This is a genomic window from Parabacteroides distasonis ATCC 8503 (assembly GCF_000012845.1).
In the GTDB taxonomy this organism is placed as follows: domain Bacteria; phylum Bacteroidota; class Bacteroidia; order Bacteroidales; family Tannerellaceae; genus Parabacteroides; species Parabacteroides distasonis.
The window spans coordinates 4335243-4392913 of record NC_009615.1 but is presented as its reverse complement, the minus strand read 5'-3'; the positions used below and the strand labels follow the sequence as shown (position 1 = coordinate 4392913).

Here is a 57671-nt window from a genome sequence, read left to right as displayed (position 1 = left end):
TACCGATAATCGTACGGTCATCCGCGTCGATCTTACCATCGTTGTTCACGTCTTTCATCTTATATCGGCCTACCCATGCGGAAGCGACCAAATCGTTTTCCGTAGCCACACCATAAGGCAGAACGCCCGAGGAAATAACATCTTGCTCATTTTGATAAATACCCTCAATCTGATACCCGTAGAACATTCCGACAGGTTGGCCCACCGTAGTAATATTCACCTTGCTCAAACGAGTATCGTTGAACAAATCAGAAGATCCCAACCGGGTAAGCTCATTCTTGTATCTTGAGATGTTAGCCGTGATGTTATAACCGAACTCGCCAACTTTGTCCCTCCATCCAATGGACAAATCAACACCTCTGTTCTTCATATCACCGATATTGATACTAGGCTTTGATGCGTTACCAACCAGCGCAGACCAGTTAGCAGGCACAAGCAAGTCTGAGGTATTCTTTACATAAAAGTCAAATCCGGCGGTCAATCGGTTACTCAAAGCCGTAAGGTCGAAACCTATATTAAACATTTTTGTGGTTTCCCATTTAGCGTCCGAGTCACCCAAGTTCGAGAGCACATAACCGGGAGAAGTCTCTGAATCCGATCCCGTGATAGGATACATATAATAATTTCCCGTACCATACTGGAACGCATAGTTGTAAGAACCAATATTCGAATTACCGGTCGTACCATAACCGGCACGCAGCTTAAAGTCATCCAACCATTTCCGGGTAGGCTCCATAAATTTCTCGTCAGACATACGCCATCCCAAGGAGGCGGAAGGGAAGTTACCCCAACGGTTCTTGGAGCCAAACTTGGAAGAAGCGTCGCGGCGAATCGTGAATGTCGCCAAATATTTACCCTTATAAGAATAGTCCGCACGTCCGAAAAGGCCGAACATAGTCACTTTTCTTTGATAACGGCTAGAGTTACCTATATTAGAAGAAGAACCATTATCCAGTGTCCAAGTATTCGGATCGCTCTCGAAGATGTAATCGATACGGGTTCCTTGCATATAACGGCCGACACCTTGTTTGATAGCCTCCGTACCCAAAACAACGGTAATATTATGATCTTCATGAATCTTCTTGGTATAAGTAGCCGTATTTGTCCACTGCCAGTTCAAACGCCAGTTGCCCGTCTCAGTCAATGTATTGTTGGCAGAAGCCTCTTTGTTCGCCATATTTTGACGTTCGGTCATCTCCAAACTCCACATACCATTCAAGCGAGCGCTAAACTGAGAACGAAGCTTCAGACCTTCGATCCAAGGATTGGAAAGCTCGGCAAAAACCGCAGTCTGTCCATGAAACATGCGTGTCCAATCATTCTCATTCATAGCTACCTGATGCACGGCGGAAATATCACGGCCCGCATTAGGTGCCACGGATCCCGTATAATCACCTCCTACATTATATATAGGTACCCACGAATTCATGGTATAAGTCTTAGCGAACGTGTTCGCATCTCCTTGACGACCAGACTCTCCTCCCGTTTCCATAGCGGCAAGGTTCGTATTTTGGCCCATCGTGAAATACTTATTAGGATTATAGGTCGTATTCGTACGTAAAGAGTAACGTTTGAAATAAGAATTCTGGATCGTACCCTCTCGATTTGTATAACCCAAAGAGACAGAATAAGTAGCTTTCTCGCCACCACCCACCAAAGAGATCTGGTGATCTTGGATCTTTCCGGTCTGTACAATCTCATCGTACCAATTGGTACCCTTACGAGCCTCCGCATCGGAATAACCGTCGGCCAACATCTGATAATACGCGGATCGGGCCCAAGAGCTGCTTCCATCGTCTACATACGACTTTTCCCAAGCCTCTACGCTCCCATACATATCAATAATCTGCTGTTCGCTATAACCGGCCGGCTTAATCGCATAAGGCATCGAAATACCTTTACCACCCGTAGCGGCGATTTGCCCGAATTGAGGATGAGAGGTTGCCAAACCACGATAGTTATACAGATTCTGCTGTCCTAATTCCTCGAATTCCATCGATTCCCAACCGTTCAACAAATCATAACCGCTGTTAGCCATCTTAGCGACACCAAAATATCCATTATAAGAGACACGAACACGATCAGCACGCGTACCCTGCTTCGTCGTAATGATAATTACGCCATTCGCACCTTGTGCACCATAAATAGCGGTAGCTGAAGCATCCTTCAACACTTGCATAGACTCAATATCATTCGGGTTTACGGAACTGATATCCACCCCGGATACACCATCCACAACAATCAACGGGTCTGAACTATTAAGAGAACCCACACCACGAATACGGATCGTAGTCTCACCGCTGGGACCTCCGGAATTAGAGATATACACACCGGATGCTTTTCCTTGCAAAGCCTCGGCGAAAGTCGCCACCGGAGTCTCGTGGATAGCGTCTGTAGAAACAACAGCAACAGAACCGGTAATGTCCTTCTTCGATTGCGTACCATATCCAACTACTACCACTTCATCCAAAGCTTGAGTATCTTCCACCAATTGAATCCTCACATTCGTCTGACTACTTTTTAAAGGAATTTCTTGACTGACATAGCCAATGTAAGACACAACTAAAATCGCATTACTAGGCACACCGTCTAAAATAACACGTCCGTCCATATCGGAGATATTTCCGATAGTGGTTCCTTTAACAAGGACATTTGCCCCTACAATTGGTCCGGCTTTGTCTGAAATAGTACAAATGACTCTACGTCCATCTTGTTGTAGGCTACGAGTTCCTACGTTTGGTGTTAAATCGCCAACTTCCGCAGCGATGATGGGATATCCGTCGCAAAGGAATAAAGAGGCTCCCAGAAACACCTGTCTCCAAAATACTACATTACTCATAAAATTAGAATTTAAGGTATAAATCAAAAAACACAATCTACTTAACAATTTGATTTTTTCATATAGACACAACATCACAGCTTGTAGCTATTACTCATCTATAATACTTATGGTCTAAATGTTTTTTCATAAAACGACTAGTTGAAACGATCGTTTCATTTAGTCGTTTGTAAAGATCTGTCTTTTTTTTGACACATGCAACTTTTTGTTCATTTTTTTTTATTTTATCTTATTGCTAATGGGAAAGATAACCTTTTCTTCCCACAAAAAAGCTCTTCTTTTTCAAATCCTCTTTCCCCCTTCTCGAAAACGCAAGATTTAAACGATCGTTTCAACTAGTCGTTTTTTTTAATATCATGAAAAAAACAAGAAGTGATTTTCATAATTAAAACCATGATAATGAAGAAGCTACACAAAAGAAGTTGAAAAGAAGAGAGTGATGTTTACTTATTTTAAGATGTAAACAGATGTAATATACCTTAGAGGTATGAGAGAGTAGTGAATTCATTTTGTTAAAAGTTTGTGTTTTTTATTTTATTATACCTTAAATTCTAAATTTGTATGAGAAATGTTGTATCATGGAAGCCATTAGTCTTAGGAGCTTCTTTTCTTCTGTACGGAGCCGGAACGGCCTTTGCAACAGAAACAGATCATCTGTATCCTACACCTAGTACGGGATTTATGAGTGTCCAGCAAGATGGACGACAGATTAACTGCCACATCGTGGATAAATCTGGTCCTATCGTTGGAGCCAACGTAGTCGTAAAAGGAACTACTATCGGAAATATTTCTGATATGGATGGACGAGCCATTATAGAGAATGTGCCCGCAAACGCCATCTTAGTAGTCTCTTATATCGGATACGTAACTCAAGAGGTTACTTTGAAGAGTAATCAGACAAACATCAAGATCACGCTGGTCGAGGATTCACAAGCTTTGGATGAAGTCGTCGTTACTGGTTATAGTACACAAGCGAAGAAGGATATTACCGGATCTGTGGCTGTTGTCGCTACGGATGAGTTAAAAGAGACTCCTGTTTCCAATTTCGCTGAGGCTTTGCAAGGAAAAGCTGCTGGTGTATTTGTACAAGCAGGTGGTGGTCCATTAGGGGAGACAACGATTCGTATACGTGGTGTGGGTTCCGTAAACGGCTCAGATCCGTTGATCATTGTCGATGGTGTACAAGGAGTAGATATCGATGCGGTAAATGCGAATGATATTGAATCCATGCAGATCTTGAAAGACGCTGCTGCTTCCGCTATTTATGGAGCGAAAGGTGCAAATGGTGTTATCGTTATCACGACTAAACAAGGAAAAAAGAACGACCGTGTACAAGTATCTTATAACGGTTACTTCGGTGTAGCCAAGATGGCCAATGACGGTTATGGTCTGTTGAACGCTTGGGAAGCTATGGAATTCCAAGAAGAAGGGCAACGTAATTTATTCAACTACCGCGGTGGCCAAACAGTAAACCACGCCCAGTTCGGTTCAATAGGTAAAGACGGTACAGGTCATTTAACAATGCCTTATGCTATCAAACCTGCTGGTTATAGTAAAGAACAGATCATCTCTCAATACGGCAGTATCGCAGCTTGGGAAGCTTCTTACAAAGACAATGGTGAGAACACTTGGTCTCGTTCCGCTTACTACCAAATGCTTGAGGACGGCTACTCTGAGGAAGAAGCTCGTGCCGGCACGAATTGGTACGACGAAGTAGTTCAAACCGGTAAGGTGCAAGATCACCAGATTTCTATCACCGGAGGTGGTGAAAAAGCGACTTATTCAGTAGGCTTAGGCTACATGAATCGTGAAGGTACGATCAAGGAGTCATGGTTCCGTCGTTATTCCTTGCGTGCGAATACAAACTTCTTCGTGAACAAGTGGTTCAATATCGGTCAGAATACCAACATCGCCGTAATCGAGAACTCAGGAGAACGCGGTCGTCAAGGTGATGATAATACCTTCGGTAAGACCTTCTCCATCCAACCTTGGGTACCTATCTACACAGTTGGCGGTGATTATTCCGGTTCACAAAATGCCGAAGGAGGACGTGCTGAGAGCGCACCAATGTCCGTTGATTATGGCAAGGACAATCGTCGTCGTTTCTTACGTGCCCAATCAGCTATCTACGCAGAGATTATGCCTTTAGAAAGCCTTGGAGAGAATTTGAAGATCCGTACTCAGTTCAGCGCACGTTTAGGTGGCGCATGGGACTTCTGGATGAACAAACGTACGATCATGACCAATAAAGAAGGACGTAACAACAACGAGTTCTACGAGCAAGCAAACTATTGGTTAGATTATCAATGGACAAACACCGCTACTTATAGCAAAACAATCAACGACGATCATACGATCAATGCTGTGATTGGTACAGAGGCACTTCGTGAGGGTTTAGGACGTTGGATCCAGGCAGGTCGTATCAACTATCCATTCGAAGATGATCCCAACACTTGGGTAATCAACAACGGTGCTAGCTCTGACTTAAGAAATAGCGGAAACCAGAACGCTGTATCCACCATGTTCGGTATGTTCGCTCGTGCGGACTATGCTTACCAAGGTAAATATTTGGCTACAGTTACGGTACGTCGCGACGCATCCTCTCGTTTTTCTGAAAAGAATCGCTGGGGTACATTCCCTTCTATCTCTTTAGGTTGGCGTATGTCGGACGAGAAATTCATGGAGAAATCACGTACTTGGTTAGACGATTTGAAGATTCGTGCCGGTTACGGTACAACCGGTAACTCCAATATCGATTCATATAACTGGGCATTCCAATATGGTACTGGTAACCGTTATCTCTATAGCATCAATGGTTCTGACACAGAGGTATATCAAGGATTTGGCGTAACCAATCTTGGTGATATCGAGGCAAAATGGGAAACATCTAAGATGTTTAATGCAGGTTTCGATATTACAGCTTTTAATCAACGATTAACCGCCAACTTCGACTACTACATCAAGAAAACTTCTGATATGTTGATCGATGCCAACTGGTCTGCTTTGGCCGGTGCCGCTGACAAGCCGAAAGTAAACATCGGTGATATGACGAACAAAGGTGTTGATTTGAATATTACTTGGAATGATAAAATCGGTGAGGTAGGTTACTCTGTAGGCGTAAACTTGTCGCATTACAAGAATAGACTGGATGAGATTGGTACTGATGCCGGAATCTTTACCGGAACTCGTATTTCCAACATGAACGTATTGATGAAGGGACATGCAATCGGTGAATTCCACGGTTATCAGCTAGATGGTATCTATAAGAGTGAAGAAGAAGTCCGTAACTATAAGAATGATGCCGGTGGAACAGTATTGCCATATGGTACATCTGATGCTTCTACGTTAAACGCTGCCAATTATGTAGGTCAGTTCAAAGTAAAAGATGTGAACAACGATGGTAAGATCGACGCTAGTGACCGTACATTCATTGGAAACCCACATCCGGATTTAACAGGAGGTATCAACTTAGGTGTTAACTGGAAAGGATTCGACTTAAGTACTTATATGTACTTCTCCGTAGGCAATGATCTATTCGCCATGTATAAATATTATACACATTATGGTTCCTTACAGTCCGCTTATTCTAAAGATCGTCGCGACAATTCATGGCATCCTGTAACCAACCCTGATGGTATCTATCCTATGTGGGCAACCGCTAATGGTGAGAGTACAATCGCCGCAAATGAGTCTAATTCCGGCTATATAGAAGATGGTTCATTCTTACGCATGCAAACGTTGACTTTAGGTTATACACTTCCAAAGAGTATTTTAGATAAAATCAAGTTTGAGAAGATCCGCATCTATGGTCAAATAGCAAACGTATTCACATTGACTGGTTACTCCGGACTAGACCCACAGGTTCGTACAGATACAGACGGTCGTTCCAATGACCGTACGATGGGTACCGATTTCGGTTCTTATGGTATGCCACGCCAATTTATCATGGGTGTAAATGTGACATTCTAACAAATATTTGCTAACTAAAAATTGAAACAAGATGAAAAATCTATTTATATATGCGGCAGTCATTGCCGCCACGATGGGAAGCATGACTGCTTGCTCCGATTTCTTGGATGTGAAGCCAGTCACAAATAAACAGGAACCGGATTTTGTATCGCAAGAAGGTATTACTCAGTTGCTAACTGGTATGTACGCTAGATTAAACTCTACAGATGCGAATGATGGATACTTCCGTTCGACATTGACCAACTATGTATATGGTGACGTAATGGGAGGTGACGCAAACAAAGGTTCAACTTTCCAAGACCAACCAGACTTTACCAGCTTGGAAACTTATACATTTACAACTGACAACGCTTATTTTGAAACAAAATGGGCACATAGTTACCATGGGGTATTCACCGCAAACAACGTAATCAAGGTAGCGGATTTAGCAAAAGAAGAGCTTTCGGCTATAGCAGGCCAAAGTAAAGACTTCTATACGGAAACAATCGCCCAAGCCCGCTTCATACGCGGTTTCTTCCATTTCGAGGTCGTAAAATTATTTGGAGCGGCTGTTCCTTATGTAGATGACATAGCCATGAAAGAGAACGTGAACCCACAAGTCTCTAATGTGGATGAGAATGGGAATTATATCTATATCTGGGATAAGATAGTAGAAGACTTGCAGTTTGCCTATGACAATCTGCCCGACACTTGGACCGAGGCAGGACGCGTAAACAAATGGGCAGCTGGCGCTATGTTGGCTAAAGTAAAGATGTACCAATCCTCTCCATATAACGGAAAAAATGGAACGTCTAATCATTGGACTGAAGTTAAAACGATTTTGGAAGATGTAATCGCAAACGGAAAAGATAACAAAGGCACTAAGTTCCGCTTGGCAGATACATACGAGGAACTCTATACAGCAGGGGAAAGTGACTGGACAGGAGAATCTGTATTCGATGTCCAAGCTGCAGTTTCCGGCACCGTAGAACAAACTGCCAATATCAACGGAGCTTGGCACATCGGCTTCAGCGGAGCGTTAGGAACTGGAGGTTGGGGATTCTATCAACCCTCTTATGATATGGTCAACGCTCATATTGTTGACGCAAACGGATTACCTAAAATGGATGATTCTTATCGTAATGATCCTGCGTTATCAACTTTAGACGAGAACAATTTACCTCACACTGATTTGACCGTCTATACAGACCCTCGTTTGGATGTTTCTACCGGTCGTTTCGAGACTCCATTCTTAGATTGGACAGTGCCAAATGCGTTGGATGGTTGGGTACGTGATGTTTCTAACGGAGGTTTATACCTAAACAAGAAGAATATCCCTAGAAAAGCCGATAAAGGAAGCTTATCTAACACGACGCAAACAAACTCCACTGCTAAAAACTTCCACTTGATCCGTTACGCAGACGTATTGCTTTGGTACGCTGAAACCTTGATCGAGTTAGGACAGCCTCAACAAGCAGGTGAATACATTAATCAAGTACGTGCTCGTGCCGCCAATAGCTATGTAAAGGCAGTAGATCCGGCAACAATGACCGAGGCTAGTTCTACTTATGTTTTGGATGACAAGATTAACGGGAAGCAAAGTACAGATGCTGCCGCAAACTATCGTATAGGTTTATATCCACCTTCTCAATTCGCATCAAAAGACAAAGCGCTGGAGGCACTGCGTTGGGAACGTCGTATCGAGTTAGCGATGGAAGGTCATCGCTGGTATGACTTAGCTCGCTGGGGTATCGCATCCGAGGTATTAAATGATTTCGTGAAATACGAAGCTAAGCATTTAGGTAAATATTCCAATAGTACATACAACGCAAAATGGGCAACAATGCCTATCCCTCATAATGAAATCTTAAAGATGGATGGTCTTTTAGTTCAGAATGAAAACTGGAAATAAACAAGTGGGTTAACAGTCAGAAAGGGCAGCCGGGCATGTGATATGTCCGGCCTGCTTTTTAATCCCCAAAAGTAAGTTAACTTACTTTGCTCACGAAGTTAACATACTTTGCCAACGAAGTTAACTCCATGTGCCAATTAAGTTAACTTCGTTTTGTGTAGATTGGTATTTCCGATAAAAATCGTATCTTTGTTTGACTTTAAATCAAAATGAAACGTGTACTCTAGCCATGAGATATAAACAAATACTCCTCGGTTTGATCCTGTTTGTCCTATTAGGGGGTTTCTTGCAAATAACCGGCAAGTTTCATTTCTTCTATATCGAGCAGCTTCAACTATTCCAGTTTTCCGAAGATTATCTTGCGGATAAAATCAGCAGTCCGGGAGGTTTATCTTTGATTATCGGGGAATTCTTGACACAATTCTTTATTACGCCTTATGCAGGGCCTTTCATTATCGCAGCTATACTTACGTCTATCGGCTTAACAATGAGGGAGATCATCCTGCAAATTAATCCAAATAAAGAGCTCTTCCTGCTTTACTTACTCCCGGTTTTATTCTTATTATTGATTCAATACGACTTCAATTATTTAGTACAAGGCACTATCGCATTCCTATTTTGTTTGATTAGCCTGAACGCATGGATGCGCATAAAAGATCCCTGTTACCGGCTATCCGCCGCATTGGTAATCACCCCACTACTTTTTTGGATAGGAGGACCGATTGCCGGGCTATTCTCATTAAGTGTGGTTCTCAAGGAAGCGATAAGCCGTTCCAAACAGGGGTTCTATTTTTTAGCGGTTTTAATTGAATACCTGTTTATCGGGATCGGAAGTGTCTGGTCAACTACCATCACCAGTTATCGCTTCGCATTCTTACCGGACGCTTTTTACCACCCGATTCTGGCGGCTCCCAATCTCATCTATTTCGCATGGGTCTGTTTACCGCTTAGCTTGATCGGGGCATTCGTATATCCTAAAGGCAAAAACCAATCAAAGAAAAAAACAGGGATAGAGCTTACCGTTCAATTCATCCTAATCCTATTCCTTTGCTGGGTAACGATTCCACGGTATAACGACCAGAAAGCCTATCCTCTAAAAGTCTTGGATTATTATGCCCGTACCGAACAATGGGACGAGATCATCCGGCATTGTCACGGGCCGATCAAAAACTATTTATATTTAACTTACTTAAATAGGGCACTTGCGGAAAAAGGGGAGTTGGCAGACCGGATGTTCGCTTTTGATCAACACGGTCCTCAAGGGTTACTCGCCTCTTGGAACAAGACCTTTACGGTCTCCACCCTGTTAAGCGACGCCTATTTTACGCTAGGGGAAATCGCATTATCGCAGGAGATGGCTTTTGAAGGGTATGTCACCGTAATTGGCGCCGGTAATCCCCGGAACCTGCAACGGCTTGTTCAAACAAACTTGATTTACGGAACGTATCCTATCGCCGAGAAATATATCAGTATCTTAGAAAAAACATATGCCTATCATGATTGGGCCAAACGGCATAGAGGCTTCTTATATAACGACAAAGCGATTGAAGCTGATCCGGTATTAGGGCCTAAACGAAAAGCTCTTCCGAAGGAAAGTAACTTATCCGGTATCAACGGACTGGAACATGATTTACTTATCCGTGCGGAACAAGATCCGGAAAATCAGCTCCCGATCCAATTCACCGGGGCTATCTATCTGCTGTCTAAAGACATGAAAGCTTTCCAAAGGCTGATAGAAAAGTATTATGGAACACCGGTACTCCCCTCTCTCCCCGTGAGTTTCCAAGAGGCTGTTATCCTATTAGCAGAGAAGGATGTGGATTACTGGAAGCGTTTTAACGTATCCGGAAATGTGATCCGCAAATTCGCAGGTTATCGGAATTTAGTCGTGCAGAACCGGAACAACCCACAACTTCCGCAACTTATAAAGAAGTCGTTCGGAGACACTTATTGGTCTTATTATACTCTAAAATGATCAACAACCATGAAAAGAAATATTCTATATATCACCTGTTTATTTCTTATTCTACTAGGAATATCCTGCTCGGATACGATCCCGGTAAGCAAAGAAACCTCGGAGAAACCTGTATTATTTCCCGATTATGCGGATGTAACGATCCCTTATAATATCGCTCCCTTAAATTTCAAGATAGAAAATCCACATGCGGAAGCCTTCGCCGTACTCAAATTCGGAGAAGAAAAGATACAAGTCAAGGAAAAAGGGGGACAATTCTATCTTCCCGCATCCGATTGGAGAAAATTGCTGAAAAGGGCGACAGGAAAAGCGATACAAGTAAAGCTCTACGCAAAAGACAAAGAATGGCTCGCCTATCCGGAATTCTCACTATTCGTCGCTCCGGAACCCATGGATTCATATCTGGCTTATCGCTTGATCGAACCCGGATACGAACTTTGGAATCAAATGGGTATTTACCAACGGAATCTGGAAGATTATAAGCAAAGCCCTATCATGGAAAACAAATACAGCGGTCAAAACTGTATGAATTGCCATTCTTTTTGTATGCAAAACCCCGATAAAATGCTGTTCCACATGAGGGATAAGTATTCGGGCACTTATCTGATCGACGGAGACAAGATCGAGAAATTAAATACGAAGACCGATCAGACGATCTCGCCTTTGGTCTATCCCTCTTGGCATCCATCGGGGAAATACGTAGCCTTCTCTGTCAATCAGACCAGCCAAAGCTTTCATGCCAACGACAAAAACCGGGTGGAGGTCTTCGACAGCCAATCCGACGTAGTTGTATACGATACGGAAAAGCATGAGATTATCAGTACGCCTTCCATTCGGACAGCAAAAGCGTTTGAGACTTTCCCGACATTCTCTCCCGATGGCAAGACTCTTTACTTCTGCTCGGCAGAGGCACGTTCCATGCCGCATGAATATTCAGAAGTAAAATATAACCTTTGCTCCATAGCGTTCGATCCCGTAACCCGGAGTTTCGGCTCCCGTATAGATACCTTATACAATGCCGGAAAAGATGGGAAGAGCGCCTCTTTTCCCCGTGTTTCCCCAGACGGGAAATTCTTGTTATATACGCTGTCCGGCTACGGTAACTTCTCGATCTGGCATAAAGACGCAGATCTATATCTACTGGATATAGCGAGCGGAATCTCTCATTCCTTGCAAAACGCCAATAGCACGGATACGGAGAGCTATCACTCATGGAGTAGCAACAGCCGCTGGATCGTCTTCAGCAGTCGAAGGATAGACGGGTTATACACACGTCCTTATTTTGCTTATATAGATGAAGAAGGAAATGCGTCTAAGCCCTTCCTTTTGCCTCAGAAAGACACAGACTACTATCACCGTTTCATGAAATCTTATAATATACCCGAGTTTATTACCGGAAAAGTATCCTCCAAGATCCGGGCGCTTAGCACGCTAGCCAAAGAGGATAAAGGAATTGACGTAACTTATCGTAAATAGAATAAATCACATGAGTACTTTATATAAGAAGATATTACCACCGCTTCCATTCATTCTATTGACCGGCGTCTTATGGTTTCATTTGCAGACCATGCAAGAGCCTCTCTTTTTTTATCGGGAACAGCAGCAGATTTTCCTATTCGATTCCACCTATATATTCAGCATACTTAAGCAGATAGGGGGGCTAGCGACTTTTATCTCTCAATTCTTGATACAGTTTTTCAGGATCCCGCTTATCGGATCGCTGGTGACCGCCTTGATCGGTGGAATCTCCGGTTGGTTATTCTGGCTGACCTTACGAAAGATACATCCGGCATTATATCTTATGCCCTTGGCCTTTCTCCCCATCCTATTCCAATATCTTTACCTAATGAAAGATAGCTATCATTATGAAGGACTGATAGCCATGTTGTTTTGGTCATTGGCGCTTAACGTATATAGTTACAGCCCACGAAGATTTAATTGGACGTACCGTACCTTAATTGGTTGCTTGCTGGCGACCGGATTGTTTTACACGATGGGATCTGTAGCTATATTATTCGCCCTTAGCATCTTACTATTTGATGTATTACAAAAATGCGAACGCTGGTACGCAAGCTTCATCCCGTTGCTGCTGCTACTTATCGTAGGCTCCCTATGTGTCCTAGGAGGCAGTAAACCCGATTATGACTATGTATTTTGGATGAAAGATTACGTAGAGTATTTCATTGAGCTGGAACCATTCTACGGCTTCTCTTGGCAAGTAGCGCTACTCGTTATGCTTCTATTCTTCCTATCACGTTACTTAGATCACATAAAAACCTATTTAAAAGCTTTAGTAGCCGTAGCATTACTTGCCTTATCCGGTATGTATTATACGCAAACGGCTCTTCAACAGAGGAATAAAGATTTCTATACGTTGATGCAAATGTTTCATTACATAGATACCGAGCAATGGGACGCCATAATCTCGTCCGCCGATCTAAACTATAATAACTACTTACACCTGAATTGCTTAAACCTTGCCTTATCCCACAAGGGTGTCATGCAGACTGATTTATTCAAATATCCGCAAAGCGGAATACAATCTTTGGTCTCAAAGTACCAAGCGCATATAGAGGAAAGTTTCCTATTCAGCCAGATATACTACCATGTAGGAATCACGTCCTTGGCATACAATTTCGCTTTTGGTACCTCGGTAGGAATTACATACGGCAGTCCCGTCATGACTAAATTATTAATAAAATCCCATTTGATATACGGACAGTATCCCGCAGCCGAGAAGTTTATATCATTATTGGAAAAGACATGGGCCTATCACGAATGGGCCTCCTCGCAACGAAAGTTCTTATATAATGACCAAGCGGTGGAGAGCGACCCGGAATTAGGCACAAAAAGAAAAAGCCTATCCAGCGACAAAGACCTTTTCGCCAATATAATCGGATTGTTTGATAACCTGATGATTATATTGGAAGAGAATCCCCAGAATAAAGCCGCATTGGATTATACGATCGGTACGTTATTATTATCGAAAGACCTGCCCGCTATAAAAACGTTTGTTGAAAGATTCAGTGGGACGGAAGTACTCCCTATATTACCCGAACCCTTGCAACAAGCCGTGATCTCTTATGCGGAGCATGATCCGGAATATTGCCGCAAGTATGGGGTAACCGATAAAGTCCTGTCCGAGTTCTCGATATTCAAGCAACGTGTATTGGGACTAAGGCATGCCCGACAAAATCTAGCGACTGGAATAGCCGACTATCAACCTACTTTCTGGTACTATTTGATACTCTCTAAATAAAACACATATGGAAAGACAGACTTATACAAATACAAACCGATATCTTTTCCTTTTTCTCATCGCCTTGATGGTTTCATGCTCCAAAAACGACATACAGATCGCCAAGAGCTTAAACAAGGAAATAACCATTTATCCGGATTACAAGGATGTGACCATCCCTGTGAACATCGCCCCGCTCAATTTCTCTATCGCCGATAGCAGTGAGCACTGCCTTATCATTAAAGGGGAAAAGACTCAACTCCAAGTCTATAGTGATGAGGGGCTCTTTGAGATCCCACAAAAGAGATGGAAAGCCTTATTGAAAGAGAATGCCGGAAACCAAATAGAATTGACCATTGCTAAACGCATACAGGGCGAATGGAACGCCTATACGCCTTTTCATATGGACATCGCAAATGATTCCATTGATAAATATATAGCCTATCGGTTATTAGCCTTGAGCAATGATATGTGGAACAGGATGGGTATCTATCAACGAAACTTGGAGAATTATGACCAAAGCGTGATTTATGAGAATAGCCTAACCGACTATAACTGCGTAAACTGCCATACGTTTTCCTCCGGGAACCCGGATAAAATGATTTTCCATATGCGAGGCAAACACGCTGGTTCCGTACTGATTGATGGAAAGAAAATCACCAAGCTAAATACCAAGACTCCCGAGACCGTCTCAAACTTTGTCTACATGTATTGGCATCCGAATGGTAACTATCTGGCGGCCACCGTATGCGATACCTACCAAAACTTCTTCATCAATAATCCCAATACGCTGGAAGTATTGGATCATAACTCCGATATCGTGATCTACGACGTGAAGAAGAACGAGGTATTCTCTTGCGAAGCGTTAAATTCCAAAGACGCATGGCAAATATTCCCTGCGTTCTCTCCCGACGGGAAGAGCCTCTATTTCAGTTCGACCGCCGCCGTAGATTCTATTTCTAAGAATTTCAGACAAATGACCTACAGCCTATGCCGTGTCGACTTTGACCCGGAAACCCGCACCCTAGGCCAGCAAGTAGATACTTTATACAATGGCCGGGCCAATCACAAAAGCGTATCCTTCCCTAGAATCTCACCGGATGGTAAATATCTGGCTTTTACCCTACAGGAATATGGCGGTTTCGGGGTTTGGCATAAAGACGCTGAATTATATATGATCCGCCTATCCGACGGAAAGACGTACCCGCTGAGCGAGGCGAACAGCGCCGAAGGAGAAAGCTACCATTCATGGAGTCACAACAATCGTTGGCTGGTATTTAGCAGTCGCAGGTTGGATGGATTATACACACGCCCGTTCTTTACCTATATCGATGATAAAGGTACGGCCCATAAACCATTCCTCCTGCCGCAAAAAAATCCCGTAAAATATTATAAAGACCTGTTGTGGACTTACAACCTCCCGGAGTTTATACAAGAAAAGGCCCAAGTAGATACGCATGCCGTGATGGAAACCATGAGAAATACAAAAGGAATCCAAGTAAAATAAGAACAATAGCTAGGGTGGGCGAAAGGAGATAAGGATGTCTGTTTGGTTAAATCTACCCACCCTTAGCTATTGATCTGTTTGCTCACTCTTTTATCTTCACCGAGAACAGAAATAGAGCGTTTCAAATCAACGCCCATATTTCCATTTGTTGTATTCATAAAATAAGTACAAACTTTCGGCAATCAGATTTCACTCTTTAGTGAAACAAACATATGTAATCTGCGTTTATAGATTATCAAATGTCTCTTTAAAAACTTGAGACAAAAATAAACTATTTTGATAGAAAAATAGGTCTGTAAATATTCACATTTTATTCACAACACACACCAAAACGTTCATTTATCCTAGGAAGCATCACAATTTAACATTTAACTGCTCCATCATCACTCCGGTCTTCTCCCTTGCCTCCGTCACATCCAAACCACGAGCCAGCAAGACGGCCATACGGCGATGTCCATGAACTTCCGGTTTTCCAAAGAAACGCATCTGCGTATCGGGTTGTTCCAAAACCTTATCCAGATTCCCCAAAGACAACCGGTCACTGTCCCCTTCCACTACAACGGCACGGGAAGCTCCCGCTCCATGAAACACGATATTAGGGATCGGCAAGCCAAGCACCGCACGGGCATGCAAAGCGAATTGAGACAAATCTTGCGTAATCATCGTCACCATTCCGGTATCGTGCGGACGGGGGGAAACCTCGCTGAATATGACATCATCTCCTTTAATGAATAATTCCACGCCAAAAATACCACGTCCGCCTAAAGCCTCGGTGATCTTACCGGCGATCTCACGGGCTTTCGCTTTAGCGGCAAGGCTCATGGCTTGCGGTTGCCAAGACTCCCGGTAATCACCGTCCACCTGAACATGTCCTACGGGTTCCAAGAAAGACGTTCCTCCGATATGCCGAACCGTCAGCTGGGTAATCTCATAGTCGAAATCCACGAAACCTTCCACGATCACCTTACCCGCTCCAGCACGTCCTCCTTCTTGGGCGTACTGCCAAGCACGATCGATATCCTTTTCCTCACGAACCACGCTCTGTCCGTGTCCGCTCGAGCTCATGATCGGCTTCACCACGCAAGGCATACCGATTACCTTCACCGCTTCTTTAAATTCCTCCTCGGTCTCGGCGAAACGATACGGCGAGGTAGGCAAGCCCAGTTCCTCGGCCGCCAAGCGGCGGATTCCCTCACGGTTCATCGTCAGCCAAGTGGCACGGGCGGTAGGAATCACATGGTATCCCTCTTCCTCCAGTTCCATCAAGGTACGGGTAGCGATCGCTTCCACCTCCGGCACGATATAATCCGGTTTCTCTTTCTCGATGATCTCCCGCAAGGCATCGCCATCCAGCATGGAGACCACATAGGAACGATGCGCCACCTGCATGGCCGGAGCGTCCGGATACTTATCCAAGGCGATTACCTCCACGCCATAACGCTGCAACTCTATTACAAACTCTTTCCCCAATTCGCCCGAGCCACAAAGCACGACTTTAGTTGCCGTAGCCGATTTGGGCGTACCAATTGTTACCATAAATCTTTCTGCTATTTGAATTTCGCCGCAAAGTTAAGGGTTTATGCCTGTATAGCCTAAAGCTTTTCCCTTTATCTATTAGGGCAAAGATAAGGTTAGCTTCATCGTCCAACGGCTGGTGGACGATCATGCACCAGTTGGTAGATGATCATGCACCAGCCGTTAGAAGATCATGCATCAGTTGGTGCATGATGAATGTATCCTTATGAATTGGGTAAGACAGCCGCTTGTTTAGCCTAAAATATACAGAGGAAAGGAACAAGGATCTACTTATAATCAAGACCTCTTTGTTAATATTACATAATTAGTAGTACCTTGCGATACAAGGTATCTTAGTAAAACATATATTTGTAACCAGATGATAAAAGTGTTCACCAACAGTGTAACTTATTTAGCAAACTGTACGTCTAATATATAAAGTAACTACATAATATGATGATTCAACTGAAAGGAATAAACAAAACGTACTTTAACGGAGCCCCACTGCACGTTTTGAAAGGTATCGACCTAGATATAGAGAAGGGAGAGATGGTATCTATCATGGGAGCGTCCGGTTCCGGGAAGTCAACCCTATTGAATATCTTGGGGATATTGGATACGTACGACACGGGCACCTATCTATTAAACGGACAGTTGATTCAGAATCTAAGCGAAAGCCGTGCCGCCGAGCTGAGGAACCGTATGATCGGCTTCATCTTCCAATCATTTAACTTAATCTCGTTTAAGAACGCAGTGGAGAACGTAGCTCTCCCACTCTATTACCAAGGCATAAGCCGGAAGAAGAGAAACGCCATGGCACTGGAATATCTCGACATGGTGGGATTGAAGGATTGGGCGGATCATATGCCGAACGAGATGTCCGGCGGACAGAAGCAACGTGTGGCCATCGCACGTGCCTTGATCGCCAAGCCGCAGATTATATTGGCCGACGAGCCTACCGGGGCATTGGATAGTACCACGACCGTGGAAGTGATGGAACTCCTCCGTAGCGTAAACCAAGAAGGTATGACCATGGTGATCGTTACCCACGAGCCATCCGTGGCGGAAGCTACCGACCGGATTATCCGGGTAAAAGACGGATTGATTGAATACACCGTAAACGAAGAATCGCATGTTTGATTTTGACAATTTTAGGGAAATATGGAGCACGATAAAGAAAAACAAGCTCCGTACCTTCTTGACCGGTTTCGCCGTATCATGGGGGATCTTTATGCTGATTACCCTGCTGGGAGCGGGAAATGGGTTGAGAAACGGCATCATATTCAACTTCCGGAGGTTTTCCGCCAATACCGTGGAGGTTTGGGGGCGCTATACCACCATGCCTTATAAAGGTAACCCCACGAACCGCAGGATCGAGTTCAAGGAAGCGGATCTCAGCGGCATCAAGATGGCATTCCCGGAAATAGAATACTGCTCGGCTACCATTTCGCAAACAGATACCATCTCGTATGGGGAAGAATACATCGTGGGCGACCTGCGGGGCGTATCCGAGGATTACAATTCCATTATATATATTAATGTAGCGAGCCAGAACGGGCGCTTCATCAATAAGATGGATATGAACGCTACACGCAAGGTAATCATACTAAGCCCCCGTATGGCGGAAGTGCTATTCCGTAACGAGGACCCGCTGGGTAAATACGTGAAATGCGGCAATATGATGTATCAAGTTGTTGGTATCTATGATGATGACGACAAGAGTAACAACGCGCCCGCATATATACCGTTTACCGTAGCGCAACAACTTTATAATAAAGGCTTCGGGTTCGGCTCCATTTACTTTACGGTAAACGGGGTCTCCACCGAAGAAGAGTGCAAGGATTTCGAGAACAGGTTCCGGTCGTATATGGCACGTAAGCACATATTCGACCCGACAGACAAGAATGCCATCGGTATGTGGATGACCGGCAATGAGATCCGTATGTTCAATACGATGACAGACGGTATCTTGCTCTTCATCTGGATCGTAGGTATCGGCACCTTGATGGCTGGTATCGTGGGGGTTAGCAACATCATGTTGATCACCGTACGCGAACGGACCCGGGAGTTCGGCATCCGGAAGGCGATCGGGGCGAAACCGGCCTCGATATTGAAGCTTGTCATCGTAGAGTCCATCATGATCACCGCCATATTCGGTTACATCGGGATGCTGATGGGAATCGGGTTGACGGAGCTAATCGACTATGGCATGACGATGAGCGGGATGAACAACGCTTCATCCGGAGGAAATCCCGGCGAGGATCTTACCTTATTCCGGCACCCGACCGTCAGCCTAGGGATATCGCTGGCCGCTACCGGGGTGCTGGTCGTAGCCGGGGTGCTGGCGGGCTATTTCCCCGCTCGCAAAGCCGTGAATGTATCCGCTATTGAAGCCATGAGAACAGAATAAACCGAAAAGATATGTTTGACATAGACAGATGGACAGAAATATGGGTAACCATCACCCGCAACAAGACACGTAGCTTGATGACTTGCTTCGGCGTGTTCTGGGGAATCCTTATGCTGGTATTGTTGCTGGGTACCGGATCGGGATTCAAGAACGCCATGTTCAAGAGCGTCAACGGATTCGCGACGAATTCGCTATTCTTCTACGCCGATCGCACCAGCGAACCCTACCAAGGATTCAACAAGGGGCGAAACTGGAACATGAGGAACCGGGACATAGACGCCATCATACGAGACGTACCTAGCGTACAGGATATCTCCCCCATCCTTTAGGGCAGCCGCTCGGAAAAGAATATCGTTTACGGGATAATGACCGGAACGTTCAACGTGAAAGGTATATATCCGGCTTACTTCAATATCGATACGCAAGACCTATACTATGGCCGTTTATTGAATGAGATCGATATGCGGGAAAAGCGCAAGGTTTGCTTGATCGGCACGAAGATCAATGAGGTATTATTCCACAACGAGGACCCTTGCGGCAAATATATCCGGGTGAACGGGCTTTACTACCAAGTAGTAGGAGTGGTCAACCAAAGGGCATCGGGCCTGAATCTGGGCGGCCGGGGAGAAGAAACCGTCTTCATTCCGTTCAATACCATGCAGCAGACCTTGAACCAAGGCGATATCCTGCATTTCCTCGCACTGAGCGTGAAACCGGGATATCCGATTGAGACGACGATCGAGCAGGTCAAGAATATCATGAAGACGCAAAATCAGATCGCACCGACCGATCCTCAGGCGATAGGCGTAGTCAATATCGCCGCACAATTCAAGACATTCAATCTACTGTTTACAGGTATCGACATCTTGGTCTGGCTGGTCGGCATGGGTACCTTGCTATCGGGTATTATTGGTATCAGCAATATCATGATGGTAACGGTAAAAGAGCGCACGAGGGAGATAGGCGTACGAAGGGCTTTGGGAGCCAAGCCTTTCGACATCATCTCGCAAGTCATGAGCGAGAGCTTGGTGCTGACTGCCTTGGCGGGCTTACTGGGATTAAGCGCCGGAGTCTTCCTCTTGGATTTGTTGGATAAGATATTGTCCGCCAATCCAACGAACGATCCGACCCTGCTGAATCCCGGCGTAAACATCCAAACAGCGGTAGCCGCCGCGGTGGTACTACTGATAAGCGGTTTTATGGCCGGACTGATTCCCGCATGGAGAGCCATGCAGATCAAAGCGATAGATGCCATCCGAGATGAATAATAACGAATCGATAATTAAAATAAAACTATATAATCATGAAGAATCGCATCGTAAAGAAAATCCTACGTATTATCTTATTAACGATCGTAGGTGCGGCGGTAATAGGCACATTCTATTTCTTATGGAAGAAGGCGCAACCGGTAATAACCGTTTATGAGGTCGTAACCCCCAAAAGGGATACGGTAGAGACCAAGACGGTGGCCACCGGAAGCGTGGAACCTCGCTACGAGGTAGAGATCAAGCCGCAGATATCCGGTATCATCTCCGAGCTAAGGAAAGAAGCGGGACAGATGGTACAGGCAGGGGAGATTATCGCCACGATCAAGGTCATACCGGAGATGGTACAGCTAAATAGCGCCGAATCTCGCGTAAACATAGCGGATATATCTCTTAAACAGGTGGAGGAAACCTATAAGAGAGATGAACTGCTGTTCAAGCAAGGTGTTATCGCCCAAGAGGATTTCGATCTCTCGAAGGCCAACTACTTAAAGGCGGTCGAGGAGAAAGAGAATGCGCAAAGCGCACTGGAAATTATTCGTGACGGTATCGCCAAGAACTCCAATGTAGCCAGTACCACGCAGATCCGTAGTACCATCACCGGTATGATACTGGATATCCCGGTGAAAGTAGGTAACTCCGTTATCCAAGCGAACAACTTCAACGACGGTACGACAATCGCCACAGTCGCCAACATGAATGACATGATCTTCAAGGGAAACGTAGACGAGACCGAGATCGGGCGCATTCACGAGGGAATGCCTATCAAGCTTACGATCGGAGCCATGGAAAGCCGTTCGTTCGAGGCCTTGCTGGAATATGTATCACCCAAAGGTGTTGAGAAAAACGGAGCCATTCAATTTGAGATCAAGGCAGCCGTGACGATCCCCGAAGATGCTTTCATCCGTGCGGGATATAGCGCCAACGCCGAGATCGTGCTAAAACGTGCGGAAGACGTTCTTACGATCCCGGAAAGCACGGTCGAGTTCCAAGGGGATTCCGCATTCGTTCAGTTAGTTAAACAAGAGCAACCGGAGCAAGTCTTCGAGAAACATCCGGTAAAGGTAGGTCTGTCCGACGGTATCAAGATCGAGGTTCAAGAAGGACTGGCCGCGACCGATAAAGTCCGGGGCGCAGCTATTGACCCGAATAAGAAATAAAAGAAAGATTGTATGATGAGAAGAAACTTATATATACTGGCAATCGCTTCCCTCCTGTCCGGAAACTATGTTTTCGCTCAGGATGCGGTGAAGCAATGGAGTCTGGAGGAGTGCATCCAATATGCCATCGAGCATAATATCGACTTAAAGCAAAAGGAGCAGGAACAGGAAAGCCGAAAGGTAGACTTACATACCAGCAAATACAGTTGGCTCCCGGCCCTAAACGGCAGTCTTGGACAGAGCTTCCAGTTCGGACGCTCCACGTCTAAATCCGGGGTGATCGTGGACCAGAACGCCGCCAATTCCACATTGGGGATCAATCTGGACATGCCTTTATTTGACGGGTTAAAAATACCGAACGATATCGCCGCCCGCAAACTTGATCTAAAAGCGTCTATCGAGAACTTGAATAAGGCGAGAGAAGACCTATCCATCAATATAGCTTCCTACTACCTGCAAGTACTTTATAATAAAGAGTTACTGAAAATAGCGCAACTACAAGTGGAACTAGACAAGGAGCAGGTGAATAAAACGGAGGCCATGGTGAACGCCGGAAAGGTGCCACTTTCCCAACTGTATGATATCAAGGCCCAATTAGCGAAAGATGAGGTCACGCTTACCGAGTCGCAAAACAATGTGAACCTCGCTTTACTGGATCTGGCGCAAAGTCTGGAACTAGAGCGAAGCGATCGGAGTTTCGATATACAGACTCCTGTAATTGAAGATGCGGTGGCTGATAATATGAGTAGCATCCTACCTCCGGAAAACATTTACGATCATGCGGTTACGTTCAAGCCTCAGATCAAGGAACAACAGTATTTGCTAGAGAGCCAAAAGAAAATGTTGCGTGTCGCGCAAGCGGGCTATTACCCCAAGTTAAATTTCGGGGCTAGTTACAGCAATGGATATTATCATTCTACTTCCGGAGGTGAATTTGCCGATACTCGTTCCTTTAGCGAGCAGTTTAAGCAGAATGGGCAAAAGATCGTCGGATTCTCATTGAGTATTCCACTTTTCAACCGCTTCCAAGTACGCAATAGCGTTCGTACCGCAAGGATCAACATTATCAACCGGGAATTGCTGATGGAAAATACAAAGAAAACGTTATACAAGGAAATCCAGCAAGCGTACTACAACGCAACGGCTTCCCAAGAGAAATATACGGCTTCCGACAAATCCGTCACGGCGAGCAAGGAAGCGTTCAATTATGCCCAAGAGCGTTACAACGCAGGTAAAAGCACTGTCTTTGAATTTAATGAGGCTAAAACAAAATACGCGCAAAGTCTAGCGGAACAGGCACAGGCCAAATATGATTTTATCTTCCGTACGAAGATTCTAGATTTCTATAATGGTAACCCTATCCGTTTATAAACGTTAATCAATACTTTATTTTTTTATTATACACACAAAGTTTAAGGGAAGATATCCTTTATGGACATCTTCCCTTTCAGCATCCATTAAGGCATTTAGTCTGCACAGAACTATGTTTAACAGCATAATTAACAGATAGATAGCTAAGACTAAAAACCCTCCTGCCAGCTATCATAATGCAACAAGATCCCCAGTACAACTAAATTGAATTTGACAATATCAATCAATATTATATTAGTTTTAGAATGTTTTATAACAGTTTGCTTTTTTATAATAAAAATTAGTATATTTGCGGCTGTGATTTTCAGGAGTCTTGGTGTGTACATTTTTTTGATAAGTATTTTAACTGTAGTTCTGTGCAAACTATGGTCTCTTGAAAAAACAATGTGTGTCTAATTAACAAACAAATTCATTCTATGAAGCACAAATTAACGCTTGTACTACTCTCATTCTTTCTGGGAGTGCAGTGTATGGTCGCCCAGCAAATGAAGGTGACCGGTGTAGTGATTAATGAAGATGATGGGGAGCCTGTTATAGGTGCATCCATCGTAGTAAAAGGAACCACTATTGGAACCATTACCGATTTAGATGGTAAATTTGAGTTAGAAACTCAGAAAGATGCTAAGCTAATTATTTCTTATGTAGGTTTACGGACTCAAGAAACTACAGCTCAGCAAAACATGAGAATTGTTCTTTCTTCAGATTCTCAAGCTATAGATGAAGTTGTTGTCGTAGCTTATGGTACCGCAAAGAAAAGTTCTTTTACAGGTTCCGCATCCACGGTGGGTGCCGCTTTGATGGACAAACGTCCATTGAGTAACGCCCTCTCCGCATTGGAAGGAAACACTTCCGGAGTACAAATGACTTCCTCTATCGGACAACCGGGAGAAGCTGCCAAGGTAACGATCCGTGGTTTTGGTTCAGTAAACGCGGATAATGCTCCTTTATATGTAGTGGATGGTGCCATCTTCAGTGGTGATATCTCTTCTATCAGCCCATCTGATATCGAATCAATGACAATTTTAAAAGATGCCGCTTCTACATCTTTGTATGGATCTAGCGCAGGTAACGGTGTGGTTTTGATCACGACTAAGAAAGGTTCTAGCAGCAGTGGCGCAGGTGTTACCTTGAGTATCTCACAAGGTTGGTCTAGCAGAGCTTATAACGATTACGCAAAAGTAGGTGTATACGATTATTATCCTTTGCAATGGCAAATGTTGAGAAACGCAAATATGTCACTCGGACAAAGTGCTACCGACGCTGCCGCTAATGCTTCTAAAGATATTATCAACAAATTAAAATATAATCCTTTCGTAGGAATCGCCAATGACGCAATCGTGGGCACAGACGGTTTATTGAATCCATCAGCCTCGGCTTTAAAATGGGGTGAGGACCTTGATTGGGAAGATGCCGCTTACCGTACCGGACATCGCCAAGAATATAATGTAAGCTACAATACAAAAACAGAAAAGAGCGACACATATGCTTCCATAGGCTATCTGAATGATAAGGGATATATGATTAAGACAGACTTTGAGCGTTACAACGCACGCTTGAACTATAATATCTATCCGGTGAAATGGTTCAAGAGTGGATTGAATTTAGGTTTAAGTCGTACAAACTCCAATTATTCTACTTCTACTTCTAGCAACTCCGCTGGTTATGGTAACTTATCTCGTTTCATTCGTTCTATGGCACCGATCTATCCGGTACATAAGCATGATATTGAGACAGGGGCTTATTTGGATAAAGAAGGAAACGTAGTTACTGATCCGGCTTTATATACCTACGATTATGAAGGAGCCCGTATCTCCAGCAATGGACGCGACGGTATCGCTGAGGCCCTGTGGAACGATCGCTTGATGTCTACCACAAACTCTAGTGCCCGTACTTATGTAACGATCACTCCGATCGAAGGATTGAATTTAACAGTGAACTACGCATTTGACAATAAGGATGAACGCCGTAGAGTATATGAGAACCCAGAGGTAGGTGACGGAACCGCAGGACCGGGACGTTTGAACATCCGAAATAGAAACTTCTTGACACAGACATTCAACCAGTTGATTAATTACACAAAGACTTTTGGTAAGCATAACATCGAAGCTTTGTTAGGCCATGAGAACTATAGCTACCGTTTACAATATAACTACGGTATGAAGACTAATGAGATCGTTTCCGGAACGTATGAGTACAGTAACTTCGTAAGCATAAGCTCAATGGATTCTTATACACGCGAATATAAGAAAGAAGGATACTTCGCTCGTTTGAACTATGATTTCGATGATAAATATTATGTAACAGCCTCGTATCGTCGTGACGGTTCCTCTCGCTTTAGCAAGGATAACCGTTGGGGTAACTTCTGGTCATTCGGAGCATCTTGGCGTATCAGCCAAGAAGATTTCATGGAAAACTTGACTTGGGTGGACAATTTGAAACTGAGGGCATCCTACGGTGAAACCGGAAACGATGCCATCTATTATACAGATGATGACACACAACAGGATTACTATCCTTATCAAACCTTGTATAATTTGGGTATCAACAACGGTTTGGAAGCAGGTCTCTACTTCCCGACTATGGCAAACAATAATTTGAAATGGGAGACACAGGTTTCTACCGATGTCGCTTTAGAATTCGGATTGTTCGGTCGCTTGAATGGTACGGTCGAGTTCTTCCGTAAGGCCTCCAGAGACTTGTTATTCAATGTTAGCCAACCGTTATCCAGTGGTGTCGAAAAGATCGTACAAAACATTGGTAAAGTTCGTAACCAAGGGGTGGAAATCGACTTAAACTACCAAGTATTAAAATCAAAAGATTGGAAATTATCAGTCGGCGCAAACGCTACATTCATCAATAATAAGGTGACTCGTCTGCCTGATGCCAACCGGAAAGATGGTATCATCAAAGACTCTAAGAAATTGATGGAGGGACATTCAATCTATGAGTTCTGGTTACGTCAATGGTGGGGTGTTAATCCTGATAACGGAGATGGATTGTATATCTTTGATGCCGAAAACAACACCGATGCGAATGGTAATATTAAAGATGCGGTAAAAAAGACACTTGTAGAGAAAGATGGTCAAGTATTGACAAACTCTTATAGCTATGCGAAATATGATTTCAGTGGTTCTGCCGTTCCGAAAGTATATGGTGGTTTCAATATCAATTTGAGCTATAAGGCATTCGACCTTTCTACCGTATTCTCTTATTCATTAGGAGGTAAGGTGCTTGACTCGAGTTATAGAGGATTGATGGATGTAGGTGAGTTCGGTTATGCGATGTCACCGGATCTACATAACGCATGGACAACTCCGGGCCAGATCACAGATGTACCTCGTTTGGACAATAACTCAGGTCATGCGACTAGCATCGGACAATCCTATTCTACACGTTGGTTGACAAACGCAAATTACTTGAACTTGCGTACTGTCACTTTGGCTTACAACTTGCCTAAGTCTATCCTAAACGTTATCAACATCAAGAGTGCACGCGTCAATGTCAGCGCAGAGAACTTATTCATGTTGAAAGCCCGTCAAGGTCTGAATCCGCAAGCTAACTATGCCGGAGTATCTTACAATGAATATATGCCGGCTAAGAACTTTACGATCGGTTTAAATGTATCGTTCTAAATTCATAATACATCAAACAAAGGAAAAGATATGAAAAATATACAATTATTCAAACACATCGCAGCAGGACTGCTTCTAAGTGGCTCTCTGATCGGCACAAGCTGTTCCAGCGATTATATGGATACAATCCCAACCGAGAACGTTTCATTCACGACAGTATCCACTTCGCTCGACAATCTTTATCTTGCACTGAACGGTATTCATCGTAAGATGGTATCTCAAGACTTAGGCAACCAAGGTTTGGGAGGTGAGCCCGGTTTCATCATCGGTCGAGAAGCGTTAGCTGATGATTTGACATGGGACACGCAGACTTGGCATCAAGGTTTCTTAAACTGGAGTTATCCAACGAACGCAACAAGTTCGTACAACTCCGGTGAGTGGGAAACTTATTATAAGTTCATTTTGAATGCAAACAACATCTTGAAAGCGTTGAATGATAACTTTAGCGATGAGTCAAAACTCACAGATAGCGAAAAAGCGCTTGCGAACCATATCAAGGGCGAGTGTTTGGCAATTCGTGCATGGAGTCATTTCAATCTAGTACAATATTATGCGAAACCATATCGTAACGGACAGGACAACTCTCAACCGGGAGTTCCTTATCGTACGAGTCCGGAAATCGAGCCTATGGCACGTAATACGGTAGAAGAGGTGTACACAAAGATTCACGGGGACTTAGACGAAGCGTTGAACTTATTGGCAGACTATGAGCCAAATGATAAGAATCATTATAGCCTAGCATCGGTTTACGGATTGAAAGCACGTGCTCTTCTGACTCAACAGAAATACGCAGACGCAGCTACGGCCGCAGTGAATTCTATCAATGAAGCAGAGAAAGATGGCTGTAAGATCATGTCTCAGTCTGAATTGATGAATGGTTTCGCTAATATCACTTCCGCTACGAAAGAGGCGATGTATGCCGCAATGACACAGAATGACCAAACGGTTTATTTCTACTCTTTCTATGCGTATATGTCTTGGAACTTCAACTCCAGCTCTATCCGCACAGGTATCAAATGTATCAGCCAAAGTACTTACGACTTAATGTCGCCAACCGATCTTCGCCGTCAATGGTGGGATCCGACAGGAAAGGCAGAAGTACCCGCAACTTCTTACAACCAGCGTGTTTATCAGAACCGCAAGTTCACGGCACGCTCTACAGCTGATGCTGTAGGTGATTTTGCCTTCATGCGTATCAGCGAAATGTACTTGACTGCAGCCGAGGCTTTCGCTCGTTCCAATCAAGACGCAAAAGCAAAGGAATATTTGCAAGCCTTGTTGAAAGAACGTGATCCAGAGTACAAGGATTTGGGTAACACTGGCGCAAAACTAGCGGATGAGATCATGACACATCGCCGTATCGAACTTTGGGGCGAAGGTTTCCGTTGGTTCGACTTGAAACGTCTAGGTTTGCCATTGGATAGAACCGGGTCTAATTTTGACGCTACTTTCTGTGGTTTCTTGCACAAGGATCCGAATGCTGATGGTTGGATCTTCGAGATTCCAAAAAAGGAAACAGATTTCAACGACTTGATCGAAAAGAACTATTAACACTCTTTTTACGTTAACTTACATTAATCACAATCCCCAAAGTATACTTTAACAGGTTATCTTTGGGGATTTCTTATATCACTATTTATGAAAACAAATCATTTATTTTCAGCTCTGCTCTCTTTAGCGCTTATATGTCCTGGAATAGCGCAAGAAACACATTATCAACGTCCTCCAGCCGTAATAGAGGAAGTGGCCCTAGCCAAATTATCCCCGATCATCCGAATTAGTGATAACAATCAGTGGGCACTCCAGTTAGAGCGTTCCCCGTACCGGTCTATCGCCAAGCTTGCGCAACCGGAGCTTAAATTAGCGGGAATGCGTATCAGTCCCGAAACATTCAATACGAGCCGGCAAGCCGAATATACGGGTGCCAGTTTAATGAACATCGCTACTCAAGAAGAAATCAAGATTGAAGGAATTCCTGACAACGCGGTAATCACAGAAGCCTCATTCTCTCCTTCATCCAATAAGGTAGCTCTATTCGTGGAAGAAGCGAATGGCGTATATCTTTATAACTGTACCCCGGAACAGCCCGTAGCTCAGAAAGTAAGTACCCGTAAAATCAATGCGACAAGTGGAGCGGAGATCTTATGGATTAGCGACAATGAGTTTATTACGCTTATGGTTCCAGAAAACAGGGGAAAGGCACCGGAGAAACCCACAGTCCCATCCGGTCCCATCATTCAAGAAAGTACTGGAAAGGTGATGCCCGCTCGTACCTATCAAGACTTGCTGAAAAATCCGTACGACGAGCAATTATTCGACTATTACTTCACCTCCCAATTGGTACGTATAAAAGAGGGCATTGTGTACGAGATCGGAAAACCGGCAATCTACGGCAGTACGCTTTCATTATCCCCGGATAAATCCTTGCTACTTATCGCGACAGTTCATCGTCCGTATTCCTATCAAGTACCGGTATATAACTTCCCACAAAAGTTCGAGCTCATAGACTTACAAGGCAATTCCATTTATACGTTAGCGGATAATCCAACCGTCAATATTCCGATGGGATATGACACGACCTCGCCTTATCCCCGTCAATTCGGATGGAGATCGGATCAACCGGCTACCGTTTACTGGGCGGAAGCGCAAGATAAAGGAGATCCTAAGCAAAACAAGACCGATTTCATGGATATTATCTACCAAATAAGCTATCCGTTCAACAGCGAGAAACAGGAAGTCGCAAAGACAGAGAAACGTTTCCGCAACATCCTGTGGAATGACGATGCTTTCGCTTTATTGATCGAGACTTCCCGGGAGACTCGTAAAAACAGGACATTTACTTTTAAGCCTTGCTCTTCTGAGTCTCCGGTTCTATTATTCGATGTATCCACCGACGATAATTACAACAATCCGGGAAATCCACTTACGATTAAAAATGCGTATGGTAAATATATCGTTTATACCAATAAAGCCCACAATGAGTTATTGATGCTTGCCCAAGGAGCCTCATCTAAAGGGGATATGCCTTACCTTAGCCGTTACAATTTGAAAACAAAAAAGAACACGGAACTTTGGCGCTGCGAGGACGGATATTATGAGACCATCCTAAAGGTAGCGAATCCGGAAAAGCTTCAATTGATCACTTCACGTCAATCCATTACAGAACCAGCGAATCTCTGCTCTCGTGACTTGAAAAAGAAAAAATTCGCTCAATTGACTCATTTCGCCAATCCATATCCGGCCATGGCAAACGTTAGCAAACAAAAGATCAAGTATAAACGTGCGGATGGTTTGGATCTAACAGCGACCGTATACCTCCCTGCCGGATATGATAAAGCGAAGGACGGTCCATTACCTGTCTTAATGTGGGCCTATCCGAGAGAATATAAAAGCAAGGCCGAGGCTTCTCAGGTACGAGGTTCTCAATACATGTTTACGAATATCAACTATGGTTCTCCCGTCTATTGGGTTTTACGTGGATTCTGTATAATGGAAAATGTCGAGATGCCGATCGTTAGTACCAGTGAGGGAGCGGAGCCGAACGATGATTTCATTGAGCAATTGACAATGAACGCCGAGGCGGCCGTAAAAGTTATTTCCGAGATGGGTGTAGGTGATCCGAATCGTGTAGCCGTAGGAGGACATTCCTATGGAGCTTTCATGACAGCGAATCTATTAACACATACCAAACTGTTCAAAGCCGGCATCGCACGTAGCGGGGCTTACAACCGTACGCTTACCCCGTTCGGCTTCCAAACAGAGACCCGTACTTATTGGGAAGTACCGGAAATATATAATGCCATGTCGCCATTCATGTCTGCCGATAAACTACATGGAGCTTTATTAATCATACATGGTGAGATGGATAACAACTCCGGAACCTTTCCGATCCAATCCGAGCGCCTGTTCAGTGCCCTAAAAGGCCACGGGGCGATCGCACGTTATGTCGTATTGCCCTATGAGAGTCATGGCTACGCCGCCAAAGAGAACATATTACATCTATTGTATGAATGTGACCTATGGCTGGATCGTTACGTCAAGAACGCAAAAAAGTAAGTAGTACTGACTTTGTCAATGAAGTATATATCCTCTGACAGGAAAAGTATATTTCCTCTAACCAGTGAAGTATATCTTCTATGAGGAAGCCAGCCGGCAGCCACCAATTGCCCTAAAACAACGATGCCCATCGTAAGGTTATAAGAATGCCCATCGTAAACTCCTTACAATGGGCATTCTTAACTCCTTATGATGGGCATTCAAAGAAAGCCCTATCTGAGATTCGTTTATTTTAGCAATGAACAAGGACAAAGATGATCCTTCTCGATATCCTTGAAATAGTTATAAGTACCTACCTTAAGATCCGCACAAGCCGCCTCATCGCAAACAATGATTCCCTTCGGATGCAACTGCAAGGCGGTAATTGTCCACATTTGGTTCACGGCACCCTCAACGGCTTGTTGCAACGCACGAGCCTTGTTATGACCATTTACCATGATCAATACCTCCTTAGCGTCAAGAACCGTACCTACACCAACCGTTACAGAAGTCTTCGGAACTTTATTCACGTCATTATCAAAGAAACGGGAGTTAGCGATAATCGTATCTGTAGTTAACGTCTTGATACGAGTACGAGAACTCAAAGATGAACCCGGCTCATTGAACGCAATATGGCCATCAGGACCGATACCACCCAAGAACAGGTCTACGCCACCGACCGCTTTCATGCGAGCCTCATAAGACGCACACTCAGCCTCCAAATCCTCGGCGTTACCATTCAAGATATTTACGTTCTCCGGTTTGATATCGATATGACTGAAGAAATTATTCCACATGAAAGAATGATAGCTTTCCGGATGATCTTTCGGAAGGCCGACATACTCATCCATATTGAAAGTGATCACGTTCTGGAACGATACGACACCCTGCTTGTTCAATTCAATCAGGTTCTTGTACATACCCAGCGGAGAAGATCCGGTAGGCAAGCCCAGTACGAATGGTTTTTCAGCGGTTGGATTCGCGGCTTTGATCTTCGCTGCTACATAATTGGCAGCCCATTTTGAGAGTTGCTCGTAATTAGGTTCGATAATTAATCTCATAACGTTACGCTTTTTTTAATTGAAAATTGAAAATTGGAAATTGAAAATTAAAGGATTCCCAATCTACGCATCTCGCCTTTCTTTTGTTTATAAATTAGATCTATTGTTAATAGCTTTCGTTTTATCTGTTGTCGGAGCCTTTAGACTTTTCAATTCTCAATTCTCCATTTTCAATTTCCCAGCCATTTCCTTGCCCAAGGCTAAACACTCCTCGTATTTAGTAGCGCTTAAACCTTGCTTCTGCTCAACCGGCGTACCGACAGTCTCCCACTTCATCTTCTCGCCAAAAGCCGCCAAACGTTTCACGGCGGCTCCAGCCCATGTGAAAGACCCGAAATAACCGAAAATACGATTTTTCACCTCACGCAACTCGATCTTACTCAACACAGCTTCCACCTCTGGGAACAATTGATTGCTATAAGTCGGGCTACCTACGATAACTCCCTTATATTTGAACACATCTTTCAAGATATAAGAAGAAGGGCTTTTGCTAACATTATGCATCACAATATTCTTGATGCCATTATCAGCCAAAGAAGCGGCGATCGCCTCAGCCATCTGCTCCGTGTTACCATACATGCTGCCATAAATAATAACCACGCCTTCCTCACCTTCGTAGCGGCTCATACGGTCATAGATATCGATCGCTTTCGACGCATATTCACGCCAAACAGGTCCATGGGTAGAGCAAATCGTCTGGATATCCAAGCCCGAAAGCTTCTGTAATGCCCTTTGTACTGGACTTCCATATTTTCCGACAATGTTGGAGTAATAGCGAATCATCTCTTCCCAATAATGCTCCACGTTCATCTCCGTATCGATCACACCACCATCCAATGTGCCATACGTACCGAACGCATCCGCGGAGAATACGATTTTATCCGTAACGTCATAAGTAACCATCACTTCCGGCCAATGCACCATCGGAGCCATATAAAATACAAGCTCATGACGACCCGTATTCAAGGTATCACCCTCTTTCACCTCAAACAAGCCTTCCTTGATGCCATGATATCCTTCCAGCATTCCGAAAGTCTTATTGTTTCCGACAATCTGTACGTCCGGATATTGCTGACGCAACAAACGGATACTTCCCGCATGATCCGGCTCCATATGATTTACCACGAGATAATCCAAAGAACGTCCGTCCAAGGCATCCGCTACTTTTTTCAAGAAAATATCAGAGTAACAAACATCGACCGTATCGATCAATACGGTTTTCTCGTCTACGATCAAGTACGAGTTATAGGAAACGCCGTATGGCAACGGCCACATATTCTCGAAGAGGGCCTTTTGACGGTCATTAACTCCTACATAATAAACTTTATCCGCAATTTCTTTTAACTTGTACATCTTTTTTAATTGATAATTGATAATTAAAAATTGAAAATAACAAAGCGTGTGCTCTCTAATTTTCAATTCTCAATTTTTAATTTTCCATTTCTTAGCGCTCTCCAGACAAACCAGCACCCTGCCAAAACAAACGGGATACTTAGCCATTGCCCCATATTCAACATCATTCCAGCCTCGAAAGGCTCTTGGTCATTTTTCACGAATTCGATGAAGAAACGAGACCCGAATACGCATATCATAAATACGCCGAAGATAAGTCCTTGCTTTTTCCATGCCTCTTTCTTGAAATATAGCCACATACAGATAGCGAACGTCACCAGATAACAAGCGGCCTCATACAATTGCGTCGGATGGCTCGGAGCTGTAAAAATAGGCTCCGCCCCCATTCTCCATGCGTGTAAATTATCGATAAAACGAAATCCCCAAGGCAAATCAGTGGAATGACCGTAAATCTCATGATTCATCAGGTTTCCCAGACGAATCATAGCAGCTACCAATCCTGTCGGAACCACCAACTTATCGAAAGCCCATAACATACTTTTATGGCTTACTCGCTTCGAGTAGAAATAAATGGCGATAATTATACCTAACGTACCACCATGGCTAGCCAATCCTCCCTCCCAAATCTTGAAAATCTCAATCGGGTTGGCTAAATAATATTCCGGCGCATAAAACAAACAATGCCCCAAACGGGCACCAATCACCGTACCGAGCATCGTATAAATCAAAAGGGAATCGATCCATGCGGGCGGCAGTCCCTCTTTTTTCCACATCCGCTCTACAATCATATAGCCAATAGCGAAACCAATCGCAAAAGCCAATCCATACCAACGAATCTCCCGGGAACCGATGGTAAAGATAGCGGGATCGGCAGTCCATGTAATAAAATCAAGCATAATTATTTCAGTTGGCAATTGACAATTGACAGTCGACAATCGCAAGTCAGGATTTCCCGAACTGTCAATTGCCAGCTGTCAACCATCAACTTATATTAAACGAGTCTTCTAATTAAGTTCTCTCTCTCGCCGTACAGCATATCGATTATCGGCAATTCGATCATCGTATATGCGCCCGGTTGTTGCTTCAAGCTCGCACGAGCGACAGAAACCAAGATTTGAGCGGTCAAGGCAGGGTTATTGATCTTCATATCGAATTCGATCAACTGGTTCTGAGTCTTGCCCGATACACCTTTACGAACCAAGTTCACACCATGTCCCATGTCCAACAAATTATCGACACATTCAACCTGCATTACATGAGTCTCATCATGAGCGAAATAATCATCCGCCTTGATAGCGGCAGACACTTGCTTGAAATCGTATCCGTCTTCTACCTCGATATAAACCATACGACGGTGTACACCTGTTCCCAAAGGAATCGTCATACTTAAAGCCGCCTTCACGCCTTCGATAGCCTTCACGGCAACCGTATGCCCCATACTCATTCCCGGACCGAAGTTCGTATAAGTAATACCTTTCGGCACCATCGCTTCTAACAAAGCACGTACCACAGAGTCGCTTCCCGGATCCCAACCGGCAGAAATTACAGCTACCGTATTATGAGCCTTCGCTACAGCGTCCAAAGAACGACGTAAATCCACGATACCTCCGTGTATATCGAAACTATCGACAGTATTGATGCCTAAAGCCAGAATCTCTTTCGCATGCTCTTCCACGCTACGTGTAGGAGTAGCCAAAACCGCTACGTCAACCTTATCTAACTTGGTGATGCTATCAGTAACCGTGTATGCCTTCAACTCGTCCGGAATATCATTCGGATTACGACGAATAATACCTGCTACCTCAAAATCCGGGGCAGCTTCAAGGGCCTCTAACACATATTTCCCGATGTTGCCATAACCTACGATGGCGGCTCTAATTTTCTTCATACTCTAGTTTTTACTTTTCAACCAACCGCAAAGTTAGATATAATTTAGAGCTTTAACAATAAGGAATACAGTTTTTATATCATTTTCAGAATGATATAGATCCTCACTCTTTCACGAATGAATCCGGATAGGTAGTAAGCTGCTCTACACCGGCTTTCGTACGAATCCAAGTCTTGAAGGTACGGGCTCCCTCGTTCAATTCGATCACACGTGCTCCATTTGGTATATGGATGTATTCCGTCGGACCACCCGTAAAACGACCGTAAGCCAATAATACGTCATACCAGCAAACCGCATAATCATCGTCATGATCATGACCGACAAATATACCCATCACGTCCCCGTTCTCCTTAATCGCCGTAAATAAGCCGGAATTCAAGGCCGGAGCGCATGCCTTTTCCCTACGTATGCCATAGAGTTGGGCATTCTCATCGGAAGCCGCTTGATTAAACTCCGGCAACGCAATATGGAAGAAAGCCAAAGAAGGAACCGGCTCTCCCCCGTTATTCCGGGTAAACTCTGCGCTTTTCTTACAATACCAATCGATCTGGTCACGCTTAATATAATCGTATCCTTTTACCCCCTTGATAGTTGAATAGGTATTCGAATCGATGCAATACAAGACGAAAGCATCCTTCTTCCCGTCGGAGGAACGTACGGTCAAGGCGTAATTACCCACGCCTGAGATTTCGGGAACCTCATCCGCCGTTAAACTATACGGTAGGCTTTCGGCTACTTTCAGCAACTCCTCTTTTGTCGCCCCCTGCTCATTATCATGATTTCCGAAAACAATGGAGAATGGTATTTTACGGTCGGAGACTTTCTTCAATACATTCCGCATATTTTCCAACGCAGGCTTGCTATAGATAATATCTCCCGTAAAAATCACCAAGTCCGGTTTCTCGTCATCCAACACTTGGTTCATACGCTCAAAAGCGATGTCCGAACGAGGGTCTTGCCATTTCACATGCAAGTCCGTAAACTGTACAATCTTAAACTTCTTATCCGGATTAAACTTCAACCCCGGTTTTTGGGCAAATCCCAAAGAACTCAAGCCGGCGGCCAATAACAAGGCCCCGGCAAACATCCACTTTCTCACACTCATCAAATCTCGTGTTTTTTGTAATTAATAATTATTTATTCCTTTCCGAAACAAGCGTCGAACGCATGGGCGGAAGGTTGGAAATCCACTCTCTTCACCAATTCGCAAGATTCCCGTGCCCCATGTTCCCGATCCATAGCGCTATCTTCCCATTCCACGGAAAGCGGACCTTGATAGCCAATTGAATTCAAAGCACGGATAATCTCCTCAAAATTAATCTTTCCTCGTCCTAAGCTACGGAAATTCCAATATCGACGGGGATCGCCGAAAGTAACATGACCGCCGAATATACCCACCTGCTTAGGGGTATCACTCCAATATACGTCCTTCATATGCACATGGAAGATACGCTCCGGAAACTGATAGATGAAATCCACATAGTCCACCCCTTGATATCCTAGATGACTCGGATCATAGTTAAAACCGAAAGCAGGATGGTTATTTACCGCCTCCAATGCCCTGCGTGCGGAAAAAGTATCGAACGCGATCTCTGTAGGATGTACCTCCAACGCAAAACGTACACCCAGTTTCTGAAACTCATCCAAGATGGGCGTAAAGCGACGGGCGAAATCATCATACCCCTTTTGTATCATAGCGTCCGTTACCGGAGGGAAAGAATACAAATAATGCCAAATAGAACTACCCGTAAAACCTACAACCGTATCGACTCCCAACATCTTTGCCGCATGGGCGGTCCGGATCATCTCCTCGGTAGCCCGTTGGTGAACCCCTTCCGGATCGCCATCTCCCCAAATGTAATCCGGCAAGATTGCCTTATGACGCTCATCGATATTATCGCAAACAGCTTGTCCAACCAGATGGGTAGAGATCGCATAAAGCCGTAAGTCATATTTCTTTAACAGATCCTTGATTCCTTGATAATAAGCCGTATCCGTACGTCGGACATCCACATGATCGGGAAGTCCCAATTCCACACCGTCGTATCCGAATTCTTTCGCTTTTTGACAAACTGTTTCCAGTGATAAATCTCCCCACTGGAGGGTATATAATGTTACAGGACGTGCCATATATAGTATTATTTTTAGTCGATTATTTTTATCCATTTATTCTCTGTCGATCCGGTAGCTACAATCGTCTCGATAAACCGCATGCCACGGACACCGTCTTCGGCGGAAGGGAAATCCAAGGTTTCAGGAGCCGGTTCCTCACCAGCCAGAATCGATCGCAAAGCCAAGGCGAAATTCCGATACAAATTAGCGAATGCCTCTATATAGCCTTCCGGATGCCCGCCCGGCGTACGGGAATTATGAGCGGCGATACCCGACATATATCCATTGGAAGTACGGATGATCTCCGCCGGACGATCCGGCCAACGCATAATCATCGTATTCGGTTCTTCTTGACGCCATTCCAACCCACCTTTCTCTCCATACACACGAATATTCAAGCCATTCTCTACACCTACGGCGATCTGACTAGCGGTCAGCACCCCTTTCGCGCCTCCCTCATAACGGATCAATGCCGCCCCATCATCATCCAAAAGACGATCCGGCACGAAGGTATTCAATTCACCGCATAATTCCACGGCCTTCAGCCCTGTTATATATTCCGCCAGATTAAACGCATGAGTCCCGATATCCCCCATGCAACCGGCCTTACCCGACCGATTGGGATCCACCCGCCAAGCCGCCTGCTTATTAACATCAGCGCAGTCATTATATAGCCAGCCTTGAGGATATTCCACATAAATACGGCGTATCTTACCTAAATCGCCCCTGCGTACCCTTTCCCGAGCCTCCTTCACCATCGGGTAAGCGGTATAGGTATGAGTCAGCATAAACAATTTTCCGGTTTCCTTCACTTTGTCTCGTAATTGCTTCGCCTCATCCAAGGTATATGTCATCGGTTTATCCAGTACGACATGGAAACCATGTTCCAACGCCATCATGGCCGGACCGAAATGCACATGATTCGGGGTAACGATAGACACAAAATCCATCCGTTCGCCTTCAGGCAGGGTGGCCTCTTTCTCTATCATTTCCTGATAAGATGCGTAAATACGATTATCCGGTAAAAATAAAGATTGTCCGGTAGCCAATGAATTCTCCGGGCGAGAACTGAAGCATCCACAGACCAACTCGATCTGTCCGTCTAAATTAGCGGCGATACGATGAACGGCCCCGATAAACGAGCCTTGTCCTCCACCGACCATTCCCATTCTGATTTTTCGTTTCATGGTATTATTCCGTTTTATTAAACTAAGGTAATTACATTGTTGATTCACAAAGCTATGAAAAATAACCCTGCGTACGCCAATTTAACAGCTTAATATTTTTTAATTCACAAAATATATCGTTCCTTTGCGTCAAACATTTACCAAAAATATCAACTATGAAGAAAAATGAATTAGTGGCTATCGCCTGTCTGCTTTGTTTTTGTTGTTGTAATGGAACGGAAAAGGAAGTACCTAACCCCGACCTACAAGAGGAATTATCCCCCATACAGTTTACGATCGATTTACAAAAGGAAGTATTACCCTTCCCCGTAACCAAGAGTATTCCCGAGCTGAATATCCCTGAGCCTATTCCCCAAAATCCCGATGCCGAAGAAGATCCTTCTACACCGGATATCGATCCGGATAATTTATACAACCGGATCGATTATATCGTATACCAAAGCGGAAAACCGGACATTCTGGTAAAACATAAGCAATTCACGCCTCAAGATCCGGATTTCACGATCATTTATGATTCACTGCCCTCCGGCGACTATCATATTTGTTTCCTAGCCCACTCAGACAAGAATATCTCCGTGTCCGGACAAACCGCACTATTCAGTAAAGTCTCAGATACGTTTCATCTTTTTCTCACCCAAGAAGTACAAGCGGGAGAAAGAATCATTAAAGATATCACCTTACAAAGAATCGTCGGCAAAATAGAGTTCATATCCGCCGATGGCGTACCTAAAGCCCTAAAAAGCTTCACGATAAATGTCTCCAATTATCAAAACAAGATTGACTTAACCACTGGGAATGGCATTTCTCAAAACACGCCTTATACACAAACCGACACTTTTAACGACTCTGATATCGGGAAAACAAATTTCTCCCATTCCTTCTTCACGTTTATCCCGGCTCCGGAATTCATGCTCAAAGCACACCTCTCGGCCAAAAATCAGATAAATGAAGTAACCCGGGAAAGAGAGGTTAATGACATCCTGCCTCTCATAAATCACATTATTCGTTATACTGGGATTCTCTACACCCCGAAGGAATCAGACGATACCTTCACCCTTGATATATTAAACGGTGGCAAATGGGATAGCCCCATCGACAAAGATCTAAAAGATTAATACAAAGCCGGTGTGCCAAATTTGACACACCGGCTACCTTTTTCCTAACCTTCACACTTATTTTGCGTCTTCTATCTTGAAGAGAGCGTTAAATCCCGTCAAACTAAAGGTCTCACGAACCACATTCCGCATACCGATCAAACGTAAAGACCCTTTCTTGGCAGTCGTCATTTTTTGTAATATTAAAAACAATCGGAGGCCCGCACTACTCACATATTCCAAATCAGAACAATCGACACATACTTTTACTCCCGGATTCTCCCATACCGGCAAAACCTTTTCCTCGCATTCGCGAGCCGTATTCGTATCCAATCTTCCTTTGATCTTAATTACAGTCTCTTCGCCTTTTTGGTCAATAACTACTTCCATATCTTTATATTTTATTCGGTTATTTTTTTCTTCATGATAAAGACATTCCGCTCATCTACTCTCTGATAAGAGACCTCATCCATAATCTTCTTGATCAAGAAAATACCCAACCCTCCGATTGGACGGTCTTCGGCAGATAAAGTAATATCAGGGTCTTTTCTTAAAGTCGGATCGAAAGCAATCCCATGATCTATCAAAGTCACGATCAATTCCCCACCTTCCCTGACCAACGAAATGTCTACGGCATCCTCAACATCTCCCTTATACGCATAAAAAATTATATTTGAGACAGCTTCTTCCATCACCAGATTCAGGCTCATCATGAAAGCGGTGCTTAATCCCAATTCTTCTCCAGCTTCTTCCAAGAACTCATTCATCATGGAAAGCTCATGAATATCGTTCTTAATGCGTAATGTTTTTTGCATATATCTGAAAATTTTGCGCTAAAGATATAAAAAAAAGAAATATCCTTTCCTTAAATTTGTATCTTTACCTCCGAATCGTATTTAAAGGTATAGAGTTATGGCTAAAAGATATTTAATAAACATATTCTTATTGATCGCCGTCTTATGCGGGTTCAGTAGTTGCGAGGAGGATCCGTATTATGATCCGTATGAGGAAATCACCTATGATTTATGTAATTATGTATGGACAGATTGGTTTGTCGTAGACGGCTTGGATTGTGAGCAGCAACTTACATTTAATCCGGATGGGAAAGGATGGGATACAAGAATTTATCATTACCCAAGCGGACGCATAGATCGAGAGGAAATTCCATTCTACTGGGACTGGGACAATTACTATACCGATATACTTTATATGGACTATGAAGACGGCCAAACAACACTAGAGAACGTATGGATTAGTGGTCGGACTTTTAAATGTCTATATAATGGCGAATGGGTAACGTTTAAGGCCTATTAAAGAATACACTACCAATTATGTACTCAATCACATAGAGGCGCCGGCCTTGTCCCAACTCTCCACGATCGTAAAAATGAAACATAAAAAAGTTATGATCTCAATTCTACTATTTGTAGTTTTACTGATAGGGACGGCATCCATTATATTCTACCATCCCGCATTCGGACATTTACCCCGGGGAGAGAGATTGGAGCGAATCAAGCGCTCGCCCAATTACCGGGATGGGAAATTCCATAATATCCATCTTACACCAACTACAACGATGAAAAAAGGAGGGGTACAAGTATTTTGGGACTTCTTCTTTGGAAAACAACCCGATTTAAAACCCCATAAAAGTTTACCGACCGTAAAAACGGATTTACTTCATCTGGACCGAAATGAAGACCTTGTTATTTGGTTTGGTCATTCATCTTATTTGATCCAAAACGGGGGCAAGCGATTTCTGATAGATCCCGTATTAACAAATAGGTTTCCGGCCTCCTTGATGTTTCAGCCATTTAAAGGCACAGATCTCTACAAGCCGGAGGACATCCCTGATATTGATTTCTTGATAATTACCCACGAGCATTGGGATCATTTGGATTATTATACGGTTAAACAACTGAAAGATCGTATAGGAACCATAATCTGCGGACTAGGCGTAGGGGAATATTTTGAATATTGGGGATTCTCTCCGGAACACATCGTGGAAATGGATTGGTATGATAGTTATCGCATTGATAACGACTGCCAAATATACTGCTTGCCCGCCCGTCATTTCTCAAACCGATTATTAAAAAACGCCCAAACGCTATGGGCCTCATTTATGATAGACGGTAAGCAACAAATATATCTATCGGGAGACGGAGGGTACGATACCCATTTTGCGGAGATCGGCAAAAGATTTCCACAAATAGATCTAGCCATCATGGAAAACGGACAATATAATGAAGACTGGCGTTATATACATCTAATGCCTGATGATCTTCCACTCGCTATCAAAGATTTGCACCCCAAACAGGTGCTCACGGTACATCATTCCAAATATGCCTTGAGCAAACATCCTTGGTACGAGCCACTGGAAAATATCCATAAAGCATCAAAACCGCAATCCTATAAACTTCTTACACCCATGATCGGCGAGAAAATACTTGATAAAGTTCCATAAGATCAAAATTAAGACATTACAGCTATGACAAACGAAGATTGCATGAACAACGAGCTTGTGGAAATACATCTAATATTCATATAGTAGTCTCGCCGGGAATCGAACCCGGATCTAAAGTTTAGGAAACTTCTATTCTATCCGTTGAACTACAAGACCAACTCTTTTGAGATTGCAAAAGTATAATCTTTTCCTCAAATAGGCAACCGTTATCGGATGTTTTTCCCGCCTATCCGGAAGCTTCTCATTATTTCCGAAAAAACATGTACGTGTTTCCGGAAAAACATGTACGTCTTTTTCAAAAAACACGTACGTGTTTTCAAGAGCTAATATAACATCAAATAGATCAATCAAATAAGCTTTGCATCACCGATAACGATTTGATTTCCGGAAAATCCGGGAGATGTAGACGGTAATACTCAAGAATACGATGAATAATACGGGCCCGCTCTTGCCGGGAAAAACCATAAAGCGACATATTCTCAAAACTGATACGCAGCAAACGGGAAAAGAAAGCGCTCTCCACCTTATTTAAATAATGCCGATGCATCGGGATATGATCCGTAAACACCCCATTCAACATATCGAAATAATATCCCACCCTATGCGATTCCATATTCGGGAAAATACCGAGATGGTGGAGAAGACCTAACAAGAAAACCATATGAAAATTAGCGATACCTTTATCCGCATACTCCAATAGATGTATGGACTCGTATAAATAATCAAATAAACGGGGATCCGGCTCCGTATCTTTCACGACCCTAAAAAGAACCTCCGAGAGGAAAAGCGCCAATACATTCTTAACCGGATCACAACAAACATCATTCAGCGGAAAACAAATGCGGGTCTCCTTAATCCGGTGCAAGTCCCGCTTATTCAAGTGCTCCACCTCCATTTCCAGAACGGACAAAGGTATAAACAAAGCCTTCGATACCGTGCTTTTCTTCCCTCGGCTACGACTAACCAGATACGAGGCCCGGCCAAACGCCTCCGTATACATATATATAATAGAATATTTATCATTGTAAGGGATCGTATGCAAGACAATCCCCCTCGTTTTACACAACATAATTCGTATCTTTGCGACGATGATTAAGAACAAAGATACTCAAATTAACGTTATACATATAATTAAAGTATAGAATTATGTTGGACTTAACGACCCCTTCTTTATTATTTTCCGCCATATCATTGATATTGTTGGCCTATACGAATCGCTTCCTTTCATACGCCAGCGTAGTGCGTGCCTTGAAAGAAAAGCATCAGCAAACCCATGACCCCAAGGATATCGCCCAGATAGCGAACCTGCGGAAAAGGCTCTATCTGACCCGTTCCATGCAAATATTAGGAATACTCAGTTTGCTGCTCTGCGTGATCGCTATGTTCTTCATTTATGTATCGTGGCAGGTTTTCGCCGCATGGATATTTGGCATAGCCTTATTGCTATTAGCGGCGTCGTTATGTGTATGTATCTGGGAAATAAATATTTCCGTTAAAGCCTTGGAAATTCATCTGGAAGATATAAGTTCTAAAGAGAAGTTAAAACAGTGAGTAGCATTAAATTTTCCTTCGAAATGTTTTGCCAGTTCAGAGAGATCGTCTATCTTTGCACTCGCAATCGGGAAATCACTTTCTTAGAACGCTATAAGTGAGAGCTTTGACATTTTGGCCCATTCGTCTATCGGCTAGGACGCAAGATTTTCATTCTTGAAAGAGGGGTTCGATTCCCCTATGGGCTACAATAAACAGGATTAAAAAACAATAAAGAGAAGATCTAGAAATGGCAAATCATAAGTCATCAATCAAGAGAATCAGACAGACAAACGCAAGACGTTTGCGTAACAGATATTACGCAAAGACAGCTAGAAACGCTATGAAAGTTTTGCGCGCTACTGAAGACAAGAATGAGGCACAAGCTTTATTCCCTAAGGTATGCTCTATGTTGGATAAGCTTGCAAAAAAGAACGTTATCCACAAGAACAAGGCCGGTAATCTGAAATCTAAGTTGGCTAAGCACGTTAATGCGCTAGCATAAGCAGAAGGTAATTACTTTTACAAGTATAAAGCCGGACTCTCAATAAGCCCGGCTTTTTTAAACCTAATGGCCCATTCGTCTATCGGCTAGGACGCAAGATTTTCATTCTTGAAAGAGGGGTTCGATTCCCCTATGGGCTACCAACCAAAAGGAGAGAGATAAGTTCATGGCTTATCTCTCTCCTTTTTTATTATACCCGTCCTTTTTTCGCTATTTTCACATCCCCCACTTCGCTATCTCGATAAAAATCACTACATTTGTTAGATTTTTTTTGAGGACATAGATAATTACAGATTTTAAAGAAAGATAAACTCATGAGTGAAGAAATTAAGAATACTTCTACAGAGTACTCCGCAGATAGTATTCAAGTACTTGAAGGGTTAGAGGCAGTACGAAAAAGGCCATCCATGTATATTGGCGATACCAGCGAGAAAGGTCTCCATCACTTAGTGTATGAGGTCGTAGATAACTCCATAGACGAAGCGCTAGCCGGATATTGTACATACATCGACGTGGTAATCAATGAGGACAACTCGATCACGGTTACCGACGACGGCCGTGGTATCCCCGTGGATATTCATGAGAAAGAAGGTAAATCAGCTTTGGAGGTAGTATTGACGGTGCTGCACGCCGGCGGTAAGTTCGACAAGGGAACCTATAAAGTATCCGGTGGTTTGCACGGTGTGGGTGTATCTTGCGTAAACGCCCTCTCTACTTATCTGAAAGCGGAAGTTCGCAGGAACGGTAAAGTACATATGCAGGAGTTCTCTTGCGGAAAGCCGTTGCACGACGTACAGGTTATCGATAATACGGATAAAACAGGTACTACGATCTCTTTCAAGCCGGACGGTTCTATCTTTACGGTCACGGAATACAAGTATGATATCTTGGCTACCCGTTTGCGTGAATTAGCGTTCTTGAACGCTGGTATTACGCTACGTCTGACAGATAAGCGAGTTCTGAAAGAAGACGGTTCATTCAAGTCCGAGGTATTCCATTCGGATGAGGGATTGAAAGAGTTTGTCCGCTATATCGACCGTTCTAAAGAGAAACTGATTCCAGACGTAATCCATATCGTTACCGAGAAGCAGGGTATCCCTGTCGAGGTGGCGTTAACTTATAATACTTCTTACAATGAGAGCGTATTCTCTTACGTAAATGATATTAACACGATAGAAGGTGGTACACACTTAGCCGGTTTCCGCCGTGGCCTGACCCGTACGTTGAAAAAGTACGCCGAGGATTCTAAATTATTGGAGAAAGCCAAGGTGGAGATTCAAGGGGATGACTTCCGTGAAGGTTTGACCGCCGTTATCTCTATCAAGGTAGCCGAACCTCAGTTCGAGGGACAGACAAAGACGAAGCTGGGTAATAGCGAGGTTACCGGTGCAGTGGATATGGCGATCGGTGAGGCGTTAGGCTATTATTTGGAAGAACATCCGAAAGAGGCGAAAATAATCGTCGACAAGGTGATCTTGGCCGCTCAAGCCCGTCATGCCGCTCGTAAGGCTCGCGAATTGGTACAACGCAAATCTCCGCTGACAGGAGGTGGGCTTCCCGGTAAATTGGCGGACTGTTCCTCTAAAGACGCGTCGATCTGCGAATTGTTCCTTGTCGAAGGAGACTCCGCAGGTGGTACGGCTAAGCAAGGACGCGACCGTAACTTCCAAGCGATCCTACCATTGCGCGGTAAGATCTTGAACGTGGAGAAAGCGATGGATCATAAGATCTTCGAAAGCGAGGAAATCCAGAACATCTATCGCGCGATGGGCGTAACCGTCGGTACGGAGGATGACCCGAAAGCGTTGAACATGGAGAAGCTGCGTTACCACAAGGTGATTATCATGACCGATGCCGATGTGGACGGTAGCCACATCGCCACATTGATCTTGACCTTCTTCTTCCGCCGTATGCGTTCCTTGATCGAGAACGGATATGTGTATCTGGCGACTCCTCCCCTCTATTTGTGTAAGAAAGGTAAGGTTGAGGAATACTGCTGGACCGAGCAACAACGTCAGCAGTTCATCTTAAAATATGGAGGAGGCAACGAGAACTCGATCCATACACAACGATACAAAGGTTTGGGAGAAATGAACGACCATCAATTGTGGGATACGACCATGAACCCGGAAAACCGTACGTTAAAGCAGATCACGATCGACAACGCAGCCGAGGCTGACCAAATCTTCGCCATGTTGATGGGTGAAGACGTAGGCCCTCGCCGCGAGTTTATCGAGGAAAACGCTACATATGCTAACATAGATGCTTAAAATCATGAAAGTCCGTCGTCCGAATCTAGAGGCCCTATACAAAGAAGTTGATAATTATATACCGGCTAAAGAAAGCCTTCAACCTCCCCGAATAGGAATATCCGCTAACCGGAGAGACGGACTTTCCTGTATAGCCGAGACCTACGTGCAAGCCGTGCTGGACGCAGGGGGAGCCCCGGTACTTATCCCGGTGATCACGGATCTGAAAGCATTGACCGTACTGGTTTCCGAACTAGACGGATTAGTTATGAGCGGGGGTGGAGACATCAATCCGCTCTATTTGCATGAGGAGCCTATCCCGCAATTGCAAGACGTAGATACGTTACGTGACGAATACGATTTGATATTGCTTCGCTTGGCCGCTAACCGACAAATTCCGATCATGGGTATTTGCCGGGGGCATCAGATCATGAATGTAGCGTTCGAAGGAAGTGTCTATCAAGACATCCATTCACAAGCCAATCATGCTCTATTGAAACACAGCCAGACATTGGCTCGGGAATATCCGTCGCATACGGTAACACTCGAACCGGGAATGAACCGCCTACGTACTATTTTCAATGGAGAAGAACAAATCCTTGTCAACTCTTTCCACCATCAAGCGGTAAAAGAGGTCGCCCCCGGATTTAGAGCGACAGCGACCGCCCCGGATGGAATCAATGAGGCTATGGAACATACGGAGAAAACGATATTCGGTGTACAATGGCATCCGGAGGCCATGGCTCCGCAAGGGGATGAGGCCATGAAAGCCCTATTCGCTTACCATATCGAGAATGCCCGCCGTTTCGCAAAAGCCAAAGCGATCCATCAACGGATCGTGACGATCGATTCCCATACAGATACCCCAATGATCTTTCCCGGTGAATTTAATATCGGGGAGAAAGAAGGAGGGAAAGTGAATCTTCCTTTTATGGAAGAAGGGCGTATCGACGCAACCTTTATGGTCGCCTATATCCCGCAAGGTAAACGAGATGAGGCATCCTTACAGGCAGCGACAGCGTATGCGATAGAACGGCTGAATCAAGTAAAACGCCAGCAAACCTTACATCCGGACCGGATGGTTATAGCGACTACCCCCCAAGAGATCCGGACGATTAAGGCGCAAGGGAAAAAAGCGATCTGCCTCGGCATCGAGAACGGGTACGCTTTAGGGAAGCTGGTCGAAAACCTACGAATGTTCAAGGAGATGGGAGTTTCTTATATCACCTTATGCCATAATGGGGATAACGATATTTGTGATTCCGCTAGAGGAAAACAGGAATGGAAAGGACTAAGTCCTTTCGGTAAGGAAGTGGTAAAAGAGATGAACCGATTAGGAATCATGGTTGATATCTCGCATGCGGCGGAAAGTACCTTTTATCAGGTACTGGAAGTGAGCGAGACGCCAATCATAGCCTCCCACTCTTCCGCACGTGCGCTTTGCGATCATCCCCGCAATTTAACGGATGATCAACTGAAAGCGCTGGCCGCTCAAGGGGGTGTCGCCCAAATCTGCCTATACAAAGGATTCATCAATAAGGAAGAGGAAAAAGCTTCTTTAAGCGACGCTATCCGCCATATCAATCATATCGTGGATTTAATCGGTATCGATCATGTAGGAATCGGCTCGGATTTTGACGGAGACGGGGAACTGATCGGTTGCTCGGCTACCAATGAGTTGATTAACATTACCGTCCGACTTTTAGAAGAAGGATATACAGAAGAAGATATACGGAAAATATGGGGTGGGAACTTGCTAAGGGTTATGACCGCTATACAAGATTTTCCAAACAAATAGCAAACGAAAACAACTACATATTATGAAAAATATCTTATACACAGCAATATGCGCCTGTAGTATCTTATGTGGAGCACAGGCACAGACACCCGGATCGGAAGTCCCCAACTTAAAAAAGCTATATGAGTTGACAGACTCTTGCGATGTAAACGTGCGGGCACGATTCTCCCCATTGATCGGGATTTCCGCCAGTATCTCAAGTGGTGCTTCCCGGGTAGGGGCCACCTATATCCAATCCATCGTAAAGGCAGGGGGAACTCCGATTATCATCCCGGCTGTTACTGACGGTAAAGTACTCAGGAATATCGTATCGAATTTAGACGGGTTAGTTCTTATAGGAGGAGCGGATGTAAACCCTCTATGGTATGAGGAGGAGCCTCGGGAAAAGCTGGAGGAAGTCGATCCGGTACGCGATTTGTATGAGTTGAAACTAATCAAGATGGCTACCGATCAAAATATTCCCGTCTTAGGCATATGCCGGGGATTGCAACTGTTGAATGTAGCGTTTGGCGGTACGCTTTACCAAGACATCCCCTCACAACGTGGCGATCATTCTGTCAAGCATAGGCAAGATTTACCCAGTTCGTATGGCTCACACCGTGTCTTTGTTGACGCGAACTCACAGCTAGCCTCTATTCTAGGGAAAGATACCTTAGCCGTAAACTCTCTTCATCATCAAGCGATCAAGGAGTTGGCGCCTATCTTCAAGGCTACCGCTTATGCGCCCGACAGTATTATCGAGGCTATCGACGCTTATCCGAATCGATCCATCATGGGAGTTCAATGGCATCCGGAAGCGTTGACTTACGGAGGCGACACTACGATGTTAAGGATATTCCGCCATCTGATAGGAAAGGCCGAGACTTTCCACCAAGCCAAAGAGATGCACAAGCATTTCCTTTCCGTAGATACACATACCGATACTCCTTTCTGGTTCAAACGTGCCGGATTCAGCATCGCGGACCGGGAACGTAACCGGGTAAACATCCCTAAGATGCAAGAAGGGAAACTAGACGGGGTGTTCCTTGCGGCCTTCATCGGACAAGGTAAACGTGATGAGGTCTCTTTACAAGAAGCCGTACAAAAAGTAACAGGCTTGATCGAAGGTATTCGCAAGCAAGCTGAATTGAATAAGGATTTATGTGGCATCGCCGTTACGAACCAAGACTTCATCCGCTTGAAGAATGAAGGGAAAAAAGCGTTCTTTATCGGTATAGAGAATGGATACGGCATTGGTAAGGATCTGGCGAATATCGCTAAGTTCAAGGCGATAGGTGTCAATTATATCACGCTCTGCCACTCCTACGATAACGATATTTGCGACTCATCCACCCATACCAAGAAAGAATGGGACGGTTTAAGTCCGTTTGGTGAAGAGGTTGTGAAAGAGATGAATCGCCAAGGTATCATGGTGGATATGTCTCATGCCTCTGAGAAGTCATTTTGGGATGTTATCAAATTGTCCAAGGCCCCGATCATCTGCTCGCATTCCTCATCCATGGCGATGTGCAAGCACGACCGTAACCTGACCGACGAACAACTAAAGGCCCTTGCCCAAAATGGAGGCGTAGCGCAAGTTTGCTTGCTCGACCGCTATATCAATGAGGATTATAAAAACGCGAGCCTTACCGACGCGATCGAACATATCGATCATATGGTGAAAGTCGCCGGTATCGATCATGTAGGTATCGGCTCTGATTTTGATGGCGGTGGCGGAATTATCGGTTGCGAAAGTGACAACGATTTCATACAGATCACTGTTAAATTAATAGAGAAAGGATATACAGAGGAAGATATCGCCAAGATATGGGGTGGAAACTTGATGCGTGTATTAGACGAGGTTCAAGCGACTGCCTCCGTAAAAACATTATAAACAAAACAGATTTATGATCAGATTATTTTTTGCGTTATTGAGTTTTGCTCTTTTATCATGTGGAGCCAAAGGAACCAAAGAGACAGGTAATATGCCGGAGATCAAAAAACAACCGATCGCCTCAGCTGTTCCCGATTTCAACGCAGACAGCGCTTACGCCTATGTAGCGAACCAAGTCGCTTTTGGTCCCCGTGTACCTAACACGGCGGCTCATAAAGCATGCGGGGATTACTTAGCATCTGAATTGAAGCGCTTTGGCGCCAAAGTCTACCAACAGGAAGCGATACTGACCGCCTACGACGGAACGAAGCTGGAAGCGAGAAACATCATAGGCTCGTTTGATCCGGAGAATAGTAAACGTGTTTTACTATTCGCGCATTGGGACAGCCGTCCCTATTCGGACCACGATCCCGATCCTTCCAAGCACCGGACCCCATTGGACGGGGCGGACGATGGCGGTAGCGGCGTAGGTGCCTTATTGGAGATCGCCCGCCAAATCGGACAAAAAGCCCCGGGTATCGGCATCGATATTATTTTCTTCGATGCGGAGGATTATGGTACGCCGGAGTTCGTAACCGATTATACACCGGATAGCTGGTGCCTAGGTACCCAGTTCTGGGCAAAAAATCCGCATGTCCCTAATTATACGGCGGAATACGGAATCTTATTGGATATGGTGGGCGGCAAGAACGCCACGTTTTTCAAGGAGCAACAATCCTTACGTGCGGCAGCCCCGATCGTCGAGATGGTATGGAGCGCGGCCCGCGATCTGGGATATGGCAAATATTTCATTAACGCCGCAGGTGGAGCCATCACAGACGATCACCAATATGTGATTAGCGGACGTAATATCCCGAGTATCGACATCATTAACTACGACCCTGAGTCTAAAACAGGTTTCGCCAGTTATTGGCATACTCAAAAAGATAATATGGAGAATATAGACCGTGAGACTCTAAAAGCTGCCGGTCAAACCGTACTGGAAGTAATATACAATCGATAAAATACTGATAAAATGACAATCAATGAACTTCAAGACAATGTAATCGAAGAATTCTCAGTCTTCGATGATTGGATGGATAAATATGCGTTATTAATAGATCTGGGAAACTCCCTTCCCCCGCTCGATGAGAAATATAAAACGGAAAGCAACTTGATCGAGGGTTGCCAAAGCCGGGTTTGGTTCCAAGCGGATTATGCAGATGGAAAGATTATTTTCCAAGGAGAAAGCGACGCCGTGATCGTAAAAGGTATCGTATCCCTTTTGATCAATATCCTATCCGGCCATACCCCGCAGGAGATACTGGATGCCGATCTTTACTTTATCGACAAGGTAGGATTAAAAGAGCATTTATCCCCTACTCGTTCCAACGGGTTGGTAGCGATGGTGAAGCAAATGCGTCTGTACGCAATGGCTTACCGGGCAAAGGAACAACAATAAAAATAGGTGTTTTCACACGTATATAGGCACGAGCCGATACGTATATACGTGTAAGCCTACACCGATATAGGCATAGCCTCATACGTATATACGCATAAGGTTATGCCTATATACGTATTAAAAACCTAGTGTAAGCTGCTCCGGTAAAAGCGTGAATGTCTTGCGATGATAAGGCGTGATTCCGTGGGTACGAATCGCTTCCCTGTGGACCTTGGTAGGATAACCTTTATTGTCCAGCCAATGATAAGCGGGGTATTCCAAGGCCAATTCATTCATATAATCATCACGATAGGTTTTAGCCAATATAGAGGCGGCGGCGATACTCAGGTATTTGCCATCGCCTTTTACTACGGTCGTATGCGGAATATCGGGATAAGGGGTAAAACGGTTTCCATCGATCAATAAATGTTCCGGCCGTACTTTCAGTTGCTCGATCGCACGATGCATAGCCAAGAAAGAAGCCTTTAAGATATTAATCTTATCGATCTCTTCCGGACTGACGATGCCTACCGCCCAAGCGATCGCCTCACGTTCGATGACAGGACGAAGCTTATACCGTTTCTTCTCGCTTAATTGCTTGCTATCGTTTAAATCCTCATTCTTAAAATCTTCCGGAAGAATCACGGCGGCGGCGAATACCGCACCCGCCAAGCAGCCTCTTCCCGCCTCATCACACCCGGCCTCTATACGCCCGGTTTCCATATATGGTAATAACATATCCCAGTTTATTATTTATCGTATATATAGCTTTGTAGAGACGGAGCACGCCCCGTCTCTACAAGGTTGTACATTATTTTTGCTCATTCACAATCCAAGGGCGAAGCACGAACCAAGCGAATGCCGTAGCGGCGATCACCCCGCAAGTATTCGCCAAGAAATCAAACCAATCCCCACCCCGGTACGTCGTACAATATTCTTGCAATATCTCAATAATCCCACTCATAACGATCGGGCATAAAACTGCCCCGATCCAAGCATGCCATAATACCGTCTCATACTTCCGGTGATTCCGCAAGAACTCCAGCCATAGCATACCCGACATCCCCCCATACATACAGAAATGAACCACCTTGTCCACACCCGGGAATAAAGGGATATCATCCATCTTCGGCGGCTTAAAGAACGACAAGTAAATAACGACCAATATAATCGCCAGTGAAAACGGATATTTCTTAATATAATACATCATACTCAAAACATCTTCCGAACTCGTTCCACACCTGCGATGAACGTATCGATCTCCTCTTTCGTATTATAAAAGGAGAAAGACGCCCGCACCGTACCCTCGATTCCTAAGGCATGCATCAAAGGCTGGGCACAATGATGCCCTGTACGAACCGCTATTCCCAGACGGTCCAGCAACATCCCCATATCGTAATGATGGATATTACCCACCAAAAAAGAAAGCACCGCTCCTTTATGATCCGCTTGTCCAAAAATACGCATCCCTTCAATCGTATTTAATCCAGCGGTCGCATATCGTAGAAGCTCATCCTCATAAGTAGCTATATTCTCTATACCGATCCGGTCTACATACCGCAAAGCTTCCGCCAACGCCGTACTACCAATATAATCCGGAGTTCCCGCCTCGAACTTAAAGGGAAGTTCATTAAAAGTTGTCTTCTCGAACGAGACCGTAGCGATCATCTCGCCTCCTCCCTGATACGGAGGAAGTTTATCCAACCACTCCTCTTTACCATACAAGACCCCGATACCCGTCGGTCCGTAAATCTTATGCCCGGAGAAAACATAAAACTCCGCATCCAAGTCCTGCACATCCACCTTCATATGCGGAACGGCTTGAGCCCCGTCTATCAACACCGGCACGTCTTGTTCATGAGCGATCTCGATCATCGCCTTTACCGGATTCACCGTACCCAAGACATTAGACACATGAGTCACGGAAACCAAACGAGTCTTATCCGAGAATAATTTACGATACTCATCCAGATTCAACTCCCCTTTCTCATTCATCGGGATCACCTTCAACGTAATACCTTTCCGGGCCGCTTGTATCTGCCAAGGAACGATATTGGAATGATGCTCCATCACGGACACGATCACCTCATCCCCTGCCGACATACATTCATCCGTAAAGCTGGAAGCGATCAAATTAATGGATTCCGTAGTTCCCCGGGTAAAAATAATCTCATTCGAGAAACGGGCATTCAAGAAATGCTGTACCGTTTTGCGAGCCTCCTCATGCGCCTCTGTCGCCGCTTGGCTCAAGAAATGTACGCCTCGGTGGATATTAGCGTTTACGTTATAATATCCATTCTCTATCTTTTCTACCACTTGACGAGGTTTCTGGGTAGTAGCACCATTATCGAAATATATCAGCGGTTTATCGTATATCTTATGATCCAAGATCGGAAAGTCTTTTCGGATCGCTTGAACGTCTAACATAGTCTTACTTCTTTTTGTCTTAAAATTACGAGAGCCAAAGATACAAAAAAAAGGCTTTCTCGCTGAAAGAAAGCCTTTTTTATCATTACCTAACAGATATTACGCCTACACTTTATTCTCTTCTCGCACGTTTACTTTTCTCTTCCAAAGTTAAAGTACGGAGACTCTATGCGGGCGTTGTCCATCAAGACTGCCAGTTCTTTTACCTTATCGGGATATTTCTCCGCCAGATTTGTATCCTCGTGTATATCATTACTTAAATCATACAGTTCCAATATAGTCTCACCCACGATCGGTTGCCGGATTAGTTTCCATTTACCGGAGCGTAATGCTTCCCGGCCATTCAACTCGTGAAATTCCCAATATAAATAATCATGGGCCTGTTGATCTTTCTTTGATAACAAGGTTGGTAAGAAAGAGATTCCATCCGTCTTCTCGGGCAAAACCGTACCTGTAAGTTCTGCCAATGTCGGCATGACATCCCAGAATGCGCTTATATGATCCGATTGGGCTCCGGCCTTGATCGTACCCGGGCACCATGCCACCATAGGTATACGGATGCCTCCTTCATATACATCCCGTTTGATCCCCCTAAAAGGTCCGTAACTCTTGAAAAAATCGGGATCAGCTCCACCCTCATGATGCGGGCCGTTATCGCTGGTAAAAATCACGATCGTATTCTTATCCAAACCTAACTCTTTCAATTCAGCCATTACATCCCCCACGTATTTATCCAACCGGGAGACCATGGCGGCAAAGGAGGCCAAGGGCTTCTCCGAGGTGTTATAACCGCCATACACTTTATCAAACTTACCAATATAAGGAGTCTCCTCGAATGAGTTCTCGTACATCTTATAAATAGAATCATGCGGAAGATTCAATTCCGCATGAGGCAGCGTATAAGTAAGCATCGCAAAGAATGGTTGCTCCTTATGATCCCGGATGAACTTCAATGCTTGCTCATGAATCAAATCTTGTGAATATGTCTTGCAAGCATTGTTCTCGTTTTCAGGAAAAAGAACCTTCTCCTCATTATGCCATAAATGATCCGGATAGAAGGAATGCGACTGCCGTTGGCAATTATACCCATAAAACTCATCGAAGCCCATCTTATTGGGAATGGAGACAGAGCCCGGATTTCCCAATCCCCATTTACCAAAGATACCGGTCGTATAACCGGCCGATTTCATTAATTTACCCAACGTATAGGTATCCTCCCGCATCGGCTGTTGGCCTTCGGGCGTGATCTCCCGGTTTCCCCGGACTTGCGTATGTCCCGTATGCAATCCGGTCATCAAGGAGCAACGGGAAGGGGCACTCACCGTACATCCGGCATAATGCTGCGTGAACAACATTCCCTCCTTCGCCATCCGATCGATATTGGGCGTCTTGATAATCTGCTGGCCATAACAACCCACATCGCCATATCCTAAATCATCCGCTAAGATATACACAACATTCATAGGACGCTCCGGAGTTTTTTCGCAACCGGACATTCCGACAAGCAGCAATGTCCCGGATATACATAAAGTCAATTGTGTTTTCATATACCTTTAAAATAAATAGAAGTGTTAGAAACCAATTACAATCTTCTGATCCTGATTCGTAGACAAGCGGTTCGTCCGTACCTTAACCCTTCCCATACGATCCGAGGCATCGAAGTACCAGCCTTCTTGTCCGGCATTGAACGCTTCGGGGGAGATGGCAGATAGGGGCTTTTCGGCTACGGTTACGTTTGACGGGCTGGATTCTGAGCGGACATCCAATAGGTAAGTACGCTCTTGGTAACGTCCTTTATAATCTCCTTTCGCTTTCGCTATATCCACGGTGATCGTTCCTTTCTCACCTTTTGGGGAGGAAACAGAGATTAAGGTACGGGCAAACTCGCCTTTCTTATAATCACGGGTGAGACCGTCATCCTCATATAAATTGAAAGAGGTGTTTCCGTAGGGATATAAGTCCAAGGTCAAGACATCCGCAGGTTTCTCGCCTACATAATTCATATCCGGATACATCGGGATAATGGCGCCTTGACGGATAAATACCGGGCAAATATCCAGTTTAGCCTCATATTTATCCAACCACTTGCCACCCTCGTATTTCTTTCCGGTCCAATAGTCGTACCATTCTCCGGCAGGGAAGTAGATACTGTCGCGTACGTTCTTCCGGGTATATACGGGGGCAACCATCATCCACTCACCACTCATGAACTGGTATTGGGTAGTCGTATCACGGGTAACCACGTCGTCCGGGAATTCCAATACCATCGCACGAGCCATCGGTACACCGGTCATATGCGCCTCATGGCAATAGGTATAGGCGTACGGGTTCAGACGCATCTTCAGCTTTAAGAATTTACGGTTGATATCCGTGTACGGATGCCCATATACCCAAGGCTGACGGTCGGCATCTGCCCAGCCACTCATGGTCATAAAGATCGGGGTGAAGACCTTCCATTGCAAGTCGCGGGTATAGGTTTTCGGGGAACCGCCGAAGATACCGTCCACATCGCTAGTAGCGGCGTTCATAGCGGAAAGGCCGGCACCCGTGATCGTCGGGATATGGTAACGGATATAATCCCAGTTGCTCACTTGGTCACCGCTCCATACCGTAGAATACCGCTGAGTTCCGGCCCAACCGCAAACAGCCCATACGAAGCCTCGTTCGTTCGTATTGCTCTCGATCCCCTCGAATGCGGATTTACAGCCGTTCAAGGCAAACTCATAGCCTTCTCCAACCCAAGCCACATCCAATTTACACAGGCGGGTACCACATTTACCAACCTCGTAGGCGATCTTATCCACACCATTCTCTGTCCACAAGCCCGTATGGAAGCCTCGTTTACCTAATTCCGTCACAACAGAATCCAATTTCACATAGCCGCAACCATAGCCATCGTTCGGCAAGATCCAGCCACGGGGCATATCATATTCCACATATTTATCAGCAACTTGGCTGATTACGTCCGGGGTGGATTGAGGCCATCCGGTGCGCTGTTCCCCTTTGTTATAGCAGTCGGCATCTCCCATCGTAAGCATCCACATCGCCGGCATAAAAGGTTTTCCGGTGATATCCGTATAGTCGTTCAATAGGTCTTTCAAGGAAGGGCCGTAGAAGTAGAATGCGTCAAAGCGATTCTCGTTATGCGTCAACTGACTGGTGAAGCCCATCAGCTTAAAGCCATCATCATAGTTCTTGTCCAACATCTCCGTGCCGTTGAAGGCATAATGTCCCGGGGCAAACGTATTGCGGAATACGCCATATCCTTTCGTGGACATATAGAAGGGAGCCGGGTTAGAGGATTGATCCTCATCCCAACCGGTCACCTCGATATCCGCTTCCTTCCCAGCGTATGAGAAATTACCTTGTTGCATACCGCAACCGTAGAAATCCTCATCACCGCTACGGCGCATCGTTTGGGTCGTTTTTAGTCCGAAGGCAAGTGGTTCGGCCTCCTCGTAGATCACGGCACGGTTATTCTTGTCATACATGGCGAAACGAATAGGGTTCTTATAGACACGTACGACACATTGGGAAGTCGTGAACTTATAATAGCTGCCGTTGTCGGCCATGGAGACTCTCGGGTTCTTTACCCCATAATCTACAACGATCGAGTTTGCCGCCGGATTGGTATACTCCCCATCCGGTGCCAACCAGATACGGAAGATATCATCCCGGTAAAACATCAACTTAACCTTAGCGTACCCGGAGACGAACTCATATTCCGTGTTGCTGATCTTATTGAACTTCGTCAACTTACCCAAGTTCATACGGGCGGCGAACAGGTTCGCTTTTAATATGTTGTTTGACGAACGCTCATCCTTCGGGTATTGGATAGCGAACTCTATTTTATAGGAGCCCATCTGGGTTAGGTCGGTAGCAGGGAAAGCTACCTCATATTCCTCT

At 44.6% G+C, this 57671-nt stretch carries 40 protein-coding genes, 3 tRNA genes and 1 pseudogene (2 of these 44 cut by a window edge); 26 read left to right on the top strand and 18 right to left on the bottom strand.

The features are described 5' to 3' along the window. On the bottom strand, positions 1-2839 hold the 5' portion of the coding sequence (locus BDI_RS17915) for a SusC/RagA family TonB-linked outer membrane protein (protein WP_041525703.1). Its footprint begins 545 nt before the window's first position; the window shows 2839 of its 3384 coding nt (coding positions 1-2839); it begins with the start codon at positions 2837-2839; the stop codon falls past the left edge of the window. A gap of 561 nt (positions 2840-3400) precedes the next feature. On the opposite strand from BDI_RS17915, the gene BDI_RS17910 reads away from it, so the two are divergent. The 6 genes from BDI_RS17910 (at position 3401) to BDI_RS17885 (ending at position 15419) form a co-directional block, all read left to right on the top strand. Next, positions 3401-6808, top strand: coding sequence for a SusC/RagA family TonB-linked outer membrane protein (locus BDI_RS17910; RefSeq protein ID WP_005859291.1), 3408 nt, complete (start codon positions 3401-3403; stop codon positions 6806-6808). Between the two features lie 31 nt (positions 6809-6839). Then, a complete protein-coding gene (locus BDI_RS17905; RefSeq protein ID WP_005859293.1) occupies positions 6840-8699 on the top strand; it encodes a RagB/SusD family nutrient uptake outer membrane protein in 1860 nt (619 codons plus the stop codon). 229 nt (positions 8700-8928) lie between these two features. Further along, positions 8929-10674, top strand: a complete 1746-nt coding sequence (locus BDI_RS17900; protein WP_005859295.1) for a DUF6057 family protein — start codon at positions 8929-8931, stop codon at positions 10672-10674. 9 nt (positions 10675-10683) lie between these two features. Continuing rightward, the gene (locus tag BDI_RS17895) at positions 10684-12150 is read left to right on the top strand and encodes a TolB family protein (RefSeq protein WP_005859297.1); all 1467 of its coding nucleotides are present in this window, start codon (positions 10684-10686) and stop codon (positions 12148-12150) included. 10 nt (positions 12151-12160) lie between these two features. Further along, on the top strand, positions 12161-13933 hold the full coding sequence (locus tag BDI_RS17890) for a DUF6057 family protein (RefSeq protein ID WP_012056078.1): 1773 nt from the start codon (positions 12161-12163) through the stop codon (positions 13931-13933). Between the two features lie 7 nt (positions 13934-13940). Then, positions 13941-15419, top strand: a complete 1479-nt coding sequence (locus tag BDI_RS17885; protein WP_009276218.1) for a TolB family protein — start codon at positions 13941-13943, stop codon at positions 15417-15419. Positions 15420-15773: 354 nt separating this feature from the next. Here the strand turns inward: BDI_RS17885 and purT are convergent, their stop codons facing one another. After that, complete coding sequence (purT, locus tag BDI_RS17880; RefSeq protein WP_005859304.1) at positions 15774-16955, bottom strand: formate-dependent phosphoribosylglycinamide formyltransferase; 1182 nt, start codon at positions 16953-16955, stop codon at positions 15774-15776. Between the two features lie 435 nt (positions 16956-17390). On the opposite strand from purT, the gene BDI_RS17875 reads away from it, so the two are divergent. The 8 genes and pseudogenes from BDI_RS17875 to BDI_RS17840 all read left to right on the top strand — a co-directional run bounded on the left by BDI_RS17875 (position 17391) and on the right by BDI_RS17840 (position 30828). Further along, positions 17391-18074 carry an ABC transporter ATP-binding protein gene (locus BDI_RS17875; RefSeq protein ID WP_039848575.1) on the top strand — a complete coding sequence of 228 codons (684 nt, stop codon included), beginning with the start codon at positions 17391-17393 and terminating at the stop codon, positions 18072-18074. Beyond that, positions 18067-19344, top strand: a complete 1278-nt coding sequence (locus BDI_RS17870; RefSeq protein ID WP_005859307.1) for an ABC transporter permease — start codon at positions 18067-18069, stop codon at positions 19342-19344. The genes BDI_RS17875 and BDI_RS17870 overlap by 8 nt, the downstream gene beginning before the upstream one ends. Before the next feature lie 11 nt (positions 19345-19355). Then, positions 19356-20612: pseudogene (locus BDI_RS17865) on the top strand (ABC transporter permease). 35 nt (positions 20613-20647) lie between these two features. Beyond that, on the top strand, positions 20648-21769 hold the full coding sequence (locus BDI_RS17860) for an efflux RND transporter periplasmic adaptor subunit (protein ID WP_005859311.1): 1122 nt from the start codon (positions 20648-20650) through the stop codon (positions 21767-21769). Positions 21770-21781: 12 nt separating this feature from the next. After that, entirely contained in the window at positions 21782-23140 is a 1359-nt protein-coding gene (locus BDI_RS17855; RefSeq protein ID WP_005859313.1) for a TolC family protein, read from the top strand. Positions 23141-23556: 416 nt separating this feature from the next. Further along, complete coding sequence (locus BDI_RS17850) at positions 23557-26772, top strand: SusC/RagA family TonB-linked outer membrane protein (protein ID WP_005859317.1); 3216 nt, start codon at positions 23557-23559, stop codon at positions 26770-26772. Positions 26773-26802: 30 nt separating this feature from the next. Next, on the top strand, positions 26803-28323 hold the full coding sequence (locus BDI_RS17845; protein ID WP_005859319.1) for a RagB/SusD family nutrient uptake outer membrane protein: 1521 nt from the start codon (positions 26803-26805) through the stop codon (positions 28321-28323). Between the two features lie 87 nt (positions 28324-28410). After that, positions 28411-30828 carry an alpha/beta hydrolase family protein gene (locus BDI_RS17840; protein WP_012056075.1) on the top strand — a complete coding sequence of 806 codons (2418 nt, stop codon included), beginning with the start codon at positions 28411-28413 and terminating at the stop codon, positions 30826-30828. A gap of 227 nt (positions 30829-31055) precedes the next feature. Here the strand turns inward: BDI_RS17840 and nagB are convergent, their stop codons facing one another. The 7 genes from nagB to BDI_RS17805 all read right to left on the bottom strand — a co-directional run bounded on the left by nagB (position 31056) and on the right by BDI_RS17805 (position 38408). After that, positions 31056-31868, bottom strand: a complete 813-nt coding sequence (gene nagB / locus BDI_RS17835) for a glucosamine-6-phosphate deaminase (RefSeq protein WP_005859323.1) — start codon at positions 31866-31868, stop codon at positions 31056-31058. Between the two features lie 156 nt (positions 31869-32024). Beyond that, on the bottom strand, positions 32025-33221 hold the full coding sequence (locus BDI_RS17830) for an FprA family A-type flavoprotein (RefSeq protein WP_005859325.1): 1197 nt from the start codon (positions 33219-33221) through the stop codon (positions 32025-32027). A 62-nt stretch (positions 33222-33283) separates the two neighbouring features. Next, a complete protein-coding gene (gene lgt / locus BDI_RS17825) occupies positions 33284-34117 on the bottom strand; it encodes a prolipoprotein diacylglyceryl transferase (RefSeq protein ID WP_005859327.1) in 834 nt (277 codons plus the stop codon). A 95-nt stretch (positions 34118-34212) separates the two neighbouring features. Beyond that, the gene (locus BDI_RS17820; RefSeq protein ID WP_005867618.1) at positions 34213-35109 is read right to left on the bottom strand and encodes a diaminopimelate dehydrogenase; all 897 of its coding nucleotides are present in this window, start codon (positions 35107-35109) and stop codon (positions 34213-34215) included. A gap of 103 nt (positions 35110-35212) precedes the next feature. Beyond that, positions 35213-36214 (bottom strand): metallophosphoesterase family protein, encoded by a 1002-nt coding sequence (locus BDI_RS17815; protein WP_080504988.1) that lies wholly within the window; start codon positions 36212-36214, stop codon positions 35213-35215. Positions 36215-36246: 32 nt separating this feature from the next. Then, a complete protein-coding gene (locus tag BDI_RS17810; RefSeq protein WP_005859333.1) occupies positions 36247-37239 on the bottom strand; it encodes a sugar phosphate isomerase/epimerase family protein in 993 nt (330 codons plus the stop codon). 14 nt (positions 37240-37253) lie between these two features. Next, positions 37254-38408: a Gfo/Idh/MocA family protein gene (locus BDI_RS17805; protein WP_008779233.1), complete on the bottom strand. Its 1155-nt coding sequence runs from the start codon at positions 38406-38408 to the stop codon at positions 37254-37256. Between the two features lie 155 nt (positions 38409-38563). Between BDI_RS17805 and BDI_RS17800 the strand changes: the two genes are divergently transcribed. Next, positions 38564-39523: a hypothetical protein gene (locus BDI_RS17800; RefSeq protein ID WP_012056073.1), complete on the top strand. Its 960-nt coding sequence runs from the start codon at positions 38564-38566 to the stop codon at positions 39521-39523. 57 nt (positions 39524-39580) lie between these two features. On the opposite strand, the gene BDI_RS17795 is transcribed toward BDI_RS17800, so the two are convergent. Next, positions 39581-39892: an STAS domain-containing protein gene (locus BDI_RS17795; RefSeq protein ID WP_005859339.1), complete on the bottom strand. Its 312-nt coding sequence runs from the start codon at positions 39890-39892 to the stop codon at positions 39581-39583. An 11-nt stretch (positions 39893-39903) separates the two neighbouring features. Next, positions 39904-40317 (bottom strand): ATP-binding protein, encoded by a 414-nt coding sequence (locus BDI_RS17790; RefSeq protein WP_012056072.1) that lies wholly within the window; start codon positions 40315-40317, stop codon positions 39904-39906. Positions 40318-40414: 97 nt separating this feature from the next. Between BDI_RS17790 and BDI_RS17785 the strand changes: the two genes are divergently transcribed. Together BDI_RS17785 and BDI_RS17780 are read left to right on the top strand one after the other, a co-directional pair. Continuing rightward, complete coding sequence (locus tag BDI_RS17785) at positions 40415-40816, top strand: hypothetical protein (RefSeq protein WP_012056071.1); 402 nt, start codon at positions 40415-40417, stop codon at positions 40814-40816. Positions 40817-40907: 91 nt separating this feature from the next. After that, complete coding sequence (locus BDI_RS17780) at positions 40908-41963, top strand: MBL fold metallo-hydrolase (RefSeq protein WP_012056070.1); 1056 nt, start codon at positions 40908-40910, stop codon at positions 41961-41963. 84 nt (positions 41964-42047) lie between these two features. On the opposite strand, the gene BDI_RS17775 is transcribed toward BDI_RS17780, so the two are convergent. Both BDI_RS17775 and recO read right to left on the bottom strand, forming a co-directional pair. Next, positions 42048-42119, bottom strand: a tRNA-Arg gene (locus BDI_RS17775). A 187-nt stretch (positions 42120-42306) separates the two neighbouring features. Next, positions 42307-43032, bottom strand: a complete 726-nt coding sequence (recO, locus tag BDI_RS17770) for a DNA repair protein RecO (RefSeq protein ID WP_010182204.1) — start codon at positions 43030-43032, stop codon at positions 42307-42309. A 77-nt stretch (positions 43033-43109) separates the two neighbouring features. Here recO and BDI_RS17765 point away from each other — a divergent pair, with 77 nt between their 5' ends. The 9 genes from BDI_RS17765 to BDI_RS17725 all read left to right on the top strand — a co-directional run bounded on the left by BDI_RS17765 (position 43110) and on the right by BDI_RS17725 (position 51359). Continuing rightward, positions 43110-43514 carry a DUF2721 domain-containing protein gene (locus BDI_RS17765; protein WP_005859368.1) on the top strand — a complete coding sequence of 135 codons (405 nt, stop codon included), beginning with the start codon at positions 43110-43112 and terminating at the stop codon, positions 43512-43514. Positions 43515-43630: 116 nt separating this feature from the next. Then, positions 43631-43702 (top strand) — tRNA-Glu (locus BDI_RS17760). A 41-nt stretch (positions 43703-43743) separates the two neighbouring features. Further along, entirely contained in the window at positions 43744-43998 is a 255-nt protein-coding gene (rpsT, locus tag BDI_RS17755) for a 30S ribosomal protein S20 (RefSeq protein WP_005859369.1), read from the top strand. Between the two features lie 68 nt (positions 43999-44066). Further along, a tRNA-Glu gene (locus tag BDI_RS17750) sits at positions 44067-44141 on the top strand. Positions 44142-44312: 171 nt separating this feature from the next. Then, positions 44313-46268, top strand: a complete 1956-nt coding sequence (gene gyrB / locus BDI_RS17745; protein ID WP_012056068.1) for a DNA topoisomerase (ATP-hydrolyzing) subunit B — start codon at positions 44313-44315, stop codon at positions 46266-46268. Then, positions 46261-48045, top strand: a complete 1785-nt coding sequence (locus tag BDI_RS17740; protein WP_012056067.1) for a gamma-glutamyl-gamma-aminobutyrate hydrolase family protein — start codon at positions 46261-46263, stop codon at positions 48043-48045. Before gyrB ends, BDI_RS17740 begins: the two co-directional genes overlap by 8 nt. Positions 48046-48067: 22 nt before the next feature. Then, positions 48068-49918, top strand: coding sequence for a fused gamma-glutamyl-gamma-aminobutyrate hydrolase/peptidase (locus BDI_RS17735; RefSeq protein ID WP_009016922.1), 1851 nt, complete (start codon positions 48068-48070; stop codon positions 49916-49918). A gap of 13 nt (positions 49919-49931) precedes the next feature. Next, positions 49932-50921 (top strand): M20 family metallopeptidase, encoded by a 990-nt coding sequence (locus tag BDI_RS17730; protein WP_005859373.1) that lies wholly within the window; start codon positions 49932-49934, stop codon positions 50919-50921. A 12-nt stretch (positions 50922-50933) separates the two neighbouring features. Next, entirely contained in the window at positions 50934-51359 is a 426-nt protein-coding gene (locus tag BDI_RS17725) for a SufE family protein (RefSeq protein ID WP_005859374.1), read from the top strand. A gap of 117 nt (positions 51360-51476) precedes the next feature. On the opposite strand, the gene BDI_RS17720 is transcribed toward BDI_RS17725, so the two are convergent. The 5 genes from BDI_RS17720 to BDI_RS17700 form a co-directional block, all read right to left on the bottom strand. After that, positions 51477-52076 (bottom strand): ribonuclease HII, encoded by a 600-nt coding sequence (locus BDI_RS17720; RefSeq protein ID WP_005859375.1) that lies wholly within the window; start codon positions 52074-52076, stop codon positions 51477-51479. Positions 52077-52149: 73 nt separating this feature from the next. Then, a complete protein-coding gene (locus BDI_RS17715; RefSeq protein ID WP_010182212.1) occupies positions 52150-52548 on the bottom strand; it encodes a VanZ family protein in 399 nt (132 codons plus the stop codon). 2 nt (positions 52549-52550) lie between these two features. Further along, a complete protein-coding gene (locus BDI_RS17710) occupies positions 52551-53765 on the bottom strand; it encodes a cysteine desulfurase (RefSeq protein WP_012056066.1) in 1215 nt (404 codons plus the stop codon). Positions 53766-53896: 131 nt separating this feature from the next. Further along, the gene (locus BDI_RS17705; protein WP_012056065.1) at positions 53897-55312 is read right to left on the bottom strand and encodes an arylsulfatase; all 1416 of its coding nucleotides are present in this window, start codon (positions 55310-55312) and stop codon (positions 53897-53899) included. A gap of 24 nt (positions 55313-55336) precedes the next feature. After that, positions 55337-57671, bottom strand: partial view of a TIM-barrel domain-containing protein gene (locus BDI_RS17700; RefSeq protein WP_012056064.1) — the 3' portion only. 833 nt of this gene lie beyond the right edge of the window; the window shows 2335 of its 3168 coding nt (coding positions 834-3168); the start codon falls outside the window, past its right edge; its stop codon occupies positions 55337-55339.

Bases quoted from the DNA above. Each gene is read 5' to 3' on its own strand.
- BDI_RS17910 (WP_005859291.1), top strand. From the start codon at position 3,401: ATGAGAAATGTTGTATCATGGAAGCCATTAGTCTTAGGAGCTTCTTTT.
- BDI_RS17905 (WP_005859293.1), top strand. From the start codon at position 6,840: ATGAAAAATCTATTTATATATGCGGCAGTCATTGCCGCCACGATGGGA.
- BDI_RS17900 (WP_005859295.1), top strand. From the start codon at position 8,929: ATGAGATATAAACAAATACTCCTCGGTTTGATCCTGTTTGTCCTATTA.
- BDI_RS17895 (WP_005859297.1), top strand. From the start codon at position 10,684: ATGAAAAGAAATATTCTATATATCACCTGTTTATTTCTTATTCTACTA.
- BDI_RS17890 (WP_012056078.1), top strand. From the start codon at position 12,161: ATGAGTACTTTATATAAGAAGATATTACCACCGCTTCCATTCATTCTA.
- BDI_RS17885 (WP_009276218.1), top strand. From the start codon at position 13,941: ATGGAAAGACAGACTTATACAAATACAAACCGATATCTTTTCCTTTTT.
- purT (WP_005859304.1), bottom strand. From the start codon at position 16,955: ATGGTAACAATTGGTACGCCCAAATCGGCTACGGCAACTAAAGTCGTG.
- BDI_RS17875 (WP_039848575.1), top strand. From the start codon at position 17,391: ATGATTCAACTGAAAGGAATAAACAAAACGTACTTTAACGGAGCCCCA.
- BDI_RS17870 (WP_005859307.1), top strand. From the start codon at position 18,067: ATGTTTGATTTTGACAATTTTAGGGAAATATGGAGCACGATAAAGAAA.
- BDI_RS17860 (WP_005859311.1), top strand. From the start codon at position 20,648: ATGAAGAATCGCATCGTAAAGAAAATCCTACGTATTATCTTATTAACG.
- BDI_RS17855 (WP_005859313.1), top strand. From the start codon at position 21,782: ATGATGAGAAGAAACTTATATATACTGGCAATCGCTTCCCTCCTGTCC.
- BDI_RS17850 (WP_005859317.1), top strand. From the start codon at position 23,557: ATGAAGCACAAATTAACGCTTGTACTACTCTCATTCTTTCTGGGAGTG.
- BDI_RS17845 (WP_005859319.1), top strand. From the start codon at position 26,803: ATGAAAAATATACAATTATTCAAACACATCGCAGCAGGACTGCTTCTA.
- BDI_RS17840 (WP_012056075.1), top strand. From the start codon at position 28,411: ATGAAAACAAATCATTTATTTTCAGCTCTGCTCTCTTTAGCGCTTATA.
- nagB (WP_005859323.1), bottom strand. From the start codon at position 31,868: ATGAGATTAATTATCGAACCTAATTACGAGCAACTCTCAAAATGGGCT.
- BDI_RS17830 (WP_005859325.1), bottom strand. From the start codon at position 33,221: ATGTACAAGTTAAAAGAAATTGCGGATAAAGTTTATTATGTAGGAGTT.
- lgt (WP_005859327.1), bottom strand. From the start codon at position 34,117: ATGCTTGATTTTATTACATGGACTGCCGATCCCGCTATCTTTACCATC.
- BDI_RS17820 (WP_005867618.1), bottom strand. From the start codon at position 35,109: ATGAAGAAAATTAGAGCCGCCATCGTAGGTTATGGCAACATCGGGAAA.
- BDI_RS17815 (WP_080504988.1), bottom strand. From the start codon at position 36,214: ATGAGTGTGAGAAAGTGGATGTTTGCCGGGGCCTTGTTATTGGCCGCC.
- BDI_RS17810 (WP_005859333.1), bottom strand. From the start codon at position 37,239: ATGGCACGTCCTGTAACATTATATACCCTCCAGTGGGGAGATTTATCA.
- BDI_RS17805 (WP_008779233.1), bottom strand. From the start codon at position 38,408: ATGAAACGAAAAATCAGAATGGGAATGGTCGGTGGAGGACAAGGCTCG.
- BDI_RS17800 (WP_012056073.1), top strand. From the start codon at position 38,564: ATGAAGAAAAATGAATTAGTGGCTATCGCCTGTCTGCTTTGTTTTTGT.
- BDI_RS17795 (WP_005859339.1), bottom strand. From the start codon at position 39,892: ATGGAAGTAGTTATTGACCAAAAAGGCGAAGAGACTGTAATTAAGATC.
- BDI_RS17790 (WP_012056072.1), bottom strand. From the start codon at position 40,317: ATGCAAAAAACATTACGCATTAAGAACGATATTCATGAGCTTTCCATG.
- BDI_RS17785 (WP_012056071.1), top strand. From the start codon at position 40,415: ATGGCTAAAAGATATTTAATAAACATATTCTTATTGATCGCCGTCTTA.
- BDI_RS17780 (WP_012056070.1), top strand. From the start codon at position 40,908: ATGATCTCAATTCTACTATTTGTAGTTTTACTGATAGGGACGGCATCC.
- recO (WP_010182204.1), bottom strand. From the start codon at position 43,032: ATGTTGTGTAAAACGAGGGGGATTGTCTTGCATACGATCCCTTACAAT.
- BDI_RS17765 (WP_005859368.1), top strand. From the start codon at position 43,110: ATGTTGGACTTAACGACCCCTTCTTTATTATTTTCCGCCATATCATTG.
- rpsT (WP_005859369.1), top strand. From the start codon at position 43,744: ATGGCAAATCATAAGTCATCAATCAAGAGAATCAGACAGACAAACGCA.
- gyrB (WP_012056068.1), top strand. From the start codon at position 44,313: ATGAGTGAAGAAATTAAGAATACTTCTACAGAGTACTCCGCAGATAGT.
- BDI_RS17740 (WP_012056067.1), top strand. From the start codon at position 46,261: ATGCTTAAAATCATGAAAGTCCGTCGTCCGAATCTAGAGGCCCTATAC.
- BDI_RS17735 (WP_009016922.1), top strand. From the start codon at position 48,068: ATGAAAAATATCTTATACACAGCAATATGCGCCTGTAGTATCTTATGT.
- BDI_RS17730 (WP_005859373.1), top strand. From the start codon at position 49,932: ATGATCAGATTATTTTTTGCGTTATTGAGTTTTGCTCTTTTATCATGT.
- BDI_RS17725 (WP_005859374.1), top strand. From the start codon at position 50,934: ATGACAATCAATGAACTTCAAGACAATGTAATCGAAGAATTCTCAGTC.
- BDI_RS17720 (WP_005859375.1), bottom strand. From the start codon at position 52,076: ATGTTATTACCATATATGGAAACCGGGCGTATAGAGGCCGGGTGTGAT.
- BDI_RS17715 (WP_010182212.1), bottom strand. From the start codon at position 52,548: ATGATGTATTATATTAAGAAATATCCGTTTTCACTGGCGATTATATTG.
- BDI_RS17710 (WP_012056066.1), bottom strand. From the start codon at position 53,765: ATGTTAGACGTTCAAGCGATCCGAAAAGACTTTCCGATCTTGGATCAT.
- BDI_RS17705 (WP_012056065.1), bottom strand. From the start codon at position 55,312: ATGAAAACACAATTGACTTTATGTATATCCGGGACATTGCTGCTTGTC.